Consider the following 57,671-nt stretch of genomic DNA (forward strand, 5'->3'; position numbering starts at 1 on the left):
TACGGTCCATCGTGCCTCAACCGCTCACCCAAGCGGAATACCGTATGACGGAATCACGATTCCGAAATCACTTCGGCCCGGCAGGCCCGGCGGCAGCCCTTCCTTGCGTTCGGCACCCGAAGGACTCCGGGCCCCCTCCCCCGGCCCGGCGTCTCAGAGGCGGCGGCGGGCCTTGCGGGCCCGTCGCACCAGGGCCGCGGTGCCCAGCAGGGCCACCGTCGCGCCCGCCGCCCCCGCCGCGGTGGCGTCCTTGCGCCCCAGTCGGCGTCCGGCGACCGTACGCCGGCCCGCGACCTCCTCCAGCAGCTCCGCGAGGACCTCCTCGTTGGTCCACTGCGGCCGCCAGCCCGCGTCGTGCAGACCGCTGCCGCTCACCGCCCACGGATGCATGGTGTACGCCAGGTCACCGGCCGGGGAGGGGGTCAGGCCGAGCCGGTGCAGCCGGGAGGCGGCGCCGAGGGCGACGGCCGACGGCAGCTCCATCCTCCGGATACCGGACAGCTCCTCGACCTCCTCCTGCTCCAGCCAGCCGTCGCAGCCGACCGCCAGCTCCCCCTCGACCTTCTCCAGCACGGCGTACTCCAGGGCGCTGACCAGGTCCTCCACATGGCAGAACTGCCAGGTGGGGCGGGATCCGGCGACCACCAGCAGGCGCGGTGACTCGAAGTAACGGGTGAGCGCGGTGTCCGTCCCGCCCACCAGGATGGCCGGGCGCAGCACGGTGACGTTGAGTCCCGGGTGCGCTCGGGGTGCCCGCCGCGCCAGGTGCTCTATCTCCAGCAGGTCGCCGACGCCGGTGGCCTCGGCGGTGGCCCGCAGCTCGGCGTCCTCGGCCAGCGGAACATCGTTGTCCGGAAGCGCTCCGTAGACCATCGCGGAGGTGCACAGCACCACCCGGCGCACCCCCGCGGCCGCCGCCGCGGTCAGCACGGTCTGGGTGCCGCGCACGTTGTAGGCGGTGCGCGCGGCCGGGTCGGTCTCCAGGTCGAGATCGACGGCGAGGTGGACGACCACGTCGGCCCCGCGCAGCTTGTCGGCGATGGTGGGATCCCGCACGTCCAGCACCTGCCAGTGTGCCTCGGGGATCTCACCGCGCCGCTCGTCGATGGCCACGACCCGCTTGATCTCTTCGGACTCGGCGAGCCGCCGGGTCAGCAGCGCGCCGACTCCCGACGCGGCACCGGTGACCGCCACGACAGGGCGTCTCGCGGTGCTCGTCGTATCGTTTCGCGCTGCGCGAACTTCTCGCTCTGGGGAACTCACCGGGCGTCTCCAGCGGTTGTCATCAGTACGCACGCGTCTCACGCGTACGTACGAGGTGACGTCCATCCTGCCGCAGGCCGTGCATCGGCGGAGCACCGAGCCCGGAAACGGGCGAGGTGTCTACGCTGGGTGGTGATTGAAAGGGCATTCGCCGCCGGTCCAGCGCCGGCGGCCCTACGAGCCGAGGAAACCCGTGAGTGACACCCCATTCGGATTCGGCCTTCCGCCGGAGGAGCCGGAGGACGGCGACAACGGCAAGAAGAAGGACGGCGGCCAGGAAGGCGGCCAGGGTCCCGCGAATCCGTTCGGCTTCGGCTTCGGCGGTGGCCAGGGCGGGGCGGACAACCCCTTCGCCGCGATGTTCGGCTCGCTGAACCCCAGCGATCTGGGCGCGGCCTTCCAGCAGCTCGGCCAGATGCTCTCCTACGAGGGCGGCCCGGTGAACTGGGACATGGCCAAGGACATCGCCCGGCAGACCGTGGCGCGCGGCACCGGCGCCAAGGGCGAGCGGAAGGACGTCAGCGTCGGCGCGGCCGAGCGGGCCGCGGTCGAGGAGGCCGTGCGCCTGGCCGACCTGTGGCTGGACGGGGCGACCTCGCTGCCGTCCGGTTCGAGCACGGCGGTGGCCTGGAGCCGCGCCGAGTGGGTCGAGGCCACGCTCCCGGTCTGGAAGGAGCTGGTGGACCCGGTCGCGGAGCGGGTCGGTGCGGCCATGGGCGATGTGCTGCCCGAGGAGATGCAGGCCATGGCGGGCCCGCTGCTCGGCATGATGCGCTCGATGGGCGGCGCGATGTTCGGCTCCCAGATCGGGCAGGCGGTGGGCGTGCTGGCCGGTGAGGTCGTCGGCTCCACCGATGTGGGGCTGCCGCTCGGCCCGGCCGGCAAGGCGGCGCTGCTCCCGGTGAACATCGCCGGGTTCGGCTCCGGCCTCGGCGTGCCCGAGGAGGAGGTGCGGCTCTACCTGGCCCTGCGCGAGGCCGCCCACCAGCGGCTCTTCGCCCATGTGCCGTGGCTGCGCTCGCATCTCTTCGGCGCCGTGGAGGGTTACGCCCGCGGCATCAAGGTGGACACCGCCAAGCTGGAGGACGCGGTCGGGCAGCTGGACCCGACCCACCCCGAGCAGCTGCAGGAGGCGCTCCAGCAGGGCATGTTCCAGCCCGAGGACACCCCCGCCCAGAAGGCGGCGCTGGCCCGGCTGGAGACCGCGCTCGCGCTGGTCGAGGGCTGGGTGGACGCCGTGGTCCACGCGGCCGCCGCCCCGCACCTGCCGTCGGCCGACGCGCTGCGCGAGACGCTGCGCCGCCGCCGGGCCACCGGCGGACCGGCGGAGCAGACCTTCGCCACCCTGATCGGGCTGGAGCTGCGGCCGCGCCGGCTGCGGGATGCCTCTCGGCTGTGGGCCTCGCTGACCGACGCCCGCGGGCTGGACGGCCGGGACGGCCTGTGGGAGCACCCGGACATGCTGCCCACCGCCGCCGACCTGGACGACCCGGACGGCTTCGTGCACCGCGAGACGCTGGACTTCTCCGAGCTGGACAAGATGCTCGGCGAGGCGGCCGGCCGCGGCGGGGAGACGCCCGGCAAGCCGGACCTCGGCAAGCCTGACCTGGGCAAGCCGGATGCGGGCAAGGGCGACGACGAGGGTGCCGGTGGCGACCGGTGAGCCTGCATGACGACGCGGCGCGGGTGCTCGGTGAGTGGCCCGCGCCGGCCGCCGAGCAGGACGAGCTGCGCGCCTCCTACCTGACCCACCTGGCCACGTACCCGGACGCCATGTGGCGGGAGAACCGCGAGGGCCATCTGACGGCCAGCGCACTGGTCATCGATCCCTCGCGCGGGCAGGTGCTGCTCACCCTGCACCGCAAGCTCCGGGAGTGGCTGCAGATGGGCGGCCACTGCGAGGCGCAGGACACCACGCTGGCGGGCGCGGCGCTGCGCGAGGCCACCGAGGAGTCCGGGATCCCGGGTCTGACCCTGCTGCCCGGCGGGCCGGTCGGCCTGGACCGGCACCGGACCCCGTGCGCCTGGCATCTGGACGTGCAGTACGCCGCGCTGGCACCGGCCGGCGCGGTCGCGGCCATCAGCGACGAGTCCCTGGACCTGCGCTGGTTCGGGTACGACGAGGTCGCGGAGGTGGCAGACGCCTCGGTCCGCCGTCTGCTGGACCGCACCCTGGCCCGGCTCTGACACCAAGGCTGTGGCGTCGGGGCCGTGCCCCCGGGCTGTGACACCGGGGCTGTTCCCCCGGGCTGTGAAACGGAAGGCGCGGGCGGGAGATCCCGCCCGCGCCCCAGGCACCTCGGCTGACGGCGGCCGCCGTCGTCACCGCCGTCGCCGGCTGCCCGTGTCCGTCAGCTGCCCCAGATGTTGCCCTGGTTCTGACCGCGGGCCCCCTGCTGTCCCATGCCGAACTGCGCGGCCGCGCCCTGTCCGATGACGGCGTTCTGCGGCGGCAGCAGCTCGCTGGGCTGCACCAGCGCGTATCCCTGGCCGAGGAAGCTCAGCTCCCAGCCCTCGCCGGTGTTGCCCCGGCGCCGCCACACTCCCGAGGAGTGGGTCTGGGCCTGCATCTGGACACGCAGCGAGTTGGACCAGGCCACGATGGCGTCCGCGTCCGCGTTGACGTACTTGTCCGGGGTGACCTGGAGCATCAGCGGCTGACCGGAGGTCATCAGGGCCACCTTGCCGCGCCCGGTGATGCTGAGGTTGTACTTGCCCGAACCGGAGACCCCGAACTGGCTGTCCACCGCGATGACCTCCCAGTGCAGCGCGGAGTCCAGCGCCAGGACGTACGCGCCGTCGACGGTCAGACCGTCGTGGTCGACGTCCACGATGTGCACATGCTGGGCGAGGTTGGCGAAGTAGATGCTGCCCTGACCGGAGCAGCGCATCAGGTCCAGGCCCTCGCCGGTCTGGGCGCGCGCCCTGCGCTGCCCCTGCGTCTGGTAGTCGGGGTCGAACTCGATCAGCCCCTGGTAGGCGACCATCGTGCCCTTCCGGGCGAGGATGTCGTCCTGACCGGAGAGCGCGACGCGCAGCAGCTGCGGGTTCTGCAGCGCGTACCGGTCCTGGGTCTGGGTCTCGGTCAGGCCGAAAAGCGGGCTCTGCATGATGTGTTTCCCCCTCAGCCCCGGGCCCGGAGCCGGTCGGTGCTGTCCTCGCTGGGCTGGACGACGACGAAGCCCTGCCCGGAGAAGCCGAGCTGGTACGCCTCGCCGCTGCCCCGGCCGATCATCGAGGACGCCTTGAAGCTTCGCTTGCCCTTCATCTTCAGGTTGGTCGACCAGGCGACGAGTGCGTCGGGGTCCACGTAGGTCTCGTCCTCGCCGCGCCCGCAGTCGACGACGATCGGGGTGCCGCGCGAGGTCAGGGCGACCCAGCCGGTGCCCGAGATGCCCACGTTGAACAGGCCCTGACCGGCGAACTTCGCCATGCCCTTGACTCGCTGGACGCCCCAGGTGAGGTGCGCGTCGAAGGCGAGCAGGTTGGTGCCGTTGACCGAGAGCGAGTCGTTGTTGAGGTTGACGCAGACCACGTCCGCGCCGTAGTCGGCGAGGTAGAGCAGGCCGTCGCCGGAGCACTTCATCAGCGGGGCGCCTTCGCCGGTCAGCCACTGCGAGGCCATCTGGCGCACCGCGGGCGGGTTCGGCTCGTACTGCACGAAGCCCTCGTACGCCACCATCGAACCGGTGCGGGCGAAGAGGTCCTGGCCGCTTTGCATCGCGACCTTGAGCATGCTGCTGCCGTGGTTCTCCATGCGGGCGGAGAGCGGGGCCGGGGCGTAGCCCGTGATCATTTGCTGGTCCATGACGGGCTCCCTCAGACCTCGTAGGGCTGGACGACGATGAAGTTGCCGGGCGCACCGCGGAACTGGAGGTTCACGGTCTCGCCGGAGTGGCCGGGATAGGCGTTGCGCCGCAGCCGCACCTGGCTGGAAATGATCACCTGCGAGGCGGCGGACCAGGCGACGATGGCGTTGCTGTCCGCGAAGGTGGTCGGAGTGACCGGCAGCACCACCGGGGTGCCCTGGGTCTTGATCACCACGGTGCCGGTGCCCTGGAACTGCATGGTGAACAGCGCGCCACCGGGGATGCCGTGGCCCTCGATGCGGCGCACCTCGTGGTGCAGCGACTCGTCGAAGGCGAGGACGCTCTCGGCGGAGACGCAGATTCCGTCGCCCTGCAGCTCGATGGGGTGCACCTCGGCCGCGTTCTCCGCGAGGAAGACCTGGCCCTGCCCGGTGCAGCGCATCAGCTGCATCTCCTGGCCGGTGGCGTTGCCGGTGATCCGGCCGCGGAAGCCGGCGCCCTTGTAACTGAAGTCCACCTTGCCCTGGTAGAGCACCATCGTGCCCTGCTTGGCCAGCACCGGCTGGCCTCCGACCCCGAGGTCGACCCGGATCAGCTTGGGGTTCTGCAGGGCCCAGCGCTGGCCGGTCGGCGCCTCGCGGTACTTGGCGAGCGCGGCCTGGACTCCGGGTGCGGCGGCACCCTGCGGCGCCATGCCCGGGGGCATACCCTGCGGCATTCCCTGCGGCGGCATGCCCGGGGCCTGGCCGGGCTGCCCGTAGGGGCCCGGCTGTCCGGGCTGGCCGGGGAACTGGCCGGGCGGGGGCGCGGGCTGACCCGGGTACGGGCCGGGCTGGCCGTACGGCGCCTGACCGGGAGCGCCCGGCATACCGGGCTGCATCGGCGGAGCCCCTTGCGGGACGCCGGCTCCGTAGGGCGGCTGCTGGCCGGGGAACTGGCCGGGCTGCCCGGCCGGGCCGGGCGGCGGGACCGGGCCGCCGGGCGGGACCAGCGGCGCGGCGATGGTCTGCGCGGCGTGCATCTGCGACGGCGCGGGGGCGGCCGGCGGGGGCGCGAAGCCCTGCGCGGCGGCGGGCTGCGGCGGGGACTGCGGTCCGGGCTGCGGCTGCCCGAAGTCCGGAGCGGGCTGCTGAGGTGCCGACGGGGCGGCGGCCGGGGCGGCGAATCCGGGAGCGGCGGCCTGACCGGCCGGCGGCGCGAAGCCGGGGGCGGCGCCCTGCGCGGGGGCGGGCGCGGGCTCCTCCTCTGCCACTTCGCCGCCGAAGTTGCGCAGCAGCGCCTCCAGCCCGCCGTCGAAGCCCTGCCCGACGGCGGCGAACCGCCACACGTCCTTGAGGTAGAAGTCGCCCAGCATCACGGCGCGCTCGGTGCTGAACTCCGAGCCGGTGAAGGAGTACCGGACGACCTCCTCACCGCCCGCGACGACCCGGATGTACCCCGGGCCTATCTGCGACATCTGGCCGGCGCCGTCGATGGTGGCGGTGAAGGCCAGCTTGTGGATGTTCTGCGGGATGCTGTCGAGGGTGACCCGGAAGGACTCGGTGTCGCCGGCCTGGGCGCCGAGCTGCTGGATCGCCTCCTCGGGCGATTTGGGCTGGTTGTAGAAGATGAAGTAGCGGTCGTCGGACAGCTGCTCGTTGGCGTCGAGACCGAAGCAGCTGATGTCGAAGGTCAGACCAGGGCCGGCGATCTGCACGCCGACGTACAGGTCCCTTCCGGCCGTCAGGTCACTGATCTTGGCCTTGTGGCCGCGCTGGAATTCCCTGGCCATACGTAACGACCGTCCCCCATCCCGAAACCGAAAGAGTGCATTGCGCGCCAGGCTAACCGCTGCCGCCGACATAGAGCGACGCCGGGGCGAGGACGCCCGGTTCCAGCGATCCGCGAGACCGCGTTCCGGTACGCCGCCGCTCTACTGCCGCGCATCCCCGCCGCGCGCCGCCGGCAGGTGCGGCAGCCGGTCGACCGCCACCACCCCCTCCAGGTATCCGCGGGCCCGTTCCGTCCGGGGGTAGCTCTCCAGCAGCCGCCAGAAGCTCGGCCCGTGCCCGGGGACCAGCAGATGCGCCAACTCGTGCAGCAGCACGTAGTCCACGACGTATTCCGGCATGCCCTGGAGCCGGTGCGAGAGCCGGATGCTGCCCTCGGCCGGGGTGCAGGAGCCCCAGCGGGTGTTCTGATTCGTCACCCAGCGCACGGTGGCGGGCCGGGCCCGTCCCTGGAGGTACTGGTCCGACAGCCGCGCGGCCCGCGCTGCCAGCTCGCTGTCGCCGAGCATCCGTTTGCTCTCCTGCGCGGCGAGCTTGTCCAGCATCACCCCCACCCAGCGGCGCTCCTCCGCCTCGGACATCCGAGCCGGGATGAGGACGACGGTCCGGTCGCCCTCGCGATAGGCGGAGACCGTTCTGCGTCGGCGGCTGCTGCGGCGGACCTCGACCGCGCCGGGCCCGGAGCTCCGGTCCAGCGGGCTCGGCGTGGCGAGCTTCGGCTTCGCGGCGCTCTGCAACGGGGATTCCCCGGCGCAGCGCGGGGCGGGGTCGGCGGACACGCCCCGACGTTACCGGCTTGCGGCGTGCGAAGTCCCGCCCCGCACGCCGTTGCGGACGAACCGCCCCACCAACTGCACGGCTTGTACGACTAATGCGCATGCCTGTGGATAACTCTCGGTGGCCGATCGCCGACGGGAGCATGCTGGGCCCACGCCGGTGGTCTCACCGGGGAGGCAGGGAGCACTACGGGGAACACGGGGAGAAGGGGGAGGGCCATGCGGACGGGCACGGTCACGCGGACCGGGACGGTCACGCCGGCGGAGGCGGTCACGGGGGCAGTCAAGCGAGCGGGGGCGGGCACGTCGGCCGGCGCGGTGATGCGACGGGGGTCGACGGGGCGACGGGGGCCGGCGCGGCGACAGGGGTCGGCGGGGCGCGCGAGCGCCACGGAGCGGGGCGGGCCCGCGACGCATCCGATGCTCAAGCCGGCGCTGCGGCGTGGCTGGCGCGATCGCGACACGGTGCAGTTCGGGGTGACCGAAGCGCGTGCGGTGGTGCTGGGGCCGGTCGACACCGCGACCGGCAGCTTCCTGGAGTTGCTCGACGGCACCCGCGGGCTGCCGCTGCTGCGGCAGGAGGCGCGGCGGCTGGGTCTATCTCAGGGGCGGGCCGACGCGCTCGTGGAGCGTCTGGCCGCGGCCGGGCTGCTGGACGATCCGGCCGGCGGCGGCGAGCCCGCCGCCGCGGTGCGCGACAGCGGTGCCCTGGCCCGGCTGCGCCCTGACCTGGCCTCACTGTCTCTGCTGCATCCGGCGCCCGGTGCCGGGCTGCGGGTGCTGGGTGCCCGGCGGGCGATGCGGGTGCAGGTCCGGGGCGCGGGCCGGGTGGGCGCGGCTGTAGCGGCGGCGCTGTCGGCCGCCGGGGTGGGGCAGGTCGATGTGGTGGACGGCGGCTGCGTGGAGCCGTGGGACGTCGCCCCGGGCGGGCTGACCGCCGAGCAGATCGGTGAGCGCCGGGACGCGGCCGCCCGGCGGCTGGTCCGCCGGTCGGCCCCCTGTGCCCGCCCGCGGCGGTCGGCGGGTCCCCCGGGGGAGGGCGAGCCGGGGCTGGCGCTGGTGGTGCTGGCCCCGCGCGACGGGCTGGCGGCGTATGCCCCGGACCCGGCCGAGGCCGAGCCGCTGCTCACCTCCGGTATCCCCCATCTGTACGCCGGCGTCATCGAGGCCACCGGTGTCATCGGGCCGCTGGTCCTGCCCGGAATCACCCCCTGCGCGGGATGCCTGGCCGCGGTGCGGGCGACGCGGGAGCCGTACTGGGGGCGGATGCTGGCACAGTGGCGTTCCGGCCGCCGCGCCGGCACACCGGCCTGCGACACCGCGCTGTCCGCCGTGGTGGCAGGGCTCGCCACGGCGCACGCGCTCACCTTCCTCGACGGCCGTCTGCCGCCCAGTGCCGGGTCCCGGCTGGAGCCCACGCTGCCGATGCTGACCTGGTCCGCGCGGCCCGTCGAGGCGCGTCCGGAGTGCGGGTGCGGAGCCGCGACACCCTCCGATGCGGGATTGCCCTCGGCGCCGCCGTTGCCGCACGCAACAATGGCCGGGTGACCGGCGTCCGCTGCCTGGGCGACGGGGGTCCGGGGGCCCGCCTCCGGGATGGCTCAGCTGTAGGAAGTTGGAGGGGCGCATGTCTGATCTTCCGCGCAAGGCGATCACCCGAACCGCCAAGTTGGCCGCGCTGCCCTTGGGGTTCGCCGGCCGCGCCACCTGGGGGCTCGGCAAGCGGATCGGGGGGCGGCCGGCGGAGATCGTCGCCCGGGAGGTGCAACAGCGCACCGCCGAGCAGCTGTTCAAGGTCCTCGGTGAGCTGAAGGGGGGCGCGATGAAGCTGGGCCAGGCGATGTCGGTCTTCGAGTCGGCCCTGCCCGAGGAGATCGCGAAGCCCTACCGCGCCGCGCTGACCAAGCTCCAGGAGGCGGCGCCGCCGATGCCGACCCGATCGGTCCACGCGGCGCTGGAGGAGCGGCTGGGCTCGGAGTGGCGGGAGCTGTTCCAGGAGTTCGACGACAAGCCCGCCGCGGCGGCCTCGATCGGCCAGGTACACCGCGCCGTGTGGCATGACGGGCGGGAGGTGGCGGTCAAGCTGCAGTACCCGGGGGCCGGCGAGGCGCTGCTGTCCGACCTGAACCAGCTGGCCCGGTTCGCCAAGGTGCTGGCGCCGCTGGTACCGGGTCTGGACGTCAAGCCGCTCATCGCCGAGCTGCGCGACCGGGTCGCCGAGGAGCTGGACTACGAGCTGGAGGCCCAGGCCCAGCGGGCGCACGCGGAGGAGTTCGCGGACGATCCGGATGTCTTCGTGCCGGATGTGGTGCACCAGAGCGAGCAGGTGCTGATCACCGAGTGGATGGAGGGCATCCCGCTGTCGGAGGTGATATCCGAGGGGACGCCCGAGGAGCGGGACCGGGCCGGGCAGCTGCTCACCCGTTTCCTCTTCTCCGGTGCCTCGCGCACCGGCCTGCTGCACGCCGATCCGCATCCGGGCAACTTCCGGTTGCTGACCGGTGAGGCTCCGGACGGGCCGCCGGAGAAGTGGAAGCTCGGCGTGCTGGACTTCGGCACGGTGGACCGGCTGCCGGGCGGGCTGCCGGGAGAGATCGGGGTGGCCCTGCGGATGGCGCTGGACGGTGACGCCGCGGGGGTCTATGCCCTGATGCGCGAGGAGGGGTTCGTCAAGCCGACGATCGAGCTGGACCCGGAGGCGCTGCTCGACTATCTGCTGCCGATGATCGAGCCGGCCCAGGTGGAGGAGTTCGCTTTCGACCGCACCTGGATCCGGGGTCAGGCGGCGCGGCTGGCCGACCGCAAGTCGCCGCTGTACGAGCTGGGCAACCAGATCAACCTCCCGCCGTCCTACCTGCTCATCCACCGGGTCTGTCTGAGCACCATCGGTGTGCTGTGCCAGCTGGGTGCGACGGTGGCGCTGCGCGGCGAGTTGGAGGACTGGGTGCCCGGCTTCCTGCCCGAGGAGGACGCCGAGGCACCGGAGGAGGTCACGGAGAGCCCGAGCTGATCCGGGCCGGGTCGCCGGGTGGGGGCGAGCCGGTCGCGCGGCTTCGCCCCGGTGCGGCCAGGGTGAGTCCTGGTCCGGGGCGGGCCGCCCGGGCCCGGGTGGGGGTCACCACCAGGGCGAGTCGAGCCGGCCTTCGATCGCCCGGATGTTGCCGCGTGCGCAGTCCTCGCAGAAGTAGCGTCTTACACCGTTCTCCACGGAGCAGGTCCAGGTCAGCGGCACGGCTTCGGCGGCGGCGCCGCAGCGGGCGCAGGTGACGGTCTCGGACTCCAACTGCACACCATCATGCGTCTTATGGTCCACCTGGAGACGATATCTCCGTGAGCCGTGACGGCGGGGCCAACGCGCCCTCGTCACCCCCCTTCGGGGGGAGGCAGACCCAAGGGCCGGTCCATGGACCGGCCCTTGGGTTATGTGCGCGAGTGGGTCATGTGCGCGAGCCCGCTGCCGTCACGCGGTCGGTGACCGTGTCAGTGCATGACGGCCACGGCCAGGGCGCGGCGGGCGCGGAGCGAGGCACGCTCCGCGCGGCGCTGCATCCGGCGGGCGGCGGCGAGGCGCTGAGCCCTGCGTTGGGACTCGGCCTCGTGCAGCCGATCGTGCATATGGGCACGGGCCAGGGCTTCTGGGATGAGTTGCATCTCTCGGGTCCTGTTCTGGCGCGACTCGATCGCGCCGATGGTGGTGCGTGTGGTGGTTCTGAGGGCCGGCTCGTTGGCGGACGGGGGCATCGTCGGGTCCTGCTTCTGGGGGTCGTGCGTCAGGGGGCGGTCGATCGTGCCGGCGGTGATCATGCGGCGACCGGGTTCTTGCGCGGACGGCCACGGGGCCGCTTGCGGGCGACGACGACACCCTGGACGAAGAGCTCGCCGCCCCAGACGCCCCAGGGCTCACGGCGGTCCTTGGCGCCGGCGAGGCAGGCCTCACGCAGCGGGCAGGTCTGACACAGCGACTTGGCGTACTCGACGTCGGCCGGCGACTCGGCGAAGAAGACCTCCGGGTCGTAAGAACGGCACGGGACGGCCACACCGAGGTTCTCGATGGCGTCGTCGAGGTCCGACAGGGTGCTGAGCGAAGTCAAGGGGTCCTCCGAGGGGTCAGGCGGGGGGATCAGGTCGGTCGACACGGACGGGGTGTGCGTGGTGAGTTGCACGGGGTGTGTTCCTCGTCTCTCGTTCCGGCTGGTGGCCGGGCTCGGGGAAATCAAAAGGGCCGCGGATCCCGGTGTGGGTTCCGCGGCCCTGGAAGGTGCCGACCTGATTCGCGATCAGGCTGGATAACTCCAGGGATCGAGCCCACGGAAGGCCCACATCGTGTGGTGCTGCGTCTTCTGAGATCCGGCACCGTTGGCTGCCGCCGCAAAGGCATAGGCATTCGCCCGCGCCACTGCCGCCACCTCGGGTGCCTGGGTCGGTCGCTCACTGACACGCGTTTCCAGGGAGCCGGGCAGACCGGTGCCCCGAAGACGCGGCGAAGCGCCGAGCGAGCAGGCGGAGATGACCGGGGAACCGGTCATTTTGGTGGTGGTGATGATGCTGATCATGGGAATCCGCCTCCTCTCGGCGTCTAGGGGGACTGGTCGAGACCAGTCCGCGCGTGTTCAGTACAGCACGGATCCAGCGGAACTCGGAAGCCCGTTGTCTCCGTGCTCGGAAGGCTATGGGTAGGCGCTCTGCGCGCGCAAACTATTTTTTCGACGAGTTCTTCGAGTCGTGCTCGGGTCCCCCACCGGTGCAGAGCGCGAGGACGTCGGCGCCGAACGAGTCGAGCTTCCGCCTCCCCACACCTGAGATGGCGGAAAGCTCCGATTCGGTTCCCGGAACGGCCTCGGCAATCGCGAGCAGTGTCTTGTCGGTGAAGACGCAGAAGGCGGGCTGGCCCAGCTTCTGCGCACACTCCGCCCGCCAGTCGCGCAGTCGCTCGTAGAGCCCCTCGTCCAGCTCGGAGGGGCAGTCCTCGCAGCGCATCAGCTTGATCTCGCCCGCGTCGGTGAGCGTCCTGCCGCACACCCGGCAGCGCACCGGCCCGCGGCGCCCGCGCGTTCGCCCCTCGCCGCGCTCGACGCCGGCGGCCGCGGAGCCGATGGCCGCGCTCCGGCCGCCGCTCGCGGCGGAGCCCGGTCGCAGGCCGGTCAGGAAGCGGCTGGGGCGGCGTCCGCCCCGGCTGCCCGGGGTCCGCGACAGCGACCAGGAGAGGGCGAGGTGGTGGCGCGCCCGGGTGACCCCCACATAGAGCAGCCGCCGCTCCTCCTCGACCTGCTCGTCGGTCTTGGCATGGGTGATCGGCATCATGCCCTCGGTGAGACCGACCAGGAAGACGGCGTCCCACTCCAGGCCCTTGGCGGCGTGCAGGGATGCCAGGGTGACCCCCTCGACCGTGGGGGCGTGCTGGGCGGCGGCGCGCTCGTCCAGCTCCGCCACCAGGTCGCCGAGGGTCGCCTCCGGCCTGGCCCGGGTGAAGTCCTCCGCGAGCCGCACCAGGGCGGCGAGGGATTCCCAGCGGTCCCGTACCGCGCCCGACCCGGCCGGCGGCTCGGACGTCCAGCCGCGGGTGGAGAGCACGGCCCGCACCTGCTCGGGGACGTCGGTGTCCGTCAGCTGCGGGTCGGAGCCTCCGGCCCGCGCCGCACCGCGCAGCAGCATCCCGGCCTCGCGCACCTCCGGTCGCTCGAAGAACCTCTCGGCGCCGCGCAGCTGGTAGGGCACTCCGGCGTCGGCCAGCGCCTGCTCGTACAGCTCCGACTGGGCGTTGACCCGGTAGAGGACGGCGATCTCACCGGGCCGCGCTCCGGAGGCGATGAGCTCGCGGATCCGCCGGGCGGTGCCCTCCGCCTCGGCGGGCTCGTCGCCGTATTCGGTGTACCGGGGCTCGGGGCCCGCCTCGCGCTGGGAGACAAGCTCCAGGCGGTGGTCGGCGGCCCGGCCGCGGGCCTGGGCGAGCAGCCCGTTCGCCAGGTGCACGACCTGGGGCGTGGAGCGGTAGTCGCGGATCAGCCGGATGACCGTGGCGCCGGGGTGCCGGGTGCGGAAGTCGAGCAGATGGTCCGGGGTGGCGCCGGTGAAGGAGTAGATGGTCTGGCTGGCGTCGCCGACCACGCACAGGCTGTCCCGGTCGCCCAGCCACAGCTCCAGCAGCCGCTGCTGGAGCGGGCTGACGTCCTGGTACTCGTCGACGACGAAGTGCTGGTACTGGCGGCGGACCTGGTCGGCGATGTCCGGGCGCTCCTGGAGCACGCCGACGGTCAGCAGCAGCACGTCCTCGAAGTCGATCACTCCGCGGTCGCGCTTGAGCTGCTCGTACCCGGCGTAGACCGCGGCGATCTCGGCGGCGTCGCGCGGGACGAGCCGGCCCCGGCGGGCCGCCGCGGCCGGATACTCCTCGGGCACGGTCTGGGTGACCTTGGCCCACTCGATCTCGCCGGTGACATCGCGCAGCTCGGTGCGGTCCAGCCGGATCCGGGAGCGCGCGGCGGCCTCCGCGACCAGCTGGACCTTCCGCTCCACCAGCCGCGGCACCTCGCCGCCGACCGCCTTGGGCCAGAAGTAATGGAGCTGGCGCAGGGCGGCCGAGTGGAAGGTGCGGGCCTGCACCCCGCCGGCCCCCAGCTGCCGGAGCCGACCGCGCATCTCGCCCGCGGCGCGGTTGGTGAAGGTGACTGCGAGCACGCTGGCGGGCTGCAGGATGCCCGCGCGCACGCCGTAGGCGATCCGGTGGGTGATCGCCCGGGTCTTGCCCGTGCCCGCGCCGGCCAGCACACACACCGGGCCGTGCAGTGCGAGGGCGACCTCGCGCTGCTCGGGGTCGAGCCCTTCGAGCACGGCGTCGGCGTCACGCGGCGTGTCCGCGTACTCGCTCGGCGCCGATGCCCGAGGGAAGAGGGTGGAAGGCGTTGCTGGTGTCACCCCGCCATGCTGCCAGGTCGCCCGGGCCGGCCGTCGACCGTCGTCCACAGGCAGCCGGTCCCGGTCGTATTAATCCCGGTCGTATCAAGGGGCGGCCCCCCTCATGGCAGGTGGCCCGCCGGACAGCCTGGCCCGCGCGCCCGGGAATGGTGGAGGGTGGGTGGACGTTGGACCACTGAAACCAAGCCGAGAGCTACGCCGGACCTTAAGGAGCACGAAGACCGATGTCGGGCACCGTGACGATGTACAGCACCACCTGGTGCGGCTACTGCCGCCGGCTGAAGAGCCAGATGGACCGCGAGGGAATCGCCTACACCGAGGTCAACATCGAGCAGGATCCGGAGTCGGCCGCCTTCGTGGAGAAGGCGAACGGCGGAAACCAGACCGTGCCGACCGTGCTCTTCGCGGACGGTTCCACGCTGACCAACCCCTCTCTCGCCCAGGTGAAGGCGAAGATCCAGGTCACCGGCGTCTGACCGGTCAGCCCTGCGGAAGCGGTTCGCCGTACCAGCGCTGGACCAGGTGGGCCGCGATCGAGATGCCCGAGGGAGGCAGTACCTCCCCGGACTCGAACGCGGCCCGCAGCTCCTCCCGGGAGAACCAGCGCGCCTCGTGGATCTCCTCACCGTCCACCTGGATGCGGGACGAGGCGGCCCGGGCCATGAAGCCGAGCATCAGGCTGGACGGGAAGGGCCACGGCTGGCTGGCGACGTACTCCACCTCGCCGACCGCCACACCGGCCTCCTCCGCGACCTCGCGGACCACGGCCTGCTCGATCGACTCACCCGGCTCCACGAAGCCGGCGAGGGTGGAGAAGCGCCCCTCCGGCCAGTGCACCTGGCGGCCCAGCAGCGCGCGGTCCTGATCGTCGGTGACCAGCATGATCACCGCCGGGTCGGTGCGCGGGTAGTGCTCAGCGCCACAGGCCGGGCAGCGGCGGATGTGGCCCGCGGCCGCGACCACGGTGCGTTCGCCGCAGCGCGAGCAGAAGCGGTGCATGCGCTGCCAGTTCTCCAGCGCGACCGCGTGCGCCAGCAGCCCGGCGTCCCGGGGCGAGAGCAGCGCGCCGGCCTCGCGGAGCCCGGCCGGGCGGGCCGACTGGTCGATCCGGCCCGGCAGCGCGTCCTTCTGCAGCGCGAAGTAGCGCACCCCGTCCTCGTCCGTCCCGAGGAAGTAGCGGTGGGTCTCGGTGGGCGGCGCCTCGAAGGCCGGTGTCATGACGAGCTCGGTGCGGCCGTCCGGGGTGTCGTCGACCAGCGCCTGGCCACCGGAGACCACGAAGACCCGGGTCGTGGGGTGGCTCCACGCGGCGGCGAGCCATGCCTCGTCCAGCCGGTGGTGCGCGGCGCGGTCGATGCCGCTCGCACCGGCCAGCGTGATCGGTCGAGCAGTGGTGCTATCGGTCCAAGTGGTCACGGCTGCTTCCAACTCCCCCTACACGTACGGCTCTGACAAGGCTCTGATCTTCTGCGACGGTGCGTGGCGTGTGGCGTGGTGCGCGGCGCTGGGTCGCGACGGCCGGTGCCCGCGGCGGTGACGGGGCCGGCCCCGTCACACCGGCTGGGCGGTGGACGCCGGCTCCCAGTGCTCCGCGAGGTCGCCCCACAGGTACGCGGCGGTCTCGACGCCCTTCATCAGCAGGTCCAGCTCGACCTTCTCGTTCGGCGCGTGCCAGCCGTCGGACGGCACGGAGATCCCCAGGAACAGCACCGGCGCGCCGAGCACGTCCTGCAGGTCGGCGGCCGGTCCCGAGCCGCCCTCACGGGTGAAGCGGATCTGCTGCCCGAAGGCCCGGCCCATGGCGCGCACCACCGACTGAAGCGCCGGGTGGTCCAGCGGGGTGAGGCAGGGGCGGGTCGCGCCCCAGAAGGTGATCTCGTGACGGATTCCGTCCGGCAGCCGCTCGGCGACCCAGGCGCGCACCGCCTTCTGGACGGCCTGCGCGTCCTGGCCCGCGACCAGCCGGAAGGAGAGCTTCAGCTGGGCGGTGGAGGGCACGATGGTCTTGCCGCCGGGCCCCTGGTAGCCGCCGCCGATGCCGTTGACCTCGGCGGTCGGGCGGGCCCAGACGCGCTCCAGGGTGGTGTGGCCCGCTTCGCCGGAGGTGGCGTGCGAGTGCGCGGTGCGCAGCCAGCCCGCCTCGTCGAAGGGCAACTCGGCCAGCAGCTCGCGCTCCCGCTCGGTGAGCTCGATCACACCGTCGTAGAAGCCGGGGATCGTCACGCGCAGGTCGGCGTCGTGCAGGGCGGCGGCCAGCCGGGCGGCCTCCATGGCGGGGTTGGGCACCGCGCCGCCGAAGGAGCCGGAGTGGATGTCCTGGTCGGGGCCGAACAGGTCGATCTGGCAGTCGGTGAGCCCCCGCATGCCGGTGCAGACGGTCGGGGTCTCCTTGGACCACATGCCGGTGTCGGAGACGATCACCGCGTCGCAGGCGAGCCGGTCGGCGCGGGCGCGCACCAGGTCGGGGAAGTTCGGCGAGCCGGACTCCTCCTCGCCCTCGATCAGCAGCTTGAGGTTGACGGCGGGCGCGCTGCGGCCGGTGGCGGCCAGGTGCGCCCGTACGCCCAGGGTGTGGAAGAACACCTGGCCCTTGTCGTCGGCGGCACCGCGCGCGTACAGCTTGCCGTCGGTGACGACCGGCTCGAAGGGGTCGGTGTGCCAGCCGTCCTCACGGGCGGCGGGCTGCACGTCGTGGTGCCCGTAGACGAGCACGGTGGGCGCCCCGGCGTCGCCGGAGGGCCACTCGGCGAAGACGGCGGGGGCGCCGGGGGTGTCCCACACCTCGACGGTCGGGAAACCGGTCTCCGCCAGCTTGTCCGCCAGCCAGCGGGCGCTGCGCCGGACGTCGTCGGCGCGGCCGGGGTCGGCCGATACGGAGGGGATGCGCAGCCACTCGGCGAGCTCGGCGAGGAAGCCCTCGCGGTGAACGTCGACGTAGGCGCGGACGGCGGTGTCCGGGGTGTTGCTCATGGCTCTGAGCCTATCCGGCGCGAGGGGCCCGATGTGTGCCGGTCCCCGGGGTGCTCAGCGGTCAGGCCGCGGGTGGCGCTCACCGGCCGGGGGCCTCGCCGGGCCCGTCGTGGGACTCGTCGCCGGGGCCGTTGCGGGAGTCGGCGCCGGGCCCGGGGCGGGAGTCGTCGCCGAGGCCGTGGCCGGGCTCGTCGGCGAGGCCGTGGCCGGGCTCGTCGGGCCCGTGGCGGGGCTCGTCGGCGGCGGGGTCCCAGGGGCCGTCCTCGCCGGTCAGGATGCGTTCCAGGGCGGCGCGGCCGGGCAGGGACGGTGGCCGGACCACCTCGCCGCCGCGCACGTACACGAAACCGGCCGTCACGGCGGACAGCGGCACGCCCTGCTGCTCGGCCCAGGCCAGCCGGTAGATCGCCAGCTGGAGCGGGTCGGCGTCGTGCTCCCGGCTGGTCTTCCAGTCGACGATCTCGTAGCGGTCGCCCTCGGGGCCGCGCTCGCGGTACACCGCGTCGATCCGGCCGCGGATCGTGCGGCCCGCGAGGACCAGCTGGACCGGCGCCTCGACCCGGTAGGGGGTGCGCCGGGCGTACGGGGTGCGCGCGAACGCCTCCTTGAGCGCGGCCAGGTCCCGCTCGTCGGCGATCTCCGGCTCGTCGTCCGCGCCACCGGGCAGCTCGTCCGGGCCGAGCAGGGGCAGCGGCAGCGCCTCGAAGCGAGACTCCACCCAGGCGTGGAAGCGGGTGCCGCGCCGCGCGGCGGGCTGCGGCGGGCGGGGCATCGGCCGGGCCAGCTCCTGCGCGAATCCGTCGGGGTCGGCGGCGAGCCGCATCAGCTGGGAGGCGCTGAGCACCGGAGGAACCGGCACCTCGCGCACCGTCGCGCGGGCCCGTCGCAGCTCCCCGGCCAGCGCGTCGAGATCGCGGTCCCAGGAGGCGACGAGGCGCGCCTCCTCGGCGGCGAGGCCGAGGTCGGGAGCGACGGCCTCCGGAGCGGCGGCCTCCGGAGCCGGGCCGGATCCGGGTGCGGGCGCGGCCGCGGTGTCGGCCATGGGGGTGGTGGTGCGGGGGGCGGGGCCTGGGCCGGGCGCGGGCGGGCGTGCGGCGTCCGGTCCGGGGCCGTCGCCGGCCGGCCGGCGCGGGTGCGGCACGGCGGAGGGACCGGGGTCGGCGGCGCCGGTGCGGGCGGCGAGGTGGGCGAGGACGGTCTCGGCCGCGCGGCGGCGGCGGGCCAGCGCCTCGGTGTCCAGCGGCAGCGGCCATACCTCGTCGGCCGCGGCCGCGCGCAGCGCCGGATTCTCCTCGTCCGGGCCGGGCTGCTCGGCCCACGCCTCCACCTCGCCGTGGCCCGGGCTCGCCTCGCAGTGGGCGCGCAGGGCCTGGAGGAACTCGGACGGGCCGCGCGGCTTCTTCTGCGTGGGTCCCCACCAGTGCCCGGAGCCGAGCAGCAGGGAACGGGGCCGGGTGAAGGTGACGTAGCCCAGGCGCAGCTCCTCGGTGCGCTGGTGCTCCCGCATCGCCTCGCGGAAGGCGGTCATGCCCTTGCTGTGCCATGCCTCGACGTCGGGCAGGGTGGCGGCGTCGCCGCGCAGCGCGTGCGGGAGGACCCTGGGCGCGGACGTCCAGGACTCGCGGGCCTGCTCACTGGGGAACTGCTTGGCGACCAGCCCTGGCACGGCCACCACGTCCCACTCCAGGCCCTTGGACTTGTGCGCGGTGAGCACCTTGACGGTGTTCTCCCCGCCGGGCAGGGCGTTGTCCAGGCCCTTCTCGTACTGCGCGGCGGTGCGCAGGAAACCGAGGAAGGCCAGCACGGTGGCCTCGCCGTCCAGGGCGGCGAAGTCGGCGGCGACGTCCAGGAAGTTGCCGAGGGTCTCGCGGCGGCGGGCGGCCAGTGCGTGCGGGGAGGCGGAGAGCTCCACTTCCAGGCCGGTGACGGCGAGGACCCGGTGGAGGACGTCCATGAGCGGGTCGGCGAGGGAGCGCCGCAGCTCGCGCAGCTCGGCGGCGAGGCGGGCGAAGCGCACCCTGGCCTCGGCGGAGAAGGGCAGGCCGTCGTCGTCCGCGTGGCCGCCCTGGGCCGCCGGGCGGGCGGCCGCGCCAGGGGCGCCCCCGCTCTCCGGCCCGGCGATCGCGTCCGGGGTCTCGCCGCCGGCCCACCCGGCCACACCGGGGGCTCCCCCGGCGGCCCCGGGGCCGCCCGCGGGCCCGGTCCCGCCGGCGGCCCCGGCCCAGGTAGCGGGGCCGGTCCAGGTCGCGGGCCCGGGCCAGGTCCCGGCTGACAGGAAGGTGTCCAGTGCGTCGGCGAGCGAGATGAGCTCGGTGGGGTCGGTGCCCTCGACGGCCTCGGCCAGCCGGCGGTCCGGATCGTCGGCCCCGGCGGCGGACTCGTGACGTACCAGGAGACGGGCGCGGCGGCCGAGCAGGGCGAGGTCGCGGGGGCCGATGCGCCAGCGCGGGCCGGTCAGCAGCCGGACCAGGGCGGCATTGGCCGAAGGGTCCTGGAGGACCTCCAGGACGGCCACCAGGTCGGCGACCTCCGGCAGGTGCAGCAGCCCGGACAGGCCGACGACCTCCACCGGAACGTCGCGCTCCACCAGGGCGCCCTGGATCTGGGCGAAGTCGGTCGCGGTCCGGCAGAGCACCGCGATCTCGCCGGGCGGCGTGCCGGTGCGCACCAGGTGGGCGATGGAGTCGGCGACCCAGGCCAGCTCCTCGGCATGGGTGGGCAGCAGCGCGCAGCGCACCAAGCCCTCGCCCTCCGCCCCCGGCGCTGGCCGCAGCGCCTCGACCCCCTGGTGCATCGCGCGCAGCGGGGCGGCCAGGCCGTTGGCGAGGGCGAGCAGCCGGCCGCCGCTGCGCCGGTTCTCGCTGAGCGCGAAGCGCCGGGCGGGGCTGAGCACGGCGCTGGACGGGCTTCCGGGGCCGGACGACGAGTCGGCGAGGCTGGACGGGCTGTTGACACCGGACGGGCCGGCCACGCCGGAGGCGCTACCGGGGCCGGCCGGAGCCTGCCGCTGCGGGAAGTGTTCCGGGAAGTCGTCGAGATTGGCGACCGAGGCGCCGCGCCAGCCGTAGATGGCCTGGCAGGGGTCGCCGACCGCGGTGACCGGGTGGCCGGTGCCCCCGCCGAAGAGCCCGGACAGCAGCAGCCGCTGGGCGACCGAGGTGTCCTGGTATTCGTCCAGCAGCACCACCGCGAACTCCTGGCGCAGCAGCGCGCCGACCTCCGGCCGGGTGCGGGCCAGGGTCGCGGAGAGGGCGATCTGGTCGCCGAAGTCGAGCAGATCGCGGCGGCGCTTCTCGGTGCGGTAGCGCTCGACGAGCTCCAGCAGCTCAAGCCGGGCGCGGACGGTCTCGGGCACCTTGCGCAGCACGTCATTGGTGAGCTTCACGCCGTCCAGCGCGGTCAGCAGCTCGGTGTCGTGGGCGCGCAGCCGCTCGGGGGTCACCAGGTGCTCGGCCAGCTCGCCGTCGAGCGCCAGCAGGTCGGTGACCAGGTCGGCGAAGGGCCGGGTGAGCGCGGGGTACGGCCCGGGGGCGGTGCGCAGCACCCGCGCGGCCAGCTGGAAGCGGGTGGCGTCGGCGAGCAGCCGGGAGGTGGGTTCCAGCCCGATCCTCAGCCCGTGGTCCTTCAGCAGCTGCCCGGCGAAGGCGTGGTACGTGGAGATGCGCGGCTCGCCCGCAGCCTGGTCCGGGTCGCCCGGACCTCCGCCGGGGCCGTCCCCGGCGGAGGCGGCCCTGCCCCCGGCCTCGGCCTCGGGGGCGACGCCGGCCTCGACGAGCGCCCTGCGCACCCGCTCCGCCAGCTCTCCGGCGGCCTTGTTGGTGAAGGTCAGCCCCAGCACCTGCTCGGGGGCGACCTGGCCGGTGCCGACCAGCCAGACGACCCGGGCGGCCATCACCGTCGTCTTCCCGGAGCCGGCTCCGGCCACGATCACCTGCGGGGCGGGCGGCGCGGTGACGCAGGCCAGCTGCTCGGGGGTGAACGGGATGCCGAGCAGCTCCTTGAGCTGCTCGGGGTCGGTGATACGCGGTGCCATCCCAGTGAGGCTAGCGGCGCCCACGGACAACACCGACCCGTGGTGGGGCGGAATGCCCCGACATGCCCGATGCGCGCGGGGCGCCCGAGCGCTCGTCACTCCACCACATGACGGCCCTCCGGCCGGGCGCTGCACGAGGCGCGGAAGGCGCAGCGGCCGCAGTGCTCGCCGGCGCTCGGCGCGAAGCGCTCGTCGAGCACCCGCGCGGCGGCCTCGGCCAGCAGCTCCCCCACGTCCTCCCCTTCCAGCGGGGTCTGGCTCTGCACCTTGGGTACCGTCTCGCCGCCGTCCTTCTTGGCCGCGGCCTGCCGCAGCTGCACCAGCTCCGCGCCGCCCGGCTCGGGGCGTACGCCGCCGAAGAGCTCGTCGACCGCTCCCTCCCGCACCGCGAGCTGGTAGACGGCGAGCTGCGGGTGGCGGGCGACCGCGTCCCGCGAGACGGCCTGCTTACCGGTCTTGAAGTCGACGACGTACGCCCGCCCGTCCGGGTCCGCCTCGACCCGGTCCATGCTGCCCCTGATCCGCACCGCGTAGCCGCCGGTCTCCAGGGTGACGTCGAAGCCGTGCTCGGTGGCGACCGGCGTGCGGCCACCGCGCTCCATCACATGCCAGCGCAGGAAGCGTTCCAGCGCCGCCCGGGCGTTCTCCTTCTCCTGCCGGGACTTCCAGGGCGCGTCGAAGGCGAGCGCGTCCCATACGGAGTCCAGGCGCTCCATGAGGACCGCGAGGTCGGCCGGGGTCTGCCCGGAGGCGACCTCGTCGGCCAGCACGTGCACCACGTTGCCGAAGCCCTGGGCGGCCGTGGCCGGCTCGTCGGCCTTCACCTCACGCCCCAGGAACCACTGGAGGGAGCAGGTGTTCACCAGCTGGTCGAGGGCGCTGCCGGACAGCGCCACCGGCCGGTCGCGGTCGCGCAGCGGCAGCGTGCTGTGCGTCGGCTCGTTCAGGCCCCACCAGCGGTAGGGGTGGGCGGCGGGGACCAGGGGCTGGCCCTCGTCGTCGCGCAGCGCCGCGAGCCGGGCCAGCCGCCGGGCGGCGGCCTCCCGCAGCTCCTCGGACGCCTCCGGGTCGACGGTGGTGGCGCGCAGCTCCGCGACGAGCGCGGCCACGGCCAGCGGGCGGCGCGGGCGCTGGGTGACGTCGACCGGTTCGACGCCCAGCTCGGCCAGGAACCGGGAGGGCTGATCGCCGTCCTCGGCCGCCGCCTTGACGGCGGTGACCACCAGGCGCTCCCGGGCGCGGGTGGCCGCCACGTAGAACAGCCGCCGCTCCTCGGCGAGCAGCGCGCGCTGCGACAGCGGCTCGGCGAGCCCGTCCCGGCCGATCCGGTCGGCCTCCAGCAGCGAGCCGCGGCGCCGCAGGTCCGGCCAGAGCCCCTCCTGGACCCCGGCCACCACGACCAGGCGCCATTCCAGGCCCTTGGAGCGGTGCGCGGTCATCAGCCGTACGGCGTCGGGGCGGACCGCGCGCCGGGTGAGGGTGTCGGCGGCGATGTCCTGGGCGTCCAGCTCGTCGAGGAAGTTGAGCGCGCCACGGCCCCCGGTGCGCTGCTCGGCGCGCGCGGCGGTTTCGAAGAGCGCGCACACCGCGTCCAGGTCGCGGTCGGCGTTCCGGCCGGCCGCCCCGCCCCGGCGGGCGGCCCGCTCCAACCGCTGCGGCCAGGGGGTGCCGTCCCACAGCTGCCACAGCGCCTCTTCGGCGGTGCCGCCGCCGGCGAGCAGCTCACGCGCCTTGCGCAGCAGCAGCCCGAGCCGCTGGGCGCCGCGCGCGTATCCGGGGTCGTGCGCGACCAGACGCTCGGGCTCGGCGAGCGCCTCGGCGAGCAGGACGTCGGAGGGGCGCGGCACCGGGTTGCCCGCGGCCCGCTCCTCCTCCCGCAGCGCCCGGCCCAGCCTGCGCAGGTCGGCGGCGTCCATGCCGCCGAGCGGCGAGGTGAGCAGGGTGAGCGCGGTCTCCGGATCCAGCCGGCCGGGGGTCCCGGCGACCGACGCCGGGAGGTCGGCCGCGTCAGCGGGGGCGGGGGTGCCGGTCCCGTCCACGGACGCCGGGACGCCGGCCGCGGTGTCGACCGCCTCCGGCGGGGCCGGGCGGGGGGACGCGTCGGCGGCCTCCGCCGGGCTCGGGCGGGGGGATGGGTCGGCGGCCTCCGCCGCAGCCGGATGGCGGGACAGGTCGGCAGCCCCCTCAGGAGCCGGGCCCCGGCGGGACGCGTCGGCCGAGTCGGGGAGGCTGGTGGCCGGGGGCGCGAGGGCGGCGGTGGCCGCCGCGCGCAGGGCGGTGAGCAGTGGGGCCACCGCGGGCTCATGGCGCAGCGGGATGTCGTCGCCGTCCACCTCGACCGGAACACCCGCCGTGGTCAGGGCGCGGCGTACGGCGGGCAGGGATCGGCTGCCGGCGCGCACCAGCACCGCCATCTCCCGCCACGGAATGCCGTCCTCCAGGTGGGCGCGGCGCAGGATGTCGGCGATGTTGTCGAGTTCGGCCCCGGCCGTGGGGTAGGTGTACGCCTCCACCTGGCCGCCCGGGCGGGTGGCGGACAGCTCGCGGTGCGCGCGCACCGCCTCGGCCGGCAACCGGTTGAGCGGCATCCGGGCGGTGAGCAGGCGGGTGGCGGCGAGCAGCGCGGCGCCGGAGCGCCGGGAGGTACGGAGGACCTCCACCGGTGCCGGGGTGCCATCGGCACGCGGGAAGGCGTGCGGGAAGTCGAGGATGCCGTTGACGTCCGCGCCGCGGAAGGCGTAGATCGACTGGTCCGGGTCGCCGAAGACGACCAGAGCGCGGCCCTGCCCCCTTCCCCGTTCCCTCCCGCCACCATCCGCCCGGAAAAGACCTGCGGGACGCGGTGCCCGGTTCCCGGCCAGGGCGCGCAGCAGCCGCAGCTGCGCCACGTCGGTGTCCTGGTACTCGTCGACGAACACCGCGTCGTACGCCCCGGCCAGCGCGGCCGCGACGTCGGGACGCTCCGCGAGCAGCACGGCACGGTGCACCAGCTCGGCGTAGTCCAGCACCCCCTGGGCGTCGAGCACGTCGAGGTACTCGGCGAGGAAGGCGGCCGCCGCATCCCAGTCGGGCCGGCCGGTGCGGGCGGCGAAGGCGGCGAGGGTCTCCGGGCCGAGGCCGAGTTCGCGGCTGCGGGCGAGCACCGCGCGTACCTCGTCGGCGAAGCCGCGGGTGGTCAGGCAGGCGCGCAGTTCGTCGGGCCAGCGGACCAGGGCGCGGCCTTCGCGTTCCAGCTCGGCCTGCCCGGCGAGCAGCTCGCGGACCACGACGTCCTGCTCGGGTCCGGAGAGCAGCCGCAGCGGGTCGGCGAAGAGGTCGGCGTCCTGGTGGGCGCGGACCAGGGCGTAGCAGTAGGAGTGGAAGGTGGTGGCCTGCGGGGCCCGGCCGCCCGGCAGTCGGGCCGCCATCCGGTCGCGGAGTTCGACCGCGGCCTTGCGGCTGAAGGTGAGGACCAGCAGGCGCTCGGGGTCGGCCCCGCGCCGCACCCGCTCGGCGACCGCCTCCACCAGGGTCGTGGTCTTGCCGGTGCCCGGTCCGGCGAGGACCAGCAGCGGCCCGGACTCATGGTCAACCACGGCACGCTGCCGCGCGTCCAGCACAGGGGGGGTCACCGGCCCCGGCGGGGTACGTACCAGTCGATACGCGCCCGAGGACGGTCCCCCTGAGCCTGGCGGCCCGGGTTGGGGTGCCCCCGGCCGCACCTGCCGCTGCCGCGCTGGGGACGAGGAGGAGGAGCTCACGTGGATCGCCGGTCCTGGTGGGTGTGCTGGATGTCGTGCGGATACGAGGGTCGGGCTGGGAGTCCCCCCGGACGCGGCCCGGAGGAGGCCGGGAGATGAGGACGCACGGACCGCCGTGGACCACCCCCGGCCCGTCCCTGGTGACGCGCTTCGACCCCTCCCGGACAGGGCCCGGGGGAGCGTCGTCGCGGGGGACGGAGAACCCCCCAGACGCTACGCCAGTCGCGGCGCGGCCCGCAGGGCGTCCGGTGCCGGTCCCTGGCCAGTACACCTGCGCGCCCTGCCCGTCCCCCGGGCTCCGGGCGGCGATGGCGTACACCTCGCGCCGGGCCGTCAGCGGGCCGTCCGCCGCCGGTCGGGCGGCCGGCGAGGCGATGGCCCGGCGGTACGGAAGGCGGCCGACGGCCGATCGCCGGGGCGCGGACTGCCGGTACGGCGCCGGGTGGACGAAGCTGTCAGGTGTGAGAGATGTCTCCGTGGCGAGCGGGGGCCGTGCCGGGCGCGGATATCTCACCGTCCCCGGAGGCACCACCGTCCGCCGGACGCCCCCGGCCGGCCACCCGCCCCGCGCCGCCGGCCGGTGCCGGGCCGGCAGCCGCTCCCGCCCGGGCGCCGGGGCCCGCTGCCGCGGAGTCCGTGCCGGTGCGCCCGTCCCAGCGGGCGGCGGACATCCGGATCCTCGGCAGGTGCCCTTCGGTGGAGCGCGCCGCCTCCCGCAGCGGGGTGCCCTCCTCGCGGTAGTGGGCGAGCGCGCGCTGCTCGTGGCCGGGCAGCAGGACACCGTCCGCGCGCACCACACGCCACCAGGGCACGGCACCTCCGTACAGCGCCATGGCGCGCCCGACCTGCCGCGGTCCGCCCCCGCGCCCGCCGCCTGGCCGGTCGCCGGCCCGCCCTTCGTCCTTGCCTTCGTCCTCGTCCTCCGAGGCCAGCCACTCGGCGACATCGCCGTAGCTCATCACCCGGCCGGGCGGAATCAGCTCGGCGACCTCCAGCACCCGCTCCGCGTACTCGGGCAGCGCCTCCGCGTCCCCTGGCTCTTCGCTCTCCCGGCTCATCCGGCCCATCCTGCCGCACCCCACCGACAACGGCCCGGGCATCGCCGCCACCGGTGCTCTCCCCGCCGGCCGCGCCGGGGAGCACATCCGGCCAACCTGGTCACTATCCGTCCGTGGCGCGGCTACAGTCCGTACGATCCGAATTTCACGTCCTCGAAATACACCCTGATGCCCTCCTCCCGAGCCCGGTCATGCCACCATCTTCCGGGCGGTGACTGGTGATACGAGATCAAGAAGAGACGGCCGAGCAGCAGGGTGCGCAGCCTCCGGAAGAGGCCCGCACTCCTCAAGCGCTGCCGTGCTCCGGTGAATCGCGCGCCATGAACACTTCGGACAACCCGCAGACTCCGGACTCCTCGTCCCCGCCGCCGGAGACCTCCGGCACCCCGGGCACTCCCGCGGACACTCCGGGAGGCCCGGGAGCTCCGGACGTCCCGGACGCGCACGCCACCGCCCGGGACGAGGCGCCCGAGCCGCACGGCGCGCACCGGGGCGACCGGCGCGAGGATCCGACCGACGGCGGCGACGGCAGCGACGACGGGAGCCCCGGCCCCGATCTGCGCGCCGGGCGGGTCTCGGGCGACGAGCCGCTGCTCCCCGCCCGGGTCCACCGCCCCTCCGACCTGCTGCGCCTGCTGCTCGGTGTCCTCGGCATCGGCATCGTGCTGGCCATCTCGGCCTTCGCGCACGGCACCACCGCCGGGCTGGAGCAGGACATCGGCGAGGGCACCGAGGAGGCGCCCGCGCTGCTGATCGACCTGGCGGGGCTGGGCGCCAGCGTCGCGGTGCTGATCCTGCCGGTGGCGTTCGCCATCGAGCGGCTGATCAGACGCGACGGTCTGCGGATCGCGGACGGGGTGCTGGCCGCCGTCCTCGCCCACGGCGTCTCACTCGCCACCGATCTCTGGGTCGCCCAGGGGGCCCCCGAATCGATCCGCGAGGCGCTCACCCAGCAGACCACCGGCGGCACCTTCAGCGACCCGGTGCACGGCTATCTGGCGCCGGTCATCGCCTATATGACGGCGGTCGGAATGGCCCGCCGCCCCCGCTGGCGGGTGGCGATGTGGTGCGTGCTGCTGCTCGACGCCTTCGCGGTGCTCATCGGCGGCTACACCACCCCGTTCGCCATCGTCATCACGGTGCTGATCGGCTGGACCGTCGCCTTCGGCACGCTCTACGCCGTCGGCTCGCCGAACGTCCGGCCCACCGGGCAGCACCTGCTGGCGGGGCTGCGCCGGGTCGGCTTCCGCCCGGTCAGCGCGCTCCGCCACGAGGACGACGCCCCGTACCCGGACCACGACACGATCCACCCCGCCGACACCACCGACACCACCGACACCACCGACTCCACAGACGCCACCGAGGCGGCCGAGGGCAGCCAGGCGGGCGCGGCCGGAGCCGGCCCGTCGGGCGGCAGCCAGTCCGATCGGGGCCGCCGCTATCTGGTCACTCTGGAGGACGGCCCTCCGCTCGACGTCACCGTGGTCGACCGCGAGCAGCAGGCGCAGGGCTTCTTCTACCGCCTGTGGCAGCGGCTCGCGCTGCGCAGCATCACCCAGCCGCGCAGCCTCCAGTCGCTGCGCCAGGCCCTGGAGCAGGAGGCGCTGCTGGCGTACGCGGCGATCGCGGCCGGCGCCAACGCGCCCAAGCTGATCGCCACCTCCGAGCTGGGTCCGGACGCCGTGATGCTGGTGTACGAGCACACCGGCGGCCGTTCGCTGAACTCCCTGCCGGACGAAGCGATCACCGACGATCTGCTGGCGGGCGCCTGGCGCCAGGTCAAGGCGTTGCAGTCGCGACGGATCGCGCACCGCAGGCTGGAGGGGGACGCCCTTCTGGTGGATCGATCCGGCAAGGTCATCCTCACCGACCTGCGCGGTGGCGAGATCGCGGCCGGTGATCTGGTGCTGCGCATGGACATCGCGCAGCTGCTCACCACCTTGGGGCTGCGGGTCGGCGCGGAGCGTTCGGTGGCCGCGGCCGTCTCGGTGCTCGGGCCGGACACGGTCGCCGACAGCCTGCCGCTGCTCCAGCCGCTGGCGCTCAACCGCAGCACCCGCGCGACCCTGCGCCAGCTGGCACGGATGCGCGCCCAGCGGGAGCGCGAGGCGGTGCTGGAGGCGTCGCGGGCCAGGAAGGAAGCCAAGGAGGCGGCGAAGGAGGCCGCCGAGGAGGCCAGGCGGGCGCCTGCCGAGGAGGGCGGCCCGCGGCCGGTCGCGGTGGCACCACGACACGACCGCAAGGCGCTGAAGGCCGAGCGGCAGGCGGAGAAGGCGGAGAAGCAGGCCGAGAAGCGGGCGATCGACGAGGCGCTGGAAGAGGCCCGCGAAGAGGATCTGCTCTCCCAGATCCGGCAGCAGGTGCTGCTGATGCGGCCGCAGGCGCCGATAGAGCCGGTCCGGCTGGAGCGCATCCGGATGCGCACCCTGGTCAGCTTCTGCGCCGGTGCGTTCGCCGCCTACTTCCTGCTGTCCCAGTTCACGCACATCCAGCTGGGCAGGGTGATCGGCGACGCCGACTACCTGTGGGTGGTCATCGCCCTGCTCTTCTCCGCCCTGACCTATGTGGCCGCCGCGATCAGCCTGCTCGGGTTCGTGCCCGAGAAGGTGCCGTTCGGCCGCACCGTCCTGGCGCAGGTCGCCGCGTCGTTCGCCAAGCTGGTGGCCCCGGCGGCGGTCGGCGGCGTGGCGCTCAACACCCGCTTCCTGCAACGCGCGGGCGTCCGGCCGGGGCTGGCGGTCGCCAGTGTCGGCGCCTCCCAGCTGTTCGGCCTCGCCAGCCACGTCCTGCTGCTGCTGACCTTCGGCTACATCACCGGCACCGAGCGCACGCCGACCCTCTCACCGTCCCGCACGGTGATCGCCGGACTGCTGACGGCGGCGGTGCTGGTGCTGGTGGTGACGGCGATCCCGGCTCTGCGGAAGTTCGTCTCCACCCGCGTGCGATCGCTCTTCGCCGGGGTGGTGCCCCGCATGCTGGACGTCCTCCAGCGGCCGCAGAAGCTGCTCGCGGGCATCGGCGGGATGCTGCTGCTGACGGCGGCGTTCGTGATGTGCCTGGACGCCTCGATCCGTGCCTTCGGCGGTGAGTTGAGCTACGCCAGCATCGCGGTGGTCTTCCTCGCGGGCAACGCCCTGGGCTCGGCCGCGCCCACCCCCGGCGGTGTGGGTGCCGTGGAGGCCGCGCTGATCACCGGTCTGACCTTCGCCGGGCTGCCGTACGAGACCGCCACCCCGGCGGTGTTCCTCTTCCGGCTGATGACCTTCTGGCTTCCGGTGCTGCCCGGCTGGCTGTCGTTCACCCACCTCACGCGGAAAGAGGCGCTGTAGAGGCAGCTGCCGCAAAACACGCCGCCTCCCCCAACACGCCCATCACGGTACGTAACGCCAATCGAACGTACTGTCAGTGGGCCCGGTTACGATCGGTGCGATGGGTTGCCGGGGGACACGGAGACGCCGGGGGCGTGGATGACGGGGCGTTGGCGGCGGTTCGGGCAGAGCCGCCGGATGATGATCGGCACGGTGGTGGGGGCTCTGCTGGCCACCGGTTCCGTGGTGTGGTGGTCGCGGGACGACGCGGCGGAGGACCGGGCGCGGTGCTGGGGCGCCTGGCGGCCGGAGGCCGAGGTGTCCTTCTTCAGTGATGACGACCATCGGCTGGAAGTCTCGGAGACCGCACCCACGCCGGGCAGACCGCGCGGCTCCTGTTCACTCTCCTGGGACCAGGGCTCCGGCCAGGACCGGGAGCACGAGCAGGTGGTGGCGAGCTACGACACCGCTCCTCGGGACGCCGCCGCCCGCCGGGCCTGGCTGAGGACGTTCTTCGGCAGCAGCGGCGCGGCGTTGCCGGAGGGCCTGCCCGGCTTCGTCAGCCGTTCCTTCGCCGCCGTGGTGCTGCCCGAGGCGTGCGATGCCAACGGTCGGCCGTCGGTGGTGACCATCAGCGGCAGGAAGGCCGGCAGCGGTGACTTCGTGAGCTCACTGCCCACCGGGGACTCGCTCTGGCGCACCGGGCAGTTGCTCATCGAGCTCGCCAATCATGGGATGGAGCGGGCCGGGTGCGCGCCGGAGAAGCCGCTGGCCTTCACCACCCCGGTCTACGCCGACCTGAACCCGTCTGCCGACGACATCGAGTTCACCCCCGGCACCTGCGCGATAGCCGGGCTGGGGAGGGCCGCCGAGCACGACAAGTCCACCTTCGAGCAGAGCGACCTCGGCTACCGCCTGGGGCCGGTGGGACCTGACCTGCAGACCTGCCTCGTCGATTACTTCAAGGAGCCGGTCGCCCAGTTCACCATGACCGCCCGCCCCCGGCTGGTGGCGCTCTTCGACGGGTTGGCCGGTGCCACGGCGCCGGGCCGGGGCTGGCGCGGCACCGGATACGTCGATGACACCGGGGCGCTGGTGCGGGCGGACTGCGGCGGCCGCCCCACCGTGTTCTTCACCGAGCGTGGCGGTGACGCTGCCACGACACCCGGCCTCCGCTCCACCAGCCGTGCGTTCCCGGTCTATGTGGACGCCGCGGCCAAGCGCATCGGATGCTCACCGGTGGCCCCCCGAGGAGACAGGGCATGACCATGCAGGACGTGGAAGAGGCCGAGAACGCGTTCGGGTCCAAGCAGCGGCCGCGGCGGCGATGGACGCGCCGGCTGCGATCGCGCCCCGGCCAGTTGGTCGCCGTGGGGCTGGCCGGCGCGCTCCTCGGCGCGACGCTGACCGCCTGGCGGACCGACGGCCTTCCGTGGTCGGGCGATAAGGATCAAGCCCTGTGCTGGTCCGCGCTGACCCTGCGGGACGCCGAGGAGATGTTCGTTCCCGAAGTCTCCATCAGTGCCGAGGAGATCACTCCGGTCCTCATGGACGACGGCGACGATGGACCGTATGGGCTCTGCCGGATCGTGCTGTCCCGTCACGGGAGGCCCGACAGCGCTCTGGAATTCCGGCTGCACCAGCCCGACATGCAGTATGACCCCCAGGCAGAGGGCTGGGCCGAGACGTTCCTCAGCCCCCAGGCGGTCTCGTTCGGCAACGACGTGGTGGGCATGGTCAGCGAGAGCCGTGCCTGGCTGGCGCTCCCGAGGCAGTGCGCGGACGGCTCTCTCAACGACGCACCCAGCGTGCTGGACGTGTCCTGGGGAAAGCTTCCGCTGACCGACGCGCCGAACCGCAAGTTCCGCGACCGGCTGGCGAGAGCGACCGTGAAGCTGGCCAATGCCGCTCTGAGCGAGCTGGGATGTGACGGCGCGTTCCCGATACCGGGTCGGCTGCCCGCGCCCCCCGTACCCGTGGACACCAAACCCGGGCGGATATGCGACGTCGAGGGCCTGACACTGCCCGCCGCCTGGGCCGAGAAGGAGTCCTATGAACTGCAGGGCGGCACACTCCTCGCCCACGTCCCGGGCACAGCACGGGTCTGCGGCGTCGGCAACGACGTCGACGGCTCACGGCTGAGGCTGATCACCATCGAAGACGCCCGGCTGACCGAGATGTTCGGTGACCTGCCCAGCTGGGGCGGCCCCACCGCCCACGACAAGCGGGGCAACAGCATGGTCCGCACCGACCTGGCCCTCTACCGGACCAGCTGTCAGACAGGCGATGTGCTCTTCGCCGTCCAGGACACCAAGCCCCGATCCGGGGACATACCTCGCCGGCTGCTGCGTCCCTACGTCGAGGCCGAGGCCGAGCGGCTGGGGTGCGGAAAGCTGACGATGAAGCTTCCCCGCTGACCGGCGCGCCGTTTGGTCACCTTCTGTCACAGGCATGTATCAAGGACCGCGGTTTCATCCGCAACCTCGCCGTTGTTCGACGGTGTGGCCGCCTCCGGAGTCGCCACCCCCCGTGACCGTTAGGATCACCGGCTATGTCACGTGCCATACGAACCAAGCGGACCCACGGCCTGGTCGCCGCGGCCCTGGTGGTCGCGCTGGGTGCTCTCACCGGATGTAACGACGGCGGAGGCGGAGACGGAGACAAGGACGACGACTCGTCCGGGCCTTCGGCGACCGCCCCCGCCGGCAAGCTTCCGGCCTCGCTGACCGGGCAGAAGCTGGACTGGAAGAAGTGCGCGGCGCCCACCCCGGCGCAGGGCGGCGGGAAGGCTCCGGGCGGGCAGTGGGAGTGCAGCACGCTCAAGGCACCGCTGGACTACGCCAAGCCGGACGGCGAGACGATCGACCTCGCGCTGATCCGCGCCAAGGCGACGGGCGGCGGCAAGCGCATCGGTTCGCTGCTGTTCAACTTCGGCGGGCCCGGCGGCTCCGGCATCGCCACGCTGCCGGCCCTCGGCGCGGACTACGCGACGCTGAACTCGCGTTATGACCTGGTCAGCTTCGACCCGCGGGGCGTCGGCGCGAGCGAGGGCGTCACCTGCCTGAGCGACAAGGAGCTTGACGCCTACTACGCCGTCGACAGTTCGCCGGACGACGACGCCGAGGTGAAGACCGCGCTCGCCACCAACAAGAAGTACATCGACGGCTGCGAGCGGAACTCCGGCAAGGTGCTTCCGTATGTGGACACGGTGAGCGCCGCGCGTGACATGGATCTGATGCGGGAGGTCCTCGGCGACAAGAAGCTGTACTACTTCGGCATCTCGTACGGCACCGAGCTGGGCGGCGTCTACGCCCACCTCTTCCCGAAGAACGTGGGCCGTTCGGTGCTGGACGCCGTGGTCGACCCGACCGAGGACCCGGTCAGCGGGGCCATCGGCCAGGCGAAGGGCTTCCAGCTGGCGCTGAACAACTACATGAAGGACTGCGCCAGGAAGGGCGCGCTGTGCCCGACCGGCAAGGGCGGGGACGAGGGCAACCGGAAGCTTGCCGCGCTGCTGAGGAAGCTCGACAAGAAGCCGCTGCCCACCACCAGTGGCCGGAAGGTCACCCAGGACATGGCGCTGACCGGCATAGCGCAGGCGCTCTACTCCAAGGACTACTGGGAGCCGCTGACGGTGGCGCTGAACGAGGCCATGCGTCTCGGCCAGGGCAACACCCTGCTGCTGCTCGCCGACTCGTACAACAGCCGGGACGATCAGGGCCGTTACAGCAACGTCCTCGCGGCGAACCGGGCCATCAACTGCGCGGACGACAAGCAGCGCTACACCCTCGACGACGTGAAGGCGAAGATGCCCGAGTTCCGCGCGGCGTCGCCGGTGTTCGGGGAGTTCATGGCCTGGGGCATGATGGGCTGCACGGACTGGCCGGTCGCCGGCAAGACCGAGAAGCCCGAGGTCAGCGCGGAGGGCTCGGCCCCGATCGTGGTCATCGGCAACACCGGTGACCCCGCCACCCCGTACGAGGGCGCGCAGCGGATGGCGGACGGGCTGGGTGACGGCGTGGGCATCAACGTCACCCTCAAGGGCGAGGGCCACGGCGGCTACAACAGCGGCAACGCCTGCCTGATGAAGGCCGTGGACGGCTATCTGCTGGACGGCAAGGTCCCGGCCGCCGGCACCACCTGCCGTTAGGCGCATCGCACGGCGAAGGGGCCGGACCGCTTCGAAGCGGTCCGGCCCCTTTCGTGTGTACGGGTCAGTAGACCGGCTTCTCCGGCTCGATCTGGTTGACCCAGCCGATCACGCCGCCGCCCACGTGGACCGCGTCCGCGAAGCCCGCGGACTTCAGCACCGCCAGCACCTCGGCGGAGCGGACGCCCGTCTTGCAGTGCAGGACGATCTTCCTGTCCTGCGGAAGGTCCTGGAGGGCCGAGCCCATCAGGAACTCGTTCTTCGGGATCAGGCGGGCGCCGGGGATGGAGACGATCTCGAACTCGTTCGGCTCGCGGACATCGATGATGTCGAGGGACTCGCCGTCGTCGATCCACTCCTTGAGCTGCTTGGGCGTGATCGTGGAGCCGGCGGCGGCCTGCTGGGCCTCCTCCGAGACCACGCCGCAGAACGCCTCGTAGTCGATCAGCTCGGTGACGGTGGCGTTCGGGCCGCAGACCGCGCAGTCGGGGTCCTTGCGGACCTTCACCTGCCGGTAGGTCATCTCCAGGGCGTCGTAGATCATCAGGCGGCCGACCAGCGGCTCGCCGGTGCCGGTCAGCACCTTGATGGCCTCGGTGACCTGGATCGACCCGATGGAGGCGCACAGCACACCGAGCACACCGCCCTCGGCGCAGGACGGGACCATGCCCGGCGGCGGGGGCTCCGGGTACAGGCAGCGGTAGCACGGGCCGTGCTCGCTCCAGAAGACCGACGCCTGGCCGTCGAAGCGGTAGATCGAGCCCCAGACGTACGGCTTGTTCAGCAGCACGCAGGCGTCGTTGACCAGGTAGCGGGTGGCGAAGTTGTCCGTGCCGTCCACGATCAGGTCGTACTGGGAGAAGATCTCCATGACGTTGTCCGCTTCGAGGCGGCCCTCGTGCAGGACGACGTTGACGTACGGGTTGATGCCGAGGACGCTGTCCCGGGCGGACTCCGCCTTGGAGCGGCCGATGTCCGCCTGGCTGTGGATGATCTGGCGCTGCAGGTTCGACTCGTCGACCTCGTCGAACTCCACGATGCCGAGCGTGCCGACACCGGCCGCGGCGAGGTACATCAGGGCGGGCGAGCCGAGGCCGCCCGCGCCCACACAGAGCACCTTGGCGTTCTTCAGGCGCTTCTGTCCGTCCATCCCGACATCCGGGATGATCAGGTGGCGTGAATACCTGCGGACCTCGTCGACGGTGAGCTCGGCGGCCGGCTCGACCAGGGGTGGCAGCGACACGGGGACTCCGTAAGAGGTGGGAGCATGGGTCTTCCTCCGTAACACTGCCACGCCCCTTCTCATTCCGAGACACCTGGTCCGATCAGCGAGACGATTTCGTCCCAGTAGCCGGGCAGGGTCTCCCAGGGATCCGCCGCGCCGGTGTCCGGGCCGGGGCGGATGGTCCGGTCCGTGAAGTAGATCGTCCCCGCGCCCTGCCAGCGGGCGATGCGCAGCGCCTCGTCCAGATGCGGGCGGGGCACGCCGTGCACCAGATGGCAGAAGCGCTCCGGCAGGTGGCCGGCGGTCCACTCCGCCACCTGCGACCAGCGGTAGTCGGCCCAGGGGCCGCGGAAGGTCACCAACTGGTCGGCGAGCTCCGCGTAATCGGGGTGCGGGTGCCGTCCGTGGCCGAGCACCAGATGGGCGTCGTCCAGCAGCGCGCGCAGGGTGGTGGTCATCCGGCGCACCTCGGGCAGGGCGGGGTGTTCCGAGGGACAGCGGTCGAGGTAGAAGCCGTCGACCTGGTACCACTCCAGGAAGCGGTGAGCGTCCGAGACCAGCTCGCCGAAGGTCCGGGAGCCGAAGCGCACGTCCAGCTGGCCCAGCACCCGGACGCCCGCCGCGCGCAGCCTGGCGGCCGCCTCCAGGCAGTGCGGGTCCGGCCGCGCGCCGGGGCCGCGCGCCACGTTGAGCACGGTCCAGTGCAGGGGCGCGTCGGGGCGGGTGAGCTCGGCCCATTCGGCGGGGGCGAGCAGCGGGTGCGCGTGGCCGGGCACGCCCAGCCCCAGCCGTGCGGCGGGTGCGGCGGCGATCGGCCGGGGCGCGGCGGAGATCAGATGCGACACGCGGCCTCCATCCAGATGTCGGCGAGGGACTCCTCCAGCGCGATCCGCGGCCGCCAGCCGAGCCGGTCGCGGGCGGTGCGCACATCGGCCTGCTGCCAGGCGCCGCAGCCGTCCGGGTAGGGGTGGCCGGCCGGGACCGGGCCGACGGCGCCGGGGAGCTCCGGCGTCTGCGGGCCGCCTGCCGTGGCGGTCGTCTGCACGGCGGCCTTGGGGAGCACCGGCTGCCGGGCCGCGGGGATGTCGACCTCGTGCACCGATCCGCCGAACCCCGCGACCCGGGCGAGGACCCCGGCCGCGTCCCGCAGCCGCACCGCCCGTCCGGCGCCGATGTTGACGATGCCCTGGGCCGCCGAGAGCGAGGCGGCGTGCACCGCCCGCGCGACATCGCGTACGTCCACGAAGTCCCGCTGGACGCCGAGGCCGCCGAGGCGCAACTCGGTCTCCCCGGACTGCATGGCGCGGCGCATCGCGTCGGCCAGCCGCCCGAGCGGCGATCCGGCCGGGGTGCCGGGGCCGACGGGTGAGAAGACCCGCAGCACGATCGCGTCCAGGCCGGAGCCGAGGACGAGCTCGGTGGCGGCGAGCTTGCTCACCCCGTACGGGCCGCCGGGGCGCGGCACGGCGTCCTCGGCGGTCGACGAGCCCTGGGGCGAGGGGCCGTACTCCGAGGAACAGCCGATCTGCACCAGCCGCGCGGCGCAGCTGCTGCGGCGCAGTGCCTCGCAGACCACGGCGGCGGCCACGGTGTTGTGGCGGGTCAGCTCCCGGGCGCCGCCCCGGGTGGCCCCGGCGCAGTTGATCACCACGCCGGGGTGGACGGCGTCCAGGAAGCGGGCGAGCGCGCCGGGGCTGCCGGTGGACAGGTCGAACCGGACGTCGGCGTCGTCGCTGCGGCCGAGCGCAGTGAGCTGGACCGACGGGTCGGCGAGCAGATGATCGGCGACGTAGCGGCCGAGATATCCGCTGGAACCGAGCAGCAGGACCCTCATCGGTCACCCTCCCGCGGCTGAGCGGGCGCCTGTGGCGTTCCGGAGGGGTGGTCGGTCATGTTCGTTGCTCCTCATGGGGTCACGGTGTGGGGAATGGGGACGAAGGCGGACCGCACGGATCCGGGGGGCCGCCCGGGCGCGGCGGCAGTGGTGAGGGGTCACCGCGGCTCCCCCGAGCTCGCGATTGCTCCCCCAGAGCAGGGAGGTGCCCCCGCGGGTGCGGCGGCGGGGCGGTGGGCGGAGGCGCGGGCGAGTGTTCCGAGGGCGTGGCAGAGCAGGGCCAGCGCGGCCACCGCGCAGCCGACGGCGGGGACGACGGCCGGTCCGCCGGCGGCGACCGCCTCCTGAACGGGGCGGTCGAGGGACGCGCAACCCGGCAGCCGGGCGGCCGCCGCGGCACCCAGCGTCGCCGCCTCCAGAGCACAGGCGGCGGCGATGCCGGTCAGGGCGACGCGGGCGCGGCCGTGCCCGGCGAGCAATCGGGCGAGGAAGAGAAGCCCGCCCAGCGCGACGGCGGCGGCCGCCGGTGCCGCGCGGTGGTCCCGGGCCGGCGGCACCAGCCGGGCACCGAGCACCAGGAGGGTGAGGGCGCACAGGAAGAGCGCCACGGCGGCGGCGAGCAGCGGCCGCACGCTCCGCGTGAACTCCCTCAGCCCCTGGCTGCGCCACAGCGATCGCCGCGACCGCAGCGCGAACCACCGGGTGCAGTACGCGGCGGGCAGGACGGCGAGGGCGAGCGCGACGGCCGACGGTACGGCGCCGGGGGCGACGGGAGGCACTCGCGGCGGCCAGGCCGGGGACCAGCCCGGGTCCGGGTCACCGCTCAGCAGCTCGGTCAGGAGGGGGTCGCCGAGGAACGCGAAGCCGAGCAGCCATCCGGTGCCGAGCGCCGTGGCGACCCGCACGCCGGGCGTACCGCCCGCCGGCCGACGGGCGCGGGGAGCGCCTGGCGGGGACCCCTCAGGGGCGTAGAGCTCGTCCGCACGGCGGGTGCGGGCGTAGAGCTCGTCCGCACGGGGGGTGCGGGCGTACAACTCCTCGGCGAGCGAGAAGACGTCCCGGTGCCGGAAGCGCGCGGCGGCCGTCCGATCGGTGATCCCCCGCGCCTCCAGCCCGGCGGCGATCTCCAGCGGGTCGACCGCGTGAGCGCACAGCGCCTGGTACTGCCGCATCAGCGCCAGCACCGGATCGGCCGGTTTCGGCGGATGCTCGGCCTCCGCGGCGGCCGGGCAGGTGTCGGGGCCGGTGGCGGGCGGGCGGATGGGGGAGGGCTCGCGGGCGGTCGGGGGACACCCGACCGAGGAGGGCTCGGAGGCGGTCGGGGGACACCCGGCCGGAGGGGTTTCGGGGCCGGGGCCGAGCAGGGCGCGGGAGTGGGCGTCCCAGCCGCCGGGACTGATCGGGGTCCGGGGGGTGTCCACGACCGGCCGCGCGCCGGCTAACCGGGGCTGGGAGCCGGTGGCACGGGCGGCGGTGCCCCTGTCGCCGTCTGCGGCCCGGGCGCGCTCGCGTCCCGGGGCGGCCGCCGGGGAGGGCCCTGAGCTGGGGACGGGTGCGCGGTCGGGGGACGTCATCAGCCCTCCTCGGAGCCTGGGGTGACGGCTGTCGCGCCGGGCGGGGCCTTGGGCGTGGCGGGGGCCGGGTGCTGACCGGAGCGAGCCGCTCCGGGGACCCGGCCCGGTGCGCGGTCCGCAGCCCGGACCGGTGCGCGGCCCATCTCCCGGCCCGGCGCGCGGTCGGTGGCCCAGCTCGGTGCTCGGTCCGCGGCCCAGCTCGGTGCTCGGTCCGGGGCGGCCCGGCCGGCGGGCGCAGGCGTACGGGCGGGGAGCCGGCGGCCCTGGCCCGCCGCCCAGCGACCCGGCAGGTGCGCCTCCGCGGGCCGGGCGAACGGCAGCGGCTCGCCGTCCTCGTCAACCTCCACCACACGGACCGGGCAGTGCGACATCAGGTCCAGATAGATGTCGCGGAAGGCCGCGATGTTCCGCTCGGTGGTGAAGAGTTCCAGGGCGCGGGAGCGCGCGGCGGCGCCCAGGCGTGCACGCCGGTCGGGGTCGCGCAGCAGCGCCAGGCAGGCGTCCGCGAGCGCCCCCGGATCGCGCGGGGGCACCACCAGGCCGGTACCGCCGATGACTTCGCACACCGCGCCGACGTCGGTGGAGACCGTGGCCCGGCCGCAGAGCATCGCCTCGATCAGACCGGCGGGCACCCCCTCCACCAGGCTGGACAGGACGACGACATGGGCCGCCGCGTAGAGCTCCGGAAGCCCGGTGCGGGGCGGCTGGTGGGGCCTGGGAGCAGGGGCCGCCGCACGCGCCCCTCTGGGAGCCGTCGGCGCGGGGGCCGGAGGAGAGGGAGTGGCGAGTTCCTCGAAGGAGACGGGGGGAGCTCCGGCGAGGTCGCTCGCCTGCTGGTCGGGGAAGAGCCGGGCGGCCAGTGCCCGGCACTGCGCCGCGTAGGCGCGGGAGCGGGCGGCATGGGCAGCCGAGCGCCGGACGCTGCCGCGCCGCGTCTCGACGATCCGCAGCCGCACCCCGGGCTCGCCGCGGCGGATCCGCGCGAAGGCGTGCAGCAGCCCGAGGACGTCCCGCTCCGGCTCCAGCGCGCCGATCCACAGCAGGGTCCGCGCCTCTCCCCCGGCGGCGCGCCGGGGCGATGCCGCCGCCGGCGCCTGGGCAGGCCCGCCCGCCGATCCCCCGGCGGCCTCACTGTCGGCCTCGCCGATGGCCTGGTGGGCCTCGCCGATGACTTGATCAGCAGCCTGGCCAGCTGCCTGGTCGGCGGAGCGACGGGTAATCGGGCGGCGGGTGGAGGGGCCGCCGGTGGATCGGCTCGGACGCCCGCCCTCCGGCGCCCCTGGCCGCGCCGCCCCGGCCGCGAGCGGCGGCTCGCCGCGCTCCCCGACCTCGGCGAAGCAGTCGGCGTCCATGCCGGGGTAGACCGTGCGGAGCCGTTCGGGGTCGGCGCCGCAGCGCTCCTGCCAGCGGCGGATGTGGGTGTTGCCGGAGGTGATCAGCGCGGCCTGGGCGTAGACCTCGGCGGCCAGCAACCGGTGGAAGGAAGCCAGCAGGGTGCGCACCGGCGCGGAGTGCGGCCCGCCGGGGTGTGTGAGGTAGTGCTCGCGGAGCCGCACGCCGTACTCGCTGACCAGCAGCGGCGTACCGAAGAAGCGTTTGGCCAGCAGGCCGGGGAGAGCGGCCGGGCCGCTGGAGGTGGCGTGGCACAGATCGACCCCGGCCAGTCCTCGGTCGACCGGATCGCGGTCAGCCGGTCCACGGTCGGCCCGTCTGCGGTCGACCCGTCCACGGTCGGCCGTCCCGTCGTGGGGCCGCCCGCCGCCGCGCGGCCGGGGGGCAGCCGTGTCGGCCGGGCCGTACCAGTCAAGGGAGAGGGGACGCAGCCAGTTCTCCAGCCGGGCGGCGACGATGAGCAGGTCCGCGACCCGGGCGTGGTGCGCCCCCCGCAGGGCGCCGGGGGTGTGGCAGGCGCGCTCCAGCAGGCAGAGCGCCTGCTCGGAGCGGAGCGCGACGGAGAGTCCGCCCTGTGCGCGGGCGAGTTCGGCGAGACCGTAGAGCGCGTTGGCGAAACGGTCCGCCTCGCTCGCGGCACCCTCCTGGAATCCGGGTGCGCTGATCGCCACCGCCAGATCGCCGAAGTGCTCGGCGAACCAGGCCCGTTCGCGCCGCCCGTACGCCTCGCGCGCCGGGCGGTGTGTGCCGCGCGCGCCATCGCCGGCGCGCTCCCGGCGGGCAGCGCGCGCCCTGCGCCGCTCCGGATGCGGTGTGTCGCCCCAGAGTGCCGCGGTCCGCACCCGGCTCACCTGGGCCGGGAGGTGACCCCAGCCGAGGTCCCCTTCGGCATGCTGGCGGGCAGTGCGACTCAGCGCGAAGAGCTCGAACTCATGCTGATCGAGGCCCTGGACGAGCCGTTCGCACCAGAGCCGTGCCTCACCGGACGCGAACGGGTATCCGCCCTCCGTGACCAGCCCGACGCGCACGCGCCCACCCCCGATCCTGATGTCGGCAGCCGCCTTCCGGCGGCGGAAGGCACGTTATGCGCGACGGACGGTGGCGCGACGGACGGTTGTCCGTCGCGCCACCGGAAGGGGTGAACGCCCGTTACTTTTCCGGGCGACGAGCGTTAAGGGAGTCTCCGAAGAGAGAAGCCATCTCGCGGAGCGGGACTCAGCGCTCGGGGAACGGCCAGGGGTTGGGCCGACAGGTCGCGCCGTCCGTGGTGAGGAACTTCGTCTGCTGCATCATCACCGGGGCCAGTGCCCCGTCCCTGGAGCAGCTCTCGTGGTTGTGCCCGAGCCGGTGGCCGGCCTCGTGGTTGATGAGCATCTGGCGGTAGGCGTGCATCCGGTCCTCGCCGAAGGTCTGCGCACCCTGCGCCCACCGGAAGGCGTTGATCATGACGCGCTTGGTCGCCGCGGAATCGCAGGAGACGTTGTCCACCGTGGTGTCCAGACCGGACTTCGCGCACCACTTCCCGGTGGTGCCCGGGCTGGCCAGGGTGATCACGAAGTCGACGCGGCCCGAGGAGACCCGTTCGAAGGTCAGCTTCCCGCCATGGCCCCAACTGCGGTCGTCGTTGAGCGTCTTGTGCACCGCCTCGGCGAACAGCTCGCCGTCCAGCGGCAGCCCCTTCTCCACATCCACCCGGTAGCGCCGCACTTCACCTCGCCCCGGCGCCTTGTCGTGCCCGGATATCGTGACGAACGAGCCGGGCCCCTGGAGGTCGGGGTCCAAGGGGTAGGTCGCTGCCATCTTCTCGGCGTACGAGACGGGGCCGGCCGGTATACCGGTCGGGGTCGGGCGCGGCTCGCCACGGGACACGCCACGGTCGTCGCCGCGCTCCACGTCCTCGTGCGGCCGCGAGGCGGCCTTCTCCTCCTTGCCCCCCTCGGCGACCTGGCCTGCCACCACGACGGCCAGCACGGTGGTGACCGCCGCGGCGGCCACCCCGGTGAACGCCCGGCCCTTCCCGCCCTTGGCGGCGCCATGCCGCTCGGCGGTGCGGCCGCCGCCGGCACCGTCGGCGGTCCGGGCCGGCTCGGTGGCGGGCTCGGGCACGGCCGGCCGGGGCGCGCCGATGACGACACCGGGCACGTCGGCCGTGGCACCTGGCACATCGGCCGTGGCACCGAAGTCGGGGGCGGCGTCCGGGGAGATCTCCGGAGCAGGGGCGGCGGTGCCCCGAAGCCGGGCGTCCAGGGCGTCGAACGCCTCGACGTACTCCTGGCGCGGCCCCGGCAGCCGCAGTCCCCCGGCGACGGCGGCGGTGGCACCTGAGGCAGCGGCGGCACCGGAGGCGGACGCAGCGGTACCGGCACCGGAGGTGGTGGCGCCGGGCCCGGCGGCCGGACTGTGGAGGGTGGCCGGGCCGGGAGCGGTGGCCGGGCCGCCCAGCGCCCCCCATCCGCCGCCCGGCTCACGCTGCTCCGGGTGCCCGCCGCGCACGCCGACCGGCCCGCCGGGGCCTGCGGGGCCGGACGCGCCGGGCCGCCACGAGGAGGGACCGGCCGGCCCGGAGGGCGCGGCCTGGTGCGGCACGGACGGCGATGCGGGCCGCTGAGGCTGGGGGTACTCCCCCGTGTCGTACCGGCCGAAGGGGTCGAAGCGGAACTCGCCGGTCTCGGAGGCGGCGGGGAACTGCCCGGTGTCATACGGGCCCAGCCGCAGCTCTCCGGTGTCGTGCACGGGGTCGGGCAGCGTCGGGAACTGGCCGGTGTCGTAGGGGCCCAGCCGCAGCTCACCGGTGTCCTGCAGGGCGTCGTCGTGCCCGCCGGGGAACCGTCCGACGCCGTACGGCCCCAGGAGGTGCTGGCCGGTGTCGTACGCCTCGAACCCGGCGGCCGGACCGCCGACAGAGCCTGCTTGATACCCGCCGCCCGGGCCCCCGGCGGACTCCGCCGGATAGCCGGAGCCCGTCCGGTAGCCGTCCGCCTGATAGCCGGATGGCGCCTGGTATCCGGAGCCGGTCCGCTGCCTGGGGGCCTGGGCCTGATACCCCGGATCCGGGGCCGGTGCGGGCCGGGCGGCGGGTGCCGCCTCGCCGCCCTGGGCCTGCTCGCCGCGGTGCTCCCGATTGCCTCGTGCGCTGTGTTTACCCACGCGCCACACCGCTTCCGTCGAGTTCGTCGAGGAGTTCCCTGAAAGCCTCTGCCACTGTGTCCGGGAACTCCATCATGGCGACATGGCCGGCGTCGACCAAACTCAGCAGCCGGGAGTCACGGAAGGTCTTCTGCGCCCGCAGCGACACCCGGTGTGAGACCAGCTGGTCCCGCATGCCGTAGATGAGGAGGGTCGGCGCGAGGACCCGCTCGGCCTGCCGCCACAGCGAGTGCTGGCCGCCGAGGGTGTAGGAGTCGACGATGCCGCGCGCCGAGCGGGCCATCGCGTCCCAGAAGTAGGGCAGGACCGCGCGCCGCTCCTGCTCCGCCACCAGCGAGGCGAAGGCCTCCGGGGTGACCCGCGAGGGATCGCCGTAGGTGAGCTCCAGCACCTGCCGGGTGCGGTACTCGATCGTCCAGCCCCGGGTCATCCGCACGAACAGCCGCGCCATGCCGGGGATGGCCAGCATCCCGGTCGGCAGCGCCGTGCGCTGCGGTCGCAGATCGGGCAGCGCGGGCGAGATGAGCGTGAGGGTGCGCACCAGGTCGGGCCGGACGGCGGCCACCCGGGTGGTGATCGCCCCGCCCATGGAATTACCGAAGAGGTGCACCGGGCCGCGGCCGCTGGCGTCCAGGTAGCGGATGACCGCACGCGCGTGTCCGGTGATGGAGTAGTCGCCGTCGTCCGGCGGCGGGGAGTCCCCGAAGCCGGGGAGGTCGAGGGCCTCGCAGGCCACCCGGTCCTTGAGCCGGACCATCAGCGCCGACCAGTTCATCGAGGAGCCGCCGAGCCCGTGCACGTACAGCGCGGGCGGCAGGCCCTCCCGGTCCTCGCCGTCCTCCGCGGTCGACGGACGGGAGCGCACGTTCAGCGTGAGCCCCGGCAGGCTCACGGTGCGCACCGTCTCCCCCGCCCCGTCGGGCACGGGCCGCGCGGGCGGCACCACGGGGAGGATGCCGGCCCCCGGTGACTCGGTCGAAGACATGCGGGCAATGTTACGAGACGATCACGCCGACGATTGTGTGTTCGCCGTCACAGACCGCATAGCGTCCGGAACGCGCGTCTCCTAGGCTCGTACCAGAGGGTGAGTCACCCGAAAGCCGGACATGACGGACCCCCCGGGAGGGCGGAGCCATATGACTGTCGACCCCAAGACCGTCGATCCCCAGGCCGTCGACCCCGACGACCCCGAAACCTTCGAGGACGACGCGGACACCTCGTTGGACGTCGAGGCTCCGGAGGCCGACGCCGCCGAGCAGCACGCCGAGCTCAGCCCGCGAAGTGATGAGCCGGTGACCCTCGCCGACCCCGACGCGGCGAACGAGGCCGACCGCGTCGAGCAGGCACGCGTGGTCGAACTCAATGAGGACGAGTACCGATGACCTGCACCTTTTGTCGGCTTCCTGCATCGGCCGATCCATGAAATTCTCCGCACGAACGCGCGCGTCCCTGTTACCCAAAAGTACGATGGCGTGCGCGGTGAACACCGTGCACAGAACAATCCATGGGAGGCGGCGTGACAGCCATCGAGCAGACCGAGGTGCGTGCACGAGGCACGCGCCTTCCGCGCCGAGCCCGACGCAATCAGCTCCTGGGAGCGGCCCAGGAGGTCTTCGTCGCACAGGGCTACCACGCGGCGGCGATGGACGACATCGCTGAGCGGGCGGGCGTCAGCAAGCCCGTCCTCTACCAGCACTTCCCCGGAAAGCTGGACCTTTACCTGGCCCTGCTGGACCAGCACTGCGAATCGCTGCTGCAGGCGGTGCGCACCGCGCTGGCGTCCACGACGGAGAACAAGCAGCGCGTCGCCGCCACCATGGACGCGTACTTCGCCTACGTCGAGGACGAGGGCGGCGCCTTCCGGCTGGTCTTCGAGTCCGACCTGACCAACGAGCCCGCCGTGCGCGAGCGCGTCGACCGGGTCTCGATGCAGTGCGCCGAGGCCATCTGCGAGGTCATCGCGGAGGACACCGGCCTGCCCAAGGACGAGTCGATGCTACTGGCCGTGGGCCTGGGCGGCGTGTCGCAGATCGTGGCGCGCTACTGGCTCTCCAGCGGCAGCTCCGTGCCGCGCGACACCGCGGTGCAGCTGCTCACCTCGCTGGCCTGGCGGGGTATCGCCGGCTTCCCGCTGCACGGCAGCGACGCCCAGGGCGAGCCGAACTGACCTGCGGGTGCCGGCGCCCCGGCGCGGCGTCGGTGTTCGCTGCGGGCGTGCGGCCATCCGGCTCGGGCGGTCCCCGTGCCGGGCTAATGTGTGCTGCGTACGGCGCGGCTGACCGCGCAACCCCAACGGACCGTCGAAAGGGACATAGCCGTGGAGGTCAAGATCGGCGTGCAGCACGCGCCCCGCGAGATCAGCCTGGAGAGCGGGCAGTCTGCCGAGGAGGTCGAGCGCGCGGTCTCCGAAGCGCTCGCCGGCAAGGCGCAGCTGCTGAGCCTGGTGGACGAGCACGGCCGCAAGGTCCTGGTGCCGGCGGACCGCATCGCGTACGTCGAGATCGGCGAGCCGACCACTCGCAAGGTGGGCTTCGGCCCGCTCTGAGCGCCACTCGATCGGCCATGACGGCGGCGGGGCTCCGGTGAAGACCGGAGCCCCGCCGCCGTCGTCTGTCCGGGCCGTAGGTCGTCCCCTGTCCGGGCGAGAGGTCGTCCCCGCTTGACGGGAGGGTTGTTCCTGCCTGACAGGGGGTAAGACGGGCACGACCGGCGCAGGAGCGCCGCGGTCCACTTACGGGAGGGACGCACCATGATCTTGGTCTGGGAAGCGCTCGGCTCGGCAGTGATCGGCCTGGCCCTCGCCCTGGCGGCGGCGCGCCGGCTGCCCCGGCGGCTCCCCTCCGGCCCACTCGTGCTGGCGACCGGCCCGGTGGCCGCGCTGCTCGGCACCCTGCTGACGCACGCGGTGCTGGGCTCCGGTCACGCGACGTTCACGCTGGTCGCCTCGGCCGCCTTCACGGTGGCGATGCTCTCGCTGCTGGTGCGGCCCGAGGGCCGGGTACGACGATCAGTCACCGCCTGACCGGCGCACCCGTCTCCAGACCGTCAATCCCGGGCGCCGTGCGGGCCCGGTGGGGCACCCGGCGGGCGCCCCGACCGCTGCCCTCGTGATCAGGCCGCCAGGCCCAGCGCGGCCATCCGCTTGGTGTGCGCCTCGGTGATCCGGGAGAACATCCGGCCGACCTCGGCCAGGTCGAAGCCGTCGGCCACCCCGCCGACCAGCATCGTGGAGAGCGCGTCGCGGTCGGCGACCACCCGCTGCGCCTGCGAGAGCGCCTCACCCATCAGCCGGCGGGCCCACAGCGCCAGCCGTCCGCCGACCCGCGGCTCGGACTCGATCGCGGCCCGGACCTTCTCCACCGCGAAGGTGGCGTGGCCGGTGTCGTCCAGCACCCGCAGCACCAGCGCGCGGGTGTCCGAGTCCAGCCGGGCCGCCACCTCGCGGTAGAAGTCGCTGGCGATCGAGTCGCCCACATACGCCTTGACCAGGCCCTCCAGCCAGTCCGAGGGCGCGGTCTGGCGGTGGAACTCGTCCAGCGCGGCCGCGAACGGCTGCATCGCCTCGGTCGGCTCCTCGCCGATCGCCGCCAGCCGGTCCCGCAGCTGCTGGAAGTGGTGGAACTCCGCGGAGGCCATCTTCGCCAGCTCGGCCTTGTCGTCCAGGGTGGGCGCCAGCTTGGCGTCCTCCGCCAGCCGCTCGAAGGCGGCCAGCTCGCCGTAGGCCAGTGCGCCGAGAAGATCCACCACGGCGGCCCGGTACTGCGGCTCGGCCGATGCCCGCTCCCAGTCCTGGGCGGCGATCCCGGTGGCCTCGGCAGTGGCCTCCGTGGCGGCTTCGGCGGTCGGCTTCCCGGTGTCGGCGGATGAGGTCTTGGGCGTGTCAGGCGTCTCCATGCGGGCACAATAGCCCGCTCCGGGGCCGGGGGAAGGCCCTGGTCAGACACGCCCTGATCAGTCGCGCGTTCGGTTAGCCGGTCACACATGCGCGCATTCGGGGTACAGTGGTATTGCGCCCGTCGAGTATCGGCGGGTTGTTCCACGAATGCGGATGCCCGGTCGGTGGCCCGATCGGCTCCAACCCGACCGCCCTCCCAGCGGCGCGTATGCGACTGAGATACGCACGGCAGGAGGGACCCGCTCGCGGCATGAGCGCTAGAGCGAAGGCAGTGGTCCCGCGCCCCCAGGCCTCCCCAGGCCGGTGCACCATCGGGCGCGGTAAGCGACCCCCTCCGCCGCCTCATGCCGCGTCTCACAGAAGAGGCAAGCATCCTGTCCACTTTCCGAGACCTCGGGATTCTCCCCGAGACGGCCGAAGCCCTTGAAGCCGTCGGCATCACGTCCCCCTTCCCCATCCAGGAAATGACGCTTCCGGTCGCCCTCGCCGGCACCGACGTCATCGGTCAGGCCAAGACCGGCACCGGCAAGACCCTCGGCTTCGGTCTCCCGCTGCTGGAGCGCGTCACCGTCCCCGCGGACGTCGAGGCGGGCCGGGCCAAGCCCGAGCAGCTGACCGACACCCCCCAGGCCCTGGTCGTCGTCCCCACCCGTGAGCTGTGCCAGCAGGTCACCAACGACCTGCTCACCGCGGGCAAGGTGCGGAACGTCCGCGTCCTGTCGATCTACGGCGGCCGGGCCTACGAGCCGCAGGTCGAGGCCCTGAAGAAGGGCGTCGACGTGGTCGTCGGCACCCCCGGCCGACTGCTCGACCTGGCCGGCCAGAAGAAGCTGAACCTGTCGCACGTCAAGGCCCTCGTCCTGGACGAGGCCGACGAGATGCTCGACCTGGGCTTCCTGCCGGACGTCGAGAAGATCATCAACATGCTTCCGGCGAAGCGCCAGACCATGCTGTTCTCGGCGACCATGCCGGGCGCGGTCATCGGTCTGGCCCGCCGCTACATGTCGCAGCCCACGCACATCCGCGCCACGTCGCCGGATGACGAGGGCGCGACCGTGGCCAACATCACGCAGCACGTCTTCCGTGCGCACTCCATGGACAAGCCGGAGATGGTCGCGCGCATCCTGCAGGCCGAGGGCCGCGGGCTCGCGATGATCTTCTGCCGTACGAAGCGGACCGCCGCCGACATCGCCGACCAGCTCTCCCGCCGTGGCTTCGCCTCCGGCGCGGTGCACGGCGACCTCGGCCAGGGAGCGCGTGAGCAGGCGCTGCGCGCCTTCCGCAACGGCAAGGTCGACGTGCTGGTCTGCACCGACGTCGCCGCGCGCGGCATCGACGTCGAGGGTGTGACGCACGTCATCAACTACCAGTCGCCGGAGGACGAGAAGACCTACCTCCACCGCATCGGCCGCACCGGCCGCGCGGGCGCGTCGGGTACCGCCGTCACCCTGGTCGACTGGGACGACATCCCGCGCTGGCAGCTGATCAACAAGGCGCTGGAGCTGTCGTTCAACGACCCGGAGGAGACCTACTCCACCTCCCCGCACCTCTACGAGCTGCTGGGCATCCCGGAGGGCACCAAGGGCATCCTGCCGCGCGCCGAGCGCACCCGCGCCGGGCTCGCCGCCGAGGAGATCGAAGACCTCGGCGAGACCGGCGGCCGCGGGGCCCGTGGCCGCGGCCGCGGTGGCCGGGACGCCGAGGAGGAGCGCCCCAAGCGCACCCGGACGCCGCGCCAGCGGCGCCGCACCCGTGGCGGCGTGGCCATGGACGAGGCGGGCTCCGCACCGGCGGCCACCCCCGCCGAGGGCGCCACGGCCGAGGCCCTGGACGCCCCGGCCGCCGGCCCGCGCACACCGCGCCGGCGTCGCCGCACCCGCAGCGGGGCCACCGCCACTGCCGCGCCCCAGGTGGCGGAGGAGGCGGCCGAGCAGGCCGTGCGGACCGCGGAGGGGCAGGAGCAGATCCCGGCTCCGGCCGCCGAGGCCACCCCGGATGCGGCCGAGGCCGCGCCCGCCAAGCCGCGCCGCCGCCGCACCCGCGCCACCAAGGCCACGGCCGAGGCGGCCGAGACGGTGACCGGCACCGCGGAAGCCGTCGTCGAGGCTCCGCAGGCCGCTGAGGCCGCCGAGGCCGTGGAGGCCCCGGCGAAGCCGCGCCGACGCATCCGCAAGGCCGCCGAAGCCGCGGTCGACACCGCCGAGGCCGTGACAGAGGCCGCCGAGGCCGTGGAGGCTCCGGCCAAGCCGCGCCGGCGTACCCGCAAGGCCACCGAAGCCGCTGTGGAAGCCACGGAGACCGTCACCGAGGCAGCCGCCGAGGCTCCGGCCAAGCCGCGCCGACGCACCCGCAAGGCCACCGAAGCCGCTGTGGAAGCCACGGAGACCGTCACCGAGGCAGCCGCCGAGGCTCCGGCCAAGCCGCGCCGACGCACCCGCAAGGCCACCGAAGCCGCTGTGGAAGCCACGGAGACCGTCACCGAGGCAGCCGCCGAGGCTCCGGCCAAGCCGCGCCGACGCACCCGCAAGGCCACCGAAGCCGCTGTGGAGGCCACGGAGACCGTCACCGAGGCAGCCGCCGAGGCCCCGGCCAAGCCGCGCCGACGCACCCGCAAGGCCACCGAAGCCACGGTCAAGACGGCGGAGGTCACGCCCGAGGGCTGACCCGCCGGTAGCGGTCGCACGTGATCCGAGGGCCCCACCCGCAACAGCGGGTGGGGCCCTCGGTCATGGCGGCGGGGGCCGCGCTCGCCCATGGTGCACACCCTTGCCGCACGTCGGCGTCGGCCCGCCGGGCCATGGCCGCTAGCCTCGGGGCATGAGCACGCCGCCGACCCTCACCCTTCCCTCGTGCGCCCACGCCTATCGGCTGGCGACCGTGCGCGGGGAGTTCGCCGTGCACGACGCCCGCCCGGAGGGGCCGGTGCGCGGGACCGCGCTGTTGGTGCCTGGTTTCACGGGCAGCAAAGAGGACTTCATCGCGCTGCTCGGGCCGCTGGCCGAGGCGGGCTTCCGGGTGGTCGCGGTGGACGGCCGTGGCCAGTGCGAGAGCGACGGCCCGGACGAGGAGAGCGCGTACGCCCAGGAGGAGCTGGCGCGGGACGTCCTGGCGCAGGCGGCCGCGCTGGGCAGCGGGGTCCATGTGCTGGGGCACTCGCTCGGCGGACTGATCGTGCGGGCGGCGGTGGTGCGTGATCCGCGTCCGTTCGCCTCGGTGACGCTGATGAGCTCGGGCCCGGCAGCCATCGCCGCCTCGCAGCAGGCCCGCACCAAGATGCTGCTGGACGCGCTGACCGTCCTGGACATGGAGACGGTCTGGCGGGCGATGCGTGAGCTCGACCCGCCGGAGGCGCCCGAGACGGCGGCTTCGACCGAGATCCGGGAGTTCCTCCGGCGGCGCTGGCTGACCACCTCGCCCGCCCAACTCCTGGCCACCGGACGGCAGTTGATGACGGAGCAGGACCGGGTGGCGGAGCTGGCGGCGGTGCGCCTGCCCAAGCATGTGATCTCCGGCGAGGTGGACTACGCCTGGCCGGTGACGCTGATGGACGCGATGGCGGCCCAGCTGTCCGCCGACCGGTCCGTGATCATGGACGCCGGGCACTCCCCCAACGCCGAGCAGCCGCTCGCCACCGCCCGGGCCCTCTCCGCCTTCTGGCAGCGCGTCACCACCGGCTGAGGCGATCCCCGGACCGGAGCCTCCGGCCCGGAGCCTGCGCCTTCGGCGCGCTCAGTACTGCGCGCGCAGATGCTCCCAGAAGCCGTCGCGCAGTGCGCGCCGCAGATCGGCGCGGGCGCGCAGCGACAGCCGGAGCAGCGACTCGGCCTCGACGAGCAGCTCCTGGTCGACCGGGCCGGGCAGATAGGGATAGCCCGGCAGCAGTTCGGCGAGGGCGTCGCGGCCCCGGGCGGCGAGCCACTGGGCGGCGACCTGGGCGCCCACGAAGCGCATTTCCTCGCGCCCGGGGAGGACGCCGCCGACGGTGGGCTCGCTCTGCGGTTCGTAGACATCGGTTCGGCGCGTCACATACGGCTTGCAGAAGTCCAGGTCGAAGGTGCGCTGGCTGTCGACCTCCCACAGCAGCGGTTCGGCCTGGTTGCGGGCGCCGGGCGCCGACTCGATGCCCCACAGGTGCACCCGGGCGCCGAAGCCCTGCGCCGCCTCCACCGCGGACACCAGGTCCTCGTCGCCGCCGATGAGCACGGCGTCACCGATGGCGCGGTGCCGGGCGAGGGATTCGAGGTCGCTGCGGATGAGCGAGTCGACGCCCTTCTGCTGGTTGTTGGCGTTGAGGTTGCCGAGCCGGACCTTCACGTCCGGCAGCTCGGCGATGCCTTGCTGTTCCGCGGTGTGGATCCGGCGGCGCGCGCCGTCGTACCAGTAGACGCGGAGCAGCCGGCTGTCCGGGAAGATCGTCCGCGCCTTGTCGATGAACGCCTCGATCAGCCCCTCGGCGTCCAGCGCGAAGGCGCGGCGGTCCTCGGTCCCGGCGACCAGCCGGCCGGCGGCCGCGTAGGCGTACCCGGCGTCCACGAATATCGCGTGCGTGGAGGGCGTGGTGGCGACCTCGGCGAGCACGCGCTGGAGCAGCTCGTTGGTGCGCTCGATGGCCGCCACGACCGAGCCGAGGTCGGTCGGGTCCGGAGTCAGTGCCTCGTTCATACGCCGCTCATTCTCCGGGGCCCGGCGAGCCGGACACAAACCCGCAGCTACCCGCCAGTATTTAGGCTGGCAAAACTTTTCTTTAGCGTAGGGAATGTTTGTACCCTGCATCCCGTTGCACAGGTATGTGTGGAACGGCACCGTCGCCGTACCCGCACCACTCAAGCAGTTCTCCTCAGGAGGATCAGACGAAGGGAGAAGCCTGTGCGCTTCGAGATCATGCGCCTTGACGACATCGACGGCACCGCCGTGGACAGCACCGTCGTGGACGCCGCCTCCGTCAACCGGATCGTGCAGCAGGCCGCCGCGATCGGCCAGCGCATCTATATCCGCCCTGCCGACAGCGCGGCCTCATAACGCGCGTCGTTTCGCCCCGTCCGCATCGCGCCGGCAGCCGAGCGCCGGCAGCCCAGGCCCGATGCGACAGCGCCCCCGCACGGATGGTCCGTGCGGGGGCGCTGGCGTGTGGCGGCCGGCTCAGCTGCTCTGGATGACCTGGGTGACGCCGTTGATGATCTGCTGCACCGCGATGGCCGAGAGCATCATGCCGGCCAGCCGGGTCACCAGCACCACGCCGCCGTCCTTGATAACCCGGATGATCAGCAGCGAGTACCGCATCGTCAGCAGCAGCACCACGTGCATGGCCGCGATGGCGGCCCACACCGAGATCTGACCGCCGACACCGTCCGCGTGCTGCACCGCGAGGATGACCGAGACGATCGCACCCGGCCCGGCCAGCAGCGGCATGCCCAGCGGCACCAGCGCCACGTTGACGTCCTTGGTCTGCTTCGGCTCGTCGGTCTTGCCGGTCAGCAGATCGAGCGCGATCAGAAGCAGCAGCAGTCCGCCCGCGATCATCAGCGCGGGCACCGAGACATGCAGGTAGTCCAGGATCTGCTGGCCGAGGATGCCGAAGACGGTGATCACACCGAAGGCCACGGCGACCGCCTGCCAGGCCATCCGGCGCTGGATCTTCAGCGGTCGGCCCGCCGTGAGGGCGAGGAAGATCGGGGTGATCCCCGGGGGGTCCATGATGACAAAAAGGGTGAGAAAGAGGGATCCGAAGACGGCGACGTCGAACACAGTGAGCCTTGCGAGAGTTGAGCGAAAGGGTGAGCAGAAGGAGGGGAGAGGGAGGGAAGGGCGGTCGAGCAGAACCGAACACCAGGCGCGTGAACGGGACCCGGCCTCCATCCGGCCCGCCGGGGTCTCCCGGACGGAATCCGAGGAGAGCTACCGGAGCGGACCAGCCGGGCTTCCGCCCGTGCCGGGCACCGGGAAGGCGCCGGTCGCCCGGCGGATGATCTCGCCGTAGACCTCGGGGTCGGTGGTGAATTCACCGAGCCGGCACGTCTTCCGGCTGCCGTGGTAGTCGCTCGACCCGGTGGTGAGCAGTCCCAGCTCCTTGGCCAGGCCGCGCAGCCGGTCCCGGGTCGGCTCGTCGTGGTCCATGTGGTCGACCTCGATGCCGTCCAGGCCCGCCGCGGCCAGCTCGGCGATGGTGCTCTCGGGCACGCACCGGCCGCGCTTGACGGCGAGCGGGTGCGCGAAGACGGCCACCCCGCCCGCGCCCTTGATCAGGCGGATCGCCTCGATGGGGTCGAGCTCGTGCTTGCGGACGTCGGCGCGGCCACCGGTGCCGATCCACTCGTCGGTGAAGGCGTCGGAGACGGTCGGGACCACGCCCAGCTCGACCAGGGCGGTGGCCACGTGCGGCCGCCCCACGGAACCGTCGGCTGCGATCCGCGCGACCTGCTCCCAGGTGATGGGCACGCCCAGCTCCTGCAGCTTGCCGACCATCGTCCGCGCCCGCGGCACCCGGTCATCGCGCACCAGCTCCCGCTCCCGGGCCAGCTCCGGCTCCTCGGGGTCGAAGAGGTACGCCAGCATGTGCAGGCTCACCCCCTCGTCGCTCCGCTCCGGGGACGCGGGCGCCAGACGACAGGACAGCTCGGCGCCGGTGACCAGCGTCAGGCCCGGCGGCAGCGCGGCCTTCGCCGCCTGGTATCCGCCGACGGTGTCGTGATCGGTGAGCGCGATGACGTCCAGCCCGGCCGCAGCGGCGCCCAGCACCAGCTCGGCGGGGGTGTCCGTGCCGTCGGAAGCAGTGGAGTGGGTGTGCAGGTCGATGCGCACGACGCGTACTCCAAGCTGCGGCAGACGGAACAGGGGACGCTCCACTCTACCGGGCGGCACGCACCTCACCCGAACGGTCCAAGGGGCGGACAGCGGCGAGACGGGCCGGGGTCAGCGGCCGGATGATCCCGGGATCAGGAGATCAGCCGCGGGGAGAGCGCCCCGCAGGGCAGCAGATCCACTTCCGCCCCGGCGTCCCGCAGATCGGTCAGTATCAGCTCGTCGTACATGAGCAGGCCGGACTGCTCGGGCCACACGATCGCCCACAGCCACAGCCCGCGCGCCTCGCCCGCGAAGACCGCCCGGTCATCCGGTGTGCCCTCGACATGCCAGAGCGGGGTGGGCCGCCCGGCCGCCAGCACCTTCACGTGCGGCGCCTTGTCCACCCGCATTCCGTCCCCGGGATCGAGGCCGGGGAGTCCTGCGTAGCGCGCGCCGAGCCCCACGCCCAGCTCCTCGGCGACCAGCAGCAGCTCGCCGGGGCCGCCGAGCGGACCGGGACCGGAGCAGGCGACGGCGGTGGCACGTCCTCCGCTGCGGTCGTCACCGGCGCTGGCGACTCCGGTGTACAACCAGCCGACCGGCAGCGGCCACGGCATCCACACCGGCACCTGGGCACGGCTCACCACGACCGCGAGCGCCTCGACGCTCGGCGGGACGACCGGCTGCAGGGGATGCACGGTGCCGTGCACCCCGCACTGCCAGGAGTCGGCAAAGAGACCGGGCGCCCGCACCCGGCCACCGCACTTCGGGCAACTGGGTTCGCCCCTCATAGGGCCCCACGGTCCTCTCCGGCAGTCGTCGCGTCAAGGACGATCACCCGTCCGGAGTGTGCCACCGGCACGTCCCCGAAGCAGTGGTCGCTTGCCCGTTCGAGCCAACGGGTGTCCGGGAGGCCGGGGAGGCTCAGTCCAGCGCCACCGAACCGCGGGCGGGATCGCGCAGGTCCGTGCCGTGCCGCAGCCACCGCTCCTGGAGGGCGGCGGCCCCGTGCACCCGCTTCCACGCCGCCTCGTTCGGGGTCATGGGCATCAGTGGCAGGAAGCGGACAGCATCCATCGGCTCATCGAGCGTCAGATCCTCGACGAGCCCGCCGGATTCGCCGACCAGCACCGAGGTGAAGGGCGCGCCGGGCCACAGCGGCTCGCCGACGTCCAGCGAGGCACCCGCGGCCACCACCACCCCTTCGACCTGCGGAGTGGCGGCGAGGACGGCGAGCGGCCGGAGCACCTTGTCGATCACCGCGCCGGCCACCTTGCCGATGCGCACGGAGAGCAGCAGCTCGGCACGCGGACCGCGCAAGGGGTCGGCGAGCAGCGCGGCCGGATCGCTCATCGGCTGGCCGGACATGCCCAGGGTGGCGTAGCGCGCGATGTCGCCGTCGAGGAAACGGAGCACCTCGACGCGCTCGGTGCCCAGGAAGGTCACCGCGGCGCGCGCGTCCGGTTCACCCAGCGTGGTGCGCAACCGGGCATCGACCAGCTCAAGAACGTGGGACATATGAGCGACCCTACTGCGGCCCCTACGGTGGCGCGGGTCACGCACTGCTGTACGTATGGATCAGGCAAAGGGGCGCTGTAACGGTTCTGTCGGCTGCTAGCCTTGACGCCTGCCCAGGGAGTTACGTCGTCCCCCAGCGGGGACCGGCCGGAGGAGGTGGGGCTGCGGTGGATCCTAGTCGACCGTGCAGTACCGGCAGCTCTTCCGTCTTCCCTCTCGGATGCTTCTCCCGGTGATCCATTCCCTTCCGTACCCCACTGCGTCGCAGTGAAACACGTGAAGTCCACTGGCGTCCGCAGCGCATGACGGTTGAGCGTTCGAACTCGCCTTGTCCCGTTTTTCTGCGATCTTCCGTCGGCATCATGCGGAGGAGCGCTGCCCGCTTTGCGGGCGTACGACGCCGGTAACCGTCGTGACGTCCACCTTCCGGGCCGCGCTGCGCCCCGCGCGTCCCCCTGCCGGCGGCCGGCCCGTGAAGGAGCCCGCCATGTCGATGATCCGCGACCTGCGCGCCGCCGTCCGTCCCGCCCTGCGCCGTGGTCACACCACGCACAACTACGACACCACCCGCGACCCGTCCGTATCGAGCGCGGTCGTGGACTGCGCCGTCTACCGCGACGGCCGGCGGGTCAGCGACCACGTCAGCCCGTCGGAGGCGATGGCCCGGGTGCGCGCCGAGGGCGGCTTCGCGTGGATCGGGCTGCACGAGCCGACGGAGCGTGAGTTCTCGGGCATCGCCGAGGAGTTCGGGCTGCACCCGCTGGCCGTGGAGGACGCCGTCCACGCCCACCAGCGGCCGAAGCTGGAGCGGTACGACGACACCCTCTTCACCGTCTTCAAGACGATCCACTACGTCGAGCACGCCGAACTCACCGCGACCAGCGAGGTGGTGGAGACCGGTGAGGTGATGTGCTTCACCGGCCGGAACTTCATCCTGACCGTGCGGCACGGCGGTCAGGGCTCGCTGCGGGCGCTGCGGCACCGGCTGCAGGACGACCCGGAGCTGCTCGCCAAGGGCCCCTCCGCGGTCCTGCACGCCATCGCCGACCAGGTCGTGGACGGGTACATCGCGGTCGCGGACGCCGTCCAGGACGACATCGACGAGGTGGAGATCGACGTCTTCTCGGCGACCAGCGGGGCCGGCGCCTCCGGGCGCGGCTCCCGGCGCGGCGGTGACGCCGGGCGGATCTACCAGCTCAAGCGCGAGGTGCTGGAGTTCAAGCGGGCCGTCTCCCCGCTGCTGCGGCCGATGCAGCTGCTCAGCGAGCGGCCGATGCGGCTGGTCGACCCGGACATCCAGAAGTACTTCCGGGACGTCGCCGACCACCTGGCCCGGGTCAACGAGCAGGTGCTCTCCTTCGACGACCTGCTCAACTCGATCCTCCAGGCCAACCTGGCGCAGGCGACCGTCGCGCAGAACGAGGACATGCGCAAGATCACGGCGTGGGCGGCGATCGTCGCCGTGCCGACGATGATCTGCGGGGTGTACGGCATGAACTTCGACCACATGCCGGAGCTGCACTGGAAGTACGGCTACCCCACGGTGATGGCCGCCATCGTCGGCGCCTGCTTCGTCATCCACCGGAGCTTCAAGCGGAACGGCTGGCTGTAGAGCCGCCGGCTCCGCAGCGGCTCCTCTAGCGGGTGTCCGCCTGCCGCGGGCCCTTGCGGCGCGGCCGGTCCGCGAGGATCACCAGGGCCAGGCCGAGGAGGATCACCACCAGCGCCGGGTAGGCGATCGCCGGCGGGGTCTGGCCCAGCCAGAGCGCGGCGATCAGCGCGGCGCCCGGCGTCTCCAGCAGGATCGCGGTGGAGGTCACGGCGGGGCCGAGCCCCTTCACCACCCGGTTGATGAGGGTGTGGCCGAGCAGCTGGGCGGTGACCGTCAACGCCGCCAGCTTCAGCCAGGTCTCGCCGCTGTAGCCGTCCAGCCGCACCCCGCAGACCAGGCAGGTGACCAGCAGCAGCACAGCGGTGACCGAGTAGCAGACGTAGGTGTACGCGGTGGTGCTCGCGGTGCGGCGCACCTCCGCGCCGAGCACCACGTACCCGGCGGCGGCCATACCGCCGGCCAGCGCCAGCGCGTCGCCCGCCAGGGCGCGCGGCGACAGCGACAGGTCGACCCCGGTCAGCAGGACCACGCCGAGCATGGCGACCGCCATGCCGGCCCAGGCCGCGGCGGGCGGGCGGTGGCCGCGCAGCCGCAGCAGCAGCGCGGTCCAGATCGGCGTGGTGGTGGCCAGCGCGGTGGACGAGGCCACCGAGGTCATGCTCAGGCTGGGCAGCCAGAGCCCGAAGTGCAGCGCCAGCAGGGCGCCCGCCGCGGCCGAGAGCAGCACCGCCCGGCGGCCCATGACCCGCAGCTCCGCGCGGAAGGCCCGGCGCAGCACCACGAAGGGGGTGAGCGCGCCGACCGCCATGGCATTGCGCCAGAAGGCGATGGCGAGGGCGGGGGCCGCCGTGGCCGCGATCAGCGGCGCGGAGAGGGAAACCCCGGCGATGGCGATCGCGAGCAGCA

47 protein-coding genes (2 of these 47 only partly in view) are annotated in these 57,671 nt (G+C 73.5%); 17 read left to right on the forward strand and 30 right to left on the reverse strand.

The genetic code is table 11. The features are described from left to right. On the reverse strand, nt 1 holds a 1-nt sliver of the coding sequence (locus AC4BDD_RS09130) for a molybdenum cofactor biosynthesis protein MoaE (RefSeq protein WP_490690475.1). The gene continues 470 nt to the left of window position 1, outside the view; just 1 of its 471 coding nucleotides falls inside the window; the start codon is cut by the window's left edge — 1 of its three bases falls inside, at nt 1; its stop codon lies off the left edge, out of view. Between the two features lie 152 nt (nt 2-153). After that, a complete protein-coding gene (locus tag AC4BDD_RS09135; RefSeq protein ID WP_490690476.1) occupies nt 154-1,263 on the reverse strand; it encodes an SDR family oxidoreductase in 1,110 nt (369 codons plus the stop codon). 193 nt (nt 1,264-1,456) lie between these two features. Here AC4BDD_RS09135 and AC4BDD_RS09140 point away from each other — a divergent pair, with 193 nt between their 5' ends. After that, entirely contained in the window at nt 1,457-2,926 is a 1,470-nt protein-coding gene (locus AC4BDD_RS09140; protein ID WP_490690477.1) for a zinc-dependent metalloprotease, read from the forward strand. Further along, entirely contained in the window at nt 2,923-3,450 is a 528-nt protein-coding gene (locus AC4BDD_RS09145) for an NUDIX hydrolase (protein ID WP_490690478.1), read from the forward strand. The genes AC4BDD_RS09140 and AC4BDD_RS09145 overlap by 4 nt, the downstream gene beginning before the upstream one ends. Before the next feature lie 164 nt (nt 3,451-3,614). Here the strand turns inward: AC4BDD_RS09145 and AC4BDD_RS09150 are convergent, their stop codons facing one another. From AC4BDD_RS09150 to AC4BDD_RS09165, 4 genes are all read right to left on the reverse strand, one after another. Next, nucleotides 3,615-4,373 carry an AIM24 family protein gene (locus tag AC4BDD_RS09150; RefSeq protein WP_490690479.1) on the reverse strand — a complete coding sequence of 253 codons (759 nt, stop codon included), beginning with the start codon at nt 4,371-4,373 and terminating at the stop codon, nt 3,615-3,617. 14 nt (nt 4,374-4,387) lie between these two features. Beyond that, the gene (locus AC4BDD_RS09155) at nt 4,388-5,071 is read right to left on the reverse strand and encodes an AIM24 family protein (protein WP_490690480.1); all 684 of its coding nucleotides are present in this window, start codon (nt 5,069-5,071) and stop codon (nt 4,388-4,390) included. A gap of 11 nt (nt 5,072-5,082) precedes the next feature. Continuing rightward, on the reverse strand, nt 5,083-6,843 hold the full coding sequence (locus tag AC4BDD_RS09160; protein ID WP_490690481.1) for a TerD family protein: 1,761 nt from the start codon (nt 6,841-6,843) through the stop codon (nt 5,083-5,085). A 141-nt stretch (nt 6,844-6,984) separates the two neighbouring features. Further along, entirely contained in the window at nt 6,985-7,620 is a 636-nt protein-coding gene (locus AC4BDD_RS09165) for a M48 metallopeptidase family protein (RefSeq protein WP_490690482.1), read from the reverse strand. 417 nt (nt 7,621-8,037) lie between these two features. Here AC4BDD_RS09165 and AC4BDD_RS09170 point away from each other — a divergent pair, with 417 nt between their 5' ends. Both AC4BDD_RS09170 and AC4BDD_RS09175 read left to right on the forward strand, forming a co-directional pair. Further along, a complete protein-coding gene (locus AC4BDD_RS09170) occupies nt 8,038-9,165 on the forward strand; it encodes a ThiF family adenylyltransferase (protein WP_490690483.1) in 1,128 nt (375 codons plus the stop codon). Nucleotides 9,166-9,244: 79 nt separating this feature from the next. Then, nucleotides 9,245-10,627 (forward strand): ABC1 kinase family protein, encoded by a 1,383-nt coding sequence (locus tag AC4BDD_RS09175; RefSeq protein WP_490690484.1) that lies wholly within the window; start codon nt 9,245-9,247, stop codon nt 10,625-10,627. A gap of 105 nt (nt 10,628-10,732) precedes the next feature. Here the strand turns inward: AC4BDD_RS09175 and AC4BDD_RS09180 are convergent, their stop codons facing one another. The 5 genes from AC4BDD_RS09180 to AC4BDD_RS09200 all read right to left on the reverse strand — a co-directional run bounded on the left by AC4BDD_RS09180 (nt 10,733) and on the right by AC4BDD_RS09200 (nt 14,529). Continuing rightward, complete coding sequence (locus AC4BDD_RS09180) at nt 10,733-10,930, reverse strand: hypothetical protein (RefSeq protein ID WP_490690485.1); 198 nt, start codon at nt 10,928-10,930, stop codon at nt 10,733-10,735. Between the two features lie 167 nt (nt 10,931-11,097). Then, a complete protein-coding gene (locus tag AC4BDD_RS09185) occupies nt 11,098-11,421 on the reverse strand; it encodes a putative WhiB-interacting protein (protein WP_490690486.1) in 324 nt (107 codons plus the stop codon). Then, entirely contained in the window at nt 11,418-11,780 is a 363-nt protein-coding gene (locus AC4BDD_RS09190; protein WP_490690487.1) for a WhiB family transcriptional regulator, read from the reverse strand. The genes AC4BDD_RS09185 and AC4BDD_RS09190 overlap by 4 nt, the downstream gene beginning before the upstream one ends. 114 nt (nt 11,781-11,894) lie before the next feature. Further along, nucleotides 11,895-12,170 (reverse strand): hypothetical protein, encoded by a 276-nt coding sequence (locus AC4BDD_RS09195; protein ID WP_490690488.1) that lies wholly within the window; start codon nt 12,168-12,170, stop codon nt 11,895-11,897. Between the two features lie 142 nt (nt 12,171-12,312). Continuing rightward, on the reverse strand, nt 12,313-14,529 hold the full coding sequence (locus tag AC4BDD_RS09200) for an ATP-dependent DNA helicase UvrD2 (RefSeq protein WP_490690489.1): 2,217 nt from the start codon (nt 14,527-14,529) through the stop codon (nt 12,313-12,315). A 224-nt stretch (nt 14,530-14,753) separates the two neighbouring features. Here AC4BDD_RS09200 and AC4BDD_RS09205 point away from each other — a divergent pair, with 224 nt between their 5' ends. After that, nucleotides 14,754-15,005, forward strand: coding sequence for a mycoredoxin (locus AC4BDD_RS09205; protein ID WP_490690490.1), 252 nt, complete (start codon nt 14,754-14,756; stop codon nt 15,003-15,005). Nucleotides 15,006-15,009: 4 nt separating this feature from the next. Here the strand turns inward: AC4BDD_RS09205 and nudC are convergent, their stop codons facing one another. From nudC to AC4BDD_RS09230, 5 genes are all read right to left on the reverse strand, one after another. Next, nucleotides 15,010-15,945: an NAD(+) diphosphatase gene (gene nudC / locus AC4BDD_RS09210; RefSeq protein ID WP_490690491.1), complete on the reverse strand. Its 936-nt coding sequence runs from the start codon at nt 15,943-15,945 to the stop codon at nt 15,010-15,012. Between the two features lie 135 nt (nt 15,946-16,080). Further along, nucleotides 16,081-17,499 (reverse strand): dipeptidase, encoded by a 1,419-nt coding sequence (locus AC4BDD_RS09215; RefSeq protein ID WP_490690492.1) that lies wholly within the window; start codon nt 17,497-17,499, stop codon nt 16,081-16,083. Nucleotides 17,500-17,578: 79 nt separating this feature from the next. Beyond that, on the reverse strand, nt 17,579-21,532 hold the full coding sequence (locus tag AC4BDD_RS09220) for an ATP-dependent helicase (protein WP_490690493.1): 3,954 nt from the start codon (nt 21,530-21,532) through the stop codon (nt 17,579-17,581). 95 nt (nt 21,533-21,627) lie between these two features. Further along, entirely contained in the window at nt 21,628-25,272 is a 3,645-nt protein-coding gene (locus AC4BDD_RS09225) for an ATP-dependent helicase (RefSeq protein WP_490690494.1), read from the reverse strand. A gap of 455 nt (nt 25,273-25,727) precedes the next feature. Further along, nucleotides 25,728-26,330 (reverse strand): MGMT family protein, encoded by a 603-nt coding sequence (locus AC4BDD_RS09230; protein WP_490690495.1) that lies wholly within the window; start codon nt 26,328-26,330, stop codon nt 25,728-25,730. Between the two features lie 218 nt (nt 26,331-26,548). Here AC4BDD_RS09230 and AC4BDD_RS09235 point away from each other — a divergent pair, with 218 nt between their 5' ends. The 4 genes from AC4BDD_RS09235 (at nt 26,549) to AC4BDD_RS09250 (ending at nt 33,788) form a co-directional block, all read left to right on the forward strand. Further along, a complete protein-coding gene (locus tag AC4BDD_RS09235; protein WP_490690496.1) occupies nt 26,549-29,659 on the forward strand; it encodes a lysylphosphatidylglycerol synthase transmembrane domain-containing protein in 3,111 nt (1,036 codons plus the stop codon). A gap of 138 nt (nt 29,660-29,797) precedes the next feature. Continuing rightward, nucleotides 29,798-30,904 (forward strand): hypothetical protein, encoded by a 1,107-nt coding sequence (locus AC4BDD_RS09240; protein ID WP_490690497.1) that lies wholly within the window; start codon nt 29,798-29,800, stop codon nt 30,902-30,904. Further along, nucleotides 30,901-32,055, forward strand: a complete 1,155-nt coding sequence (locus tag AC4BDD_RS09245) for a hypothetical protein (RefSeq protein ID WP_490690498.1) — start codon at nt 30,901-30,903, stop codon at nt 32,053-32,055. The genes AC4BDD_RS09240 and AC4BDD_RS09245 overlap by 4 nt, the downstream gene beginning before the upstream one ends. Before the next feature lie 134 nt (nt 32,056-32,189). Beyond that, on the forward strand, nt 32,190-33,788 hold the full coding sequence (locus tag AC4BDD_RS09250; protein WP_490690499.1) for an alpha/beta hydrolase: 1,599 nt from the start codon (nt 32,190-32,192) through the stop codon (nt 33,786-33,788). Nucleotides 33,789-33,852: 64 nt separating this feature from the next. Here the strand turns inward: AC4BDD_RS09250 and moeZ are convergent, their stop codons facing one another. The 7 genes from moeZ to AC4BDD_RS09285 all read right to left on the reverse strand — a co-directional run bounded on the left by moeZ (nt 33,853) and on the right by AC4BDD_RS09285 (nt 43,945). After that, nucleotides 33,853-35,031 (reverse strand): adenylyltransferase/sulfurtransferase MoeZ, encoded by a 1,179-nt coding sequence (gene moeZ / locus AC4BDD_RS09255; RefSeq protein ID WP_490690500.1) that lies wholly within the window; start codon nt 35,029-35,031, stop codon nt 33,853-33,855. Between the two features lie 59 nt (nt 35,032-35,090). Next, nucleotides 35,091-35,858 carry a spherulation-specific family 4 protein gene (locus tag AC4BDD_RS09260; protein WP_490690501.1) on the reverse strand — a complete coding sequence of 256 codons (768 nt, stop codon included), beginning with the start codon at nt 35,856-35,858 and terminating at the stop codon, nt 35,091-35,093. Further along, on the reverse strand, nt 35,846-36,847 hold the full coding sequence (locus AC4BDD_RS09265) for an NAD-dependent epimerase/dehydratase family protein (protein WP_490690502.1): 1,002 nt from the start codon (nt 36,845-36,847) through the stop codon (nt 35,846-35,848). The genes AC4BDD_RS09260 and AC4BDD_RS09265 overlap by 13 nt, the downstream gene beginning before the upstream one ends. Nucleotides 36,848-37,005: 158 nt before the next feature. Further along, nucleotides 37,006-38,421 carry a hypothetical protein gene (locus AC4BDD_RS09270; protein WP_490690503.1) on the reverse strand — a complete coding sequence of 472 codons (1,416 nt, stop codon included), beginning with the start codon at nt 38,419-38,421 and terminating at the stop codon, nt 37,006-37,008. Further along, on the reverse strand, nt 38,421-40,841 hold the full coding sequence (locus AC4BDD_RS09275) for a DUF3492 domain-containing protein (RefSeq protein WP_490690504.1): 2,421 nt from the start codon (nt 40,839-40,841) through the stop codon (nt 38,421-38,423). The genes AC4BDD_RS09270 and AC4BDD_RS09275 overlap by 1 nt, the downstream gene beginning before the upstream one ends. Before the next feature lie 187 nt (nt 40,842-41,028). Next, nucleotides 41,029-42,306, reverse strand: a complete 1,278-nt coding sequence (locus tag AC4BDD_RS09280; RefSeq protein ID WP_490691718.1) for a DUF3152 domain-containing protein — start codon at nt 42,304-42,306, stop codon at nt 41,029-41,031. A 646-nt stretch (nt 42,307-42,952) separates the two neighbouring features. Then, entirely contained in the window at nt 42,953-43,945 is a 993-nt protein-coding gene (locus tag AC4BDD_RS09285) for an alpha/beta fold hydrolase (RefSeq protein WP_490690505.1), read from the reverse strand. Between the two features lie 151 nt (nt 43,946-44,096). Between AC4BDD_RS09285 and AC4BDD_RS09290 the strand changes: the two genes are divergently transcribed. The 4 genes from AC4BDD_RS09290 (at nt 44,097) to AC4BDD_RS09305 (ending at nt 45,982) form a co-directional block, all read left to right on the forward strand. Beyond that, on the forward strand, nt 44,097-44,342 hold the full coding sequence (locus tag AC4BDD_RS09290; RefSeq protein ID WP_490690506.1) for an Rv3202a family protein: 246 nt from the start codon (nt 44,097-44,099) through the stop codon (nt 44,340-44,342). Between the two features lie 134 nt (nt 44,343-44,476). Further along, nucleotides 44,477-45,127 carry a TetR/AcrR family transcriptional regulator gene (locus AC4BDD_RS09295; RefSeq protein WP_490690507.1) on the forward strand — a complete coding sequence of 217 codons (651 nt, stop codon included), beginning with the start codon at nt 44,477-44,479 and terminating at the stop codon, nt 45,125-45,127. 150 nt (nt 45,128-45,277) lie between these two features. After that, complete coding sequence (locus tag AC4BDD_RS09300) at nt 45,278-45,505, forward strand: DUF3107 domain-containing protein (RefSeq protein ID WP_490690508.1); 228 nt, start codon at nt 45,278-45,280, stop codon at nt 45,503-45,505. 204 nt (nt 45,506-45,709) lie between these two features. Beyond that, nucleotides 45,710-45,982 (forward strand): hypothetical protein, encoded by a 273-nt coding sequence (locus tag AC4BDD_RS09305; RefSeq protein WP_490690509.1) that lies wholly within the window; start codon nt 45,710-45,712, stop codon nt 45,980-45,982. Between the two features lie 89 nt (nt 45,983-46,071). Here the strand turns inward: AC4BDD_RS09305 and AC4BDD_RS09310 are convergent, their stop codons facing one another. Continuing rightward, nucleotides 46,072-46,854: a ferritin-like fold-containing protein gene (locus tag AC4BDD_RS09310; protein ID WP_490690510.1), complete on the reverse strand. Its 783-nt coding sequence runs from the start codon at nt 46,852-46,854 to the stop codon at nt 46,072-46,074. A gap of 345 nt (nt 46,855-47,199) precedes the next feature. On the opposite strand from AC4BDD_RS09310, the gene AC4BDD_RS09315 reads away from it, so the two are divergent. Both AC4BDD_RS09315 and AC4BDD_RS09320 read left to right on the forward strand, forming a co-directional pair. After that, complete coding sequence (locus tag AC4BDD_RS09315) at nt 47,200-49,518, forward strand: DEAD/DEAH box helicase (protein ID WP_490690511.1); 2,319 nt, start codon at nt 47,200-47,202, stop codon at nt 49,516-49,518. Between the two features lie 154 nt (nt 49,519-49,672). Further along, on the forward strand, nt 49,673-50,533 hold the full coding sequence (locus tag AC4BDD_RS09320) for an alpha/beta fold hydrolase (protein WP_490690512.1): 861 nt from the start codon (nt 49,673-49,675) through the stop codon (nt 50,531-50,533). 51 nt (nt 50,534-50,584) lie between these two features. Here AC4BDD_RS09320 and AC4BDD_RS09325 read toward each other — a convergent pair whose 3' ends face one another. Next, nucleotides 50,585-51,517 carry an NYN domain-containing protein gene (locus AC4BDD_RS09325; protein ID WP_490690513.1) on the reverse strand — a complete coding sequence of 311 codons (933 nt, stop codon included), beginning with the start codon at nt 51,515-51,517 and terminating at the stop codon, nt 50,585-50,587. A gap of 204 nt (nt 51,518-51,721) precedes the next feature. On the opposite strand from AC4BDD_RS09325, the gene AC4BDD_RS09330 reads away from it, so the two are divergent. Then, a complete protein-coding gene (locus AC4BDD_RS09330; RefSeq protein ID WP_490690514.1) occupies nt 51,722-51,874 on the forward strand; it encodes a DUF8834 family protein in 153 nt (50 codons plus the stop codon). 120 nt (nt 51,875-51,994) lie between these two features. On the opposite strand, the gene AC4BDD_RS09335 is transcribed toward AC4BDD_RS09330, so the two are convergent. From AC4BDD_RS09335 to AC4BDD_RS09350, 4 genes are all read right to left on the reverse strand, one after another. Next, on the reverse strand, nt 51,995-52,600 hold the full coding sequence (locus AC4BDD_RS09335) for a MarC family protein (protein ID WP_490690515.1): 606 nt from the start codon (nt 52,598-52,600) through the stop codon (nt 51,995-51,997). Between the two features lie 150 nt (nt 52,601-52,750). Next, nucleotides 52,751-53,653 (reverse strand): PHP domain-containing protein, encoded by a 903-nt coding sequence (locus AC4BDD_RS09340; protein ID WP_490690516.1) that lies wholly within the window; start codon nt 53,651-53,653, stop codon nt 52,751-52,753. Nucleotides 53,654-53,787: 134 nt separating this feature from the next. Beyond that, nucleotides 53,788-54,426: a DUF6758 family protein gene (locus tag AC4BDD_RS09345; protein ID WP_490690517.1), complete on the reverse strand. Its 639-nt coding sequence runs from the start codon at nt 54,424-54,426 to the stop codon at nt 53,788-53,790. A gap of 133 nt (nt 54,427-54,559) precedes the next feature. After that, nucleotides 54,560-55,153: a suppressor of fused domain protein gene (locus tag AC4BDD_RS09350; RefSeq protein ID WP_490690518.1), complete on the reverse strand. Its 594-nt coding sequence runs from the start codon at nt 55,151-55,153 to the stop codon at nt 54,560-54,562. 487 nt (nt 55,154-55,640) lie between these two features. On the opposite strand from AC4BDD_RS09350, the gene AC4BDD_RS09355 reads away from it, so the two are divergent. Then, entirely contained in the window at nt 55,641-56,765 is a 1,125-nt protein-coding gene (locus AC4BDD_RS09355) for a magnesium and cobalt transport protein CorA (protein WP_490690519.1), read from the forward strand. 25 nt (nt 56,766-56,790) lie between these two features. On the opposite strand, the gene AC4BDD_RS09360 is transcribed toward AC4BDD_RS09355, so the two are convergent. After that, nucleotides 56,791-57,671: the 3' portion of a DMT family transporter gene (locus tag AC4BDD_RS09360; protein WP_490690520.1), read on the reverse strand. The gene runs 28 nt beyond the window's last position; the window shows 881 of its 909 coding nt (coding positions 29-909); its start codon lies beyond the right edge, outside the window; it ends in the stop codon at nt 56,791-56,793.

The sequence above is a fragment of the Streptomyces sp. JLBT605 genome (assembly GCF_058215555.1).

What these genes read in the sequence shown, in the direction of transcription:
- AC4BDD_RS09150 (WP_490690479.1), bottom strand. Translation starts at nt 4,373, where the DNA reads ATGCAGAGCCCGCTTTTCGGCCTGACCGAGACCCAGACCCAGGACCGG.
- AC4BDD_RS09155 (WP_490690480.1), bottom strand. Translation starts at nt 5,071, where the DNA reads ATGGACCAGCAAATGATCACGGGCTACGCCCCGGCCCCGCTCTCCGCC.
- AC4BDD_RS09160 (WP_490690481.1), bottom strand. Translation starts at nt 6,843, where the DNA reads ATGGCCAGGGAATTCCAGCGCGGCCACAAGGCCAAGATCAGTGACCTG.
- AC4BDD_RS09170 (WP_490690483.1), top strand. Translation starts at nt 8,038, where the DNA reads ATGCTCAAGCCGGCGCTGCGGCGTGGCTGGCGCGATCGCGACACGGTG.
- AC4BDD_RS09175 (WP_490690484.1), top strand. Translation starts at nt 9,245, where the DNA reads ATGTCTGATCTTCCGCGCAAGGCGATCACCCGAACCGCCAAGTTGGCC.
- AC4BDD_RS09185 (WP_490690486.1), bottom strand. Translation starts at nt 11,421, where the DNA reads ATGATCACCGCCGGCACGATCGACCGCCCCCTGACGCACGACCCCCAG.
- AC4BDD_RS09195 (WP_490690488.1), bottom strand. Translation starts at nt 12,170, where the DNA reads ATGATCAGCATCATCACCACCACCAAAATGACCGGTTCCCCGGTCATC.
- AC4BDD_RS09205 (WP_490690490.1), top strand. Translation starts at nt 14,754, where the DNA reads ATGTCGGGCACCGTGACGATGTACAGCACCACCTGGTGCGGCTACTGC.
- AC4BDD_RS09215 (WP_490690492.1), bottom strand. Translation starts at nt 17,499, where the DNA reads ATGAGCAACACCCCGGACACCGCCGTCCGCGCCTACGTCGACGTTCAC.
- AC4BDD_RS09220 (WP_490690493.1), bottom strand. Translation starts at nt 21,532, where the DNA reads ATGGCACCGCGTATCACCGACCCCGAGCAGCTCAAGGAGCTGCTCGGC.
- AC4BDD_RS09230 (WP_490690495.1), bottom strand. Translation starts at nt 26,330, where the DNA reads ATGAGCCGGGAGAGCGAAGAGCCAGGGGACGCGGAGGCGCTGCCCGAG.
- AC4BDD_RS09240 (WP_490690497.1), top strand. Translation starts at nt 29,798, where the DNA reads ATGACGGGGCGTTGGCGGCGGTTCGGGCAGAGCCGCCGGATGATGATC.
- AC4BDD_RS09245 (WP_490690498.1), top strand. Translation starts at nt 30,901, where the DNA reads ATGACCATGCAGGACGTGGAAGAGGCCGAGAACGCGTTCGGGTCCAAG.
- AC4BDD_RS09250 (WP_490690499.1), top strand. Translation starts at nt 32,190, where the DNA reads ATGTCACGTGCCATACGAACCAAGCGGACCCACGGCCTGGTCGCCGCG.
- AC4BDD_RS09265 (WP_490690502.1), bottom strand. Translation starts at nt 36,847, where the DNA reads ATGAGGGTCCTGCTGCTCGGTTCCAGCGGATATCTCGGCCGCTACGTC.
- AC4BDD_RS09270 (WP_490690503.1), bottom strand. Translation starts at nt 38,421, where the DNA reads ATGACGTCCCCCGACCGCGCACCCGTCCCCAGCTCAGGGCCCTCCCCG.
- AC4BDD_RS09285 (WP_490690505.1), bottom strand. Translation starts at nt 43,945, where the DNA reads ATGTCTTCGACCGAGTCACCGGGGGCCGGCATCCTCCCCGTGGTGCCG.
- AC4BDD_RS09290 (WP_490690506.1), top strand. Translation starts at nt 44,097, where the DNA reads ATGACTGTCGACCCCAAGACCGTCGATCCCCAGGCCGTCGACCCCGAC.
- AC4BDD_RS09305 (WP_490690509.1), top strand. Translation starts at nt 45,710, where the DNA reads ATGATCTTGGTCTGGGAAGCGCTCGGCTCGGCAGTGATCGGCCTGGCC.
- AC4BDD_RS09310 (WP_490690510.1), bottom strand. Translation starts at nt 46,854, where the DNA reads ATGGAGACGCCTGACACGCCCAAGACCTCATCCGCCGACACCGGGAAG.
- AC4BDD_RS09315 (WP_490690511.1), top strand. Translation starts at nt 47,200, where the DNA reads ATGCCGCGTCTCACAGAAGAGGCAAGCATCCTGTCCACTTTCCGAGAC.
- AC4BDD_RS09320 (WP_490690512.1), top strand. Translation starts at nt 49,673, where the DNA reads ATGAGCACGCCGCCGACCCTCACCCTTCCCTCGTGCGCCCACGCCTAT.
- AC4BDD_RS09325 (WP_490690513.1), bottom strand. Translation starts at nt 51,517, where the DNA reads ATGAACGAGGCACTGACTCCGGACCCGACCGACCTCGGCTCGGTCGTG.
- AC4BDD_RS09345 (WP_490690517.1), bottom strand. Translation starts at nt 54,426, where the DNA reads ATGAGGGGCGAACCCAGTTGCCCGAAGTGCGGTGGCCGGGTGCGGGCG.
- AC4BDD_RS09350 (WP_490690518.1), bottom strand. Translation starts at nt 55,153, where the DNA reads ATGTCCCACGTTCTTGAGCTGGTCGATGCCCGGTTGCGCACCACGCTG.
- AC4BDD_RS09355 (WP_490690519.1), top strand. Translation starts at nt 55,641, where the DNA reads ATGTCGATGATCCGCGACCTGCGCGCCGCCGTCCGTCCCGCCCTGCGC.